At 72.2% G+C, this 49,206-nt stretch carries 46 protein-coding genes and 3 pseudogenes; 29 read left to right on the plus strand and 20 right to left on the minus strand.

Annotated features, from left to right (window positions below; all coding sequences use genetic code 11):
* Positions 1-137: 137 nt before the first annotated feature.
* Positions 138-680 (minus strand): GNAT family N-acetyltransferase, encoded by a 543-nt coding sequence (locus ACFWVE_RS01265; RefSeq protein ID WP_384007072.1) that lies wholly within the window; start codon positions 678-680, stop codon positions 138-140.
* Between the two features lie 70 nt (positions 681-750).
* On the opposite strand from ACFWVE_RS01265, the gene ACFWVE_RS01270 reads away from it, so the two are divergent.
* Entirely contained in the window at positions 751-1,152 is a 402-nt protein-coding gene (locus ACFWVE_RS01270) for a VOC family protein (protein WP_384007074.1), read from the plus strand.
* Between the two features lie 40 nt (positions 1,153-1,192).
* Here ACFWVE_RS01270 and ACFWVE_RS01275 read toward each other — a convergent pair whose 3' ends face one another.
* The gene (locus ACFWVE_RS01275) at positions 1,193-1,837 is read right to left on the minus strand and encodes a MarR family winged helix-turn-helix transcriptional regulator (protein WP_384007076.1); all 645 of its coding nucleotides are present in this window, start codon (positions 1,835-1,837) and stop codon (positions 1,193-1,195) included.
* Positions 1,834-3,621, minus strand: coding sequence for an FUSC family protein (locus ACFWVE_RS01280; RefSeq protein WP_384007078.1), 1,788 nt, complete (start codon positions 3,619-3,621; stop codon positions 1,834-1,836). Before ACFWVE_RS01280 ends, ACFWVE_RS01275 begins: the two co-directional genes overlap by 4 nt.
* 179 nt (positions 3,622-3,800) lie before the next feature.
* Between ACFWVE_RS01280 and ACFWVE_RS01285 the strand changes: the two genes are divergently transcribed.
* The 4 genes from ACFWVE_RS01285 to ACFWVE_RS01300 all read left to right on the plus strand — a co-directional run bounded on the left by ACFWVE_RS01285 (position 3,801) and on the right by ACFWVE_RS01300 (position 7,393).
* On the plus strand, positions 3,801-4,370 hold the full coding sequence (locus ACFWVE_RS01285) for a DUF5134 domain-containing protein (RefSeq protein WP_384007080.1): 570 nt from the start codon (positions 3,801-3,803) through the stop codon (positions 4,368-4,370).
* 93 nt (positions 4,371-4,463) lie between these two features.
* On the plus strand, positions 4,464-5,399 hold the full coding sequence (locus tag ACFWVE_RS01290) for a M56 family metallopeptidase (protein ID WP_384007082.1): 936 nt from the start codon (positions 4,464-4,466) through the stop codon (positions 5,397-5,399).
* 291 nt (positions 5,400-5,690) lie between these two features.
* Positions 5,691-6,377 carry a phosphatase PAP2 family protein gene (locus tag ACFWVE_RS01295; protein WP_384007084.1) on the plus strand — a complete coding sequence of 229 codons (687 nt, stop codon included), beginning with the start codon at positions 5,691-5,693 and terminating at the stop codon, positions 6,375-6,377.
* A 200-nt stretch (positions 6,378-6,577) separates the two neighbouring features.
* Positions 6,578-7,393, plus strand: coding sequence for a TetR family transcriptional regulator (locus ACFWVE_RS01300; protein ID WP_384007086.1), 816 nt, complete (start codon positions 6,578-6,580; stop codon positions 7,391-7,393).
* On the opposite strand, the gene ACFWVE_RS01305 is transcribed toward ACFWVE_RS01300, so the two are convergent.
* Positions 7,381-8,883 carry an LVIVD repeat-containing protein gene (locus ACFWVE_RS01305; protein ID WP_384007088.1) on the minus strand — a complete coding sequence of 501 codons (1,503 nt, stop codon included), beginning with the start codon at positions 8,881-8,883 and terminating at the stop codon, positions 7,381-7,383. The two genes, ACFWVE_RS01300 and ACFWVE_RS01305, sit on opposite strands and share 13 nt — an antisense overlap.
* A 189-nt stretch (positions 8,884-9,072) precedes the next feature.
* Between ACFWVE_RS01305 and ACFWVE_RS01310 the strand changes: the two genes are divergently transcribed.
* Positions 9,073-9,741, plus strand: a complete 669-nt coding sequence (locus tag ACFWVE_RS01310) for a DUF305 domain-containing protein (RefSeq protein WP_384007090.1) — start codon at positions 9,073-9,075, stop codon at positions 9,739-9,741.
* Here the strand turns inward: ACFWVE_RS01310 and ACFWVE_RS01315 are convergent.
* Positions 9,733-10,347, minus strand: coding sequence for a DUF6214 family protein (locus ACFWVE_RS01315; RefSeq protein WP_384007092.1), 615 nt, complete (start codon positions 10,345-10,347; stop codon positions 9,733-9,735). The two genes, ACFWVE_RS01310 and ACFWVE_RS01315, sit on opposite strands and share 9 nt — an antisense overlap.
* 491 nt (positions 10,348-10,838) lie before the next feature.
* Between ACFWVE_RS01315 and ACFWVE_RS01320 the strand changes: the two genes are divergently transcribed.
* Both ACFWVE_RS01320 and ACFWVE_RS01325 read left to right on the plus strand, forming a co-directional pair.
* Entirely contained in the window at positions 10,839-11,642 is an 804-nt protein-coding gene (locus ACFWVE_RS01320; protein ID WP_384007094.1) for a pectate lyase, read from the plus strand.
* A gap of 146 nt (positions 11,643-11,788) precedes the next feature.
* Positions 11,789-12,943, plus strand: a complete 1,155-nt coding sequence (locus ACFWVE_RS01325; protein ID WP_384007096.1) for a WD40/YVTN/BNR-like repeat-containing protein — start codon at positions 11,789-11,791, stop codon at positions 12,941-12,943.
* A 385-nt stretch (positions 12,944-13,328) separates the two neighbouring features.
* Here ACFWVE_RS01325 and ACFWVE_RS01330 read toward each other — a convergent pair whose 3' ends face one another.
* Positions 13,329-14,036 carry a uracil-DNA glycosylase gene (locus ACFWVE_RS01330; RefSeq protein WP_384007097.1) on the minus strand — a complete coding sequence of 236 codons (708 nt, stop codon included), beginning with the start codon at positions 14,034-14,036 and terminating at the stop codon, positions 13,329-13,331.
* A 261-nt stretch (positions 14,037-14,297) separates the two neighbouring features.
* Between ACFWVE_RS01330 and ACFWVE_RS01335 the strand changes: the two genes are divergently transcribed.
* The gene (locus tag ACFWVE_RS01335) at positions 14,298-15,305 is read left to right on the plus strand and encodes an N-acetylglucosamine kinase (protein ID WP_384007326.1); all 1,008 of its coding nucleotides are present in this window, start codon (positions 14,298-14,300) and stop codon (positions 15,303-15,305) included.
* 68 nt (positions 15,306-15,373) lie between these two features.
* The gene (locus ACFWVE_RS01340; protein ID WP_384007099.1) at positions 15,374-16,297 is read left to right on the plus strand and encodes a sirohydrochlorin chelatase; all 924 of its coding nucleotides are present in this window, start codon (positions 15,374-15,376) and stop codon (positions 16,295-16,297) included.
* Between the two features lie 135 nt (positions 16,298-16,432).
* On the opposite strand, the gene ACFWVE_RS01345 is transcribed toward ACFWVE_RS01340, so the two are convergent.
* Positions 16,433-17,545 carry a lactonase family protein gene (locus ACFWVE_RS01345; protein WP_384007328.1) on the minus strand — a complete coding sequence of 371 codons (1,113 nt, stop codon included), beginning with the start codon at positions 17,543-17,545 and terminating at the stop codon, positions 16,433-16,435.
* A 110-nt stretch (positions 17,546-17,655) separates the two neighbouring features.
* Positions 17,656-19,146 (minus strand): FUSC family protein, encoded by a 1,491-nt coding sequence (locus tag ACFWVE_RS01350; protein ID WP_384007101.1) that lies wholly within the window; start codon positions 19,144-19,146, stop codon positions 17,656-17,658.
* Between the two features lie 317 nt (positions 19,147-19,463).
* Between ACFWVE_RS01350 and ACFWVE_RS01355 the strand changes: the two genes are divergently transcribed.
* The 4 genes from ACFWVE_RS01355 to ACFWVE_RS01370 all read left to right on the plus strand — a co-directional run bounded on the left by ACFWVE_RS01355 (position 19,464) and on the right by ACFWVE_RS01370 (position 24,654).
* Positions 19,464-19,940 carry an Lrp/AsnC family transcriptional regulator gene (locus tag ACFWVE_RS01355; RefSeq protein ID WP_384007103.1) on the plus strand — a complete coding sequence of 159 codons (477 nt, stop codon included), beginning with the start codon at positions 19,464-19,466 and terminating at the stop codon, positions 19,938-19,940.
* A 51-nt stretch (positions 19,941-19,991) separates the two neighbouring features.
* Positions 19,992-20,687, plus strand: a complete 696-nt coding sequence (locus ACFWVE_RS01360; protein WP_384007105.1) for an HAD family hydrolase — start codon at positions 19,992-19,994, stop codon at positions 20,685-20,687.
* 243 nt (positions 20,688-20,930) lie between these two features.
* Positions 20,931-23,786 carry a beta-L-arabinofuranosidase domain-containing protein gene (locus ACFWVE_RS01365; RefSeq protein ID WP_384007107.1) on the plus strand — a complete coding sequence of 952 codons (2,856 nt, stop codon included), beginning with the start codon at positions 20,931-20,933 and terminating at the stop codon, positions 23,784-23,786.
* 118 nt (positions 23,787-23,904) lie between these two features.
* Positions 23,905-24,654: a DUF4142 domain-containing protein gene (locus ACFWVE_RS01370; protein ID WP_384007109.1), complete on the plus strand. Its 750-nt coding sequence runs from the start codon at positions 23,905-23,907 to the stop codon at positions 24,652-24,654.
* Between the two features lie 28 nt (positions 24,655-24,682).
* On the opposite strand, the gene ACFWVE_RS01375 is transcribed toward ACFWVE_RS01370, so the two are convergent.
* Together ACFWVE_RS01375 and ACFWVE_RS01380 are read right to left on the minus strand one after the other, a co-directional pair.
* The gene (locus tag ACFWVE_RS01375; protein ID WP_384007330.1) at positions 24,683-25,429 is read right to left on the minus strand and encodes a LysR family transcriptional regulator substrate-binding protein; all 747 of its coding nucleotides are present in this window, start codon (positions 25,427-25,429) and stop codon (positions 24,683-24,685) included.
* On the minus strand, positions 25,323-25,817 hold the full coding sequence (locus ACFWVE_RS01380) for a helix-turn-helix domain-containing protein (protein ID WP_384007111.1): 495 nt from the start codon (positions 25,815-25,817) through the stop codon (positions 25,323-25,325). Before ACFWVE_RS01380 ends, ACFWVE_RS01375 begins: the two co-directional genes overlap by 107 nt.
* An 8-nt stretch (positions 25,818-25,825) precedes the next feature.
* On the opposite strand from ACFWVE_RS01380, the gene ACFWVE_RS01385 reads away from it, so the two are divergent.
* Positions 25,826-26,038 carry a type II toxin-antitoxin system prevent-host-death family antitoxin gene (locus tag ACFWVE_RS01385; protein WP_384007112.1) on the plus strand — a complete coding sequence of 71 codons (213 nt, stop codon included), beginning with the start codon at positions 25,826-25,828 and terminating at the stop codon, positions 26,036-26,038.
* 193 nt (positions 26,039-26,231) lie between these two features.
* On the plus strand, positions 26,232-27,083 hold the full coding sequence (locus ACFWVE_RS01390; RefSeq protein WP_384007114.1) for a phosphotransferase enzyme family protein: 852 nt from the start codon (positions 26,232-26,234) through the stop codon (positions 27,081-27,083).
* 259 nt (positions 27,084-27,342) lie between these two features.
* Here the strand turns inward: ACFWVE_RS01390 and ACFWVE_RS01395 are convergent, their stop codons facing one another.
* A complete protein-coding gene (locus ACFWVE_RS01395; protein ID WP_384007116.1) occupies positions 27,343-27,891 on the minus strand; it encodes a TetR/AcrR family transcriptional regulator in 549 nt (182 codons plus the stop codon).
* Positions 27,840-29,408 carry an MFS transporter gene (locus ACFWVE_RS01400; RefSeq protein ID WP_384007117.1) on the minus strand — a complete coding sequence of 523 codons (1,569 nt, stop codon included), beginning with the start codon at positions 29,406-29,408 and terminating at the stop codon, positions 27,840-27,842. Before ACFWVE_RS01400 ends, ACFWVE_RS01395 begins: the two co-directional genes overlap by 52 nt.
* Before the next feature lie 259 nt (positions 29,409-29,667).
* On the opposite strand from ACFWVE_RS01400, the gene ACFWVE_RS01405 reads away from it, so the two are divergent.
* From ACFWVE_RS01405 to ACFWVE_RS01415, 3 genes are all read left to right on the plus strand, one after another.
* Positions 29,668-30,569, plus strand: a protein-coding gene (locus ACFWVE_RS01405) for an IS5 family transposase (RefSeq protein ID WP_384007332.1) whose coding sequence is annotated in 2 segments (ribosomal slippage) — positions 29,668-29,974 and positions 29,974-30,569 — 903 coding nt in all. Because the reading frame shifts where the segments join, the coding sequence is not laid out codon by codon here.
* Positions 30,570-30,624: 55 nt separating this feature from the next.
* On the plus strand, positions 30,625-31,017 hold the full coding sequence (locus ACFWVE_RS01410; protein WP_384007119.1) for a DUF5997 family protein: 393 nt from the start codon (positions 30,625-30,627) through the stop codon (positions 31,015-31,017).
* 269 nt (positions 31,018-31,286) lie between these two features.
* Entirely contained in the window at positions 31,287-31,775 is a 489-nt protein-coding gene (locus tag ACFWVE_RS01415) for a hypothetical protein (protein ID WP_384007121.1), read from the plus strand.
* Positions 31,776-31,858: 83 nt separating this feature from the next.
* Here the strand turns inward: ACFWVE_RS01415 and ACFWVE_RS01420 are convergent, their stop codons facing one another.
* Positions 31,859-32,380 (minus strand): ATP-binding protein, encoded by a 522-nt coding sequence (locus ACFWVE_RS01420; RefSeq protein ID WP_384007123.1) that lies wholly within the window; start codon positions 32,378-32,380, stop codon positions 31,859-31,861.
* Positions 32,381-32,401: 21 nt separating this feature from the next.
* On the opposite strand from ACFWVE_RS01420, the gene ACFWVE_RS01425 reads away from it, so the two are divergent.
* Together ACFWVE_RS01425 and ACFWVE_RS01430 are read left to right on the plus strand one after the other, a co-directional pair.
* Entirely contained in the window at positions 32,402-32,794 is a 393-nt protein-coding gene (locus tag ACFWVE_RS01425; RefSeq protein ID WP_384007125.1) for a DUF397 domain-containing protein, read from the plus strand.
* A gap of 23 nt (positions 32,795-32,817) precedes the next feature.
* Entirely contained in the window at positions 32,818-33,924 is a 1,107-nt protein-coding gene (locus ACFWVE_RS01430) for a MerR family transcriptional regulator (RefSeq protein WP_384007127.1), read from the plus strand.
* Between the two features lie 108 nt (positions 33,925-34,032).
* On the opposite strand, the gene ACFWVE_RS01435 is transcribed toward ACFWVE_RS01430, so the two are convergent.
* Positions 34,033-35,286, minus strand: coding sequence for a cation:proton antiporter (locus ACFWVE_RS01435; protein ID WP_384007129.1), 1,254 nt, complete (start codon positions 35,284-35,286; stop codon positions 34,033-34,035).
* A gap of 4 nt (positions 35,287-35,290) precedes the next feature.
* Positions 35,291-35,761, minus strand: coding sequence for a cation:proton antiporter regulatory subunit (locus tag ACFWVE_RS01440; protein ID WP_384007131.1), 471 nt, complete (start codon positions 35,759-35,761; stop codon positions 35,291-35,293).
* Positions 35,762-36,116: 355 nt separating this feature from the next.
* Here ACFWVE_RS01440 and ACFWVE_RS01445 point away from each other — a divergent pair, with 355 nt between their 5' ends.
* From ACFWVE_RS01445 to ACFWVE_RS01455, 3 genes are all read left to right on the plus strand, one after another.
* A complete protein-coding gene (locus tag ACFWVE_RS01445; protein ID WP_384007334.1) occupies positions 36,117-37,013 on the plus strand; it encodes a universal stress protein in 897 nt (298 codons plus the stop codon).
* Between the two features lie 159 nt (positions 37,014-37,172).
* On the plus strand, positions 37,173-38,009 hold the full coding sequence (locus tag ACFWVE_RS01450; protein ID WP_384007133.1) for a universal stress protein: 837 nt from the start codon (positions 37,173-37,175) through the stop codon (positions 38,007-38,009).
* A 46-nt stretch (positions 38,010-38,055) separates the two neighbouring features.
* The gene (locus ACFWVE_RS01455) at positions 38,056-38,529 is read left to right on the plus strand and encodes an SRPBCC domain-containing protein (RefSeq protein ID WP_384007135.1); all 474 of its coding nucleotides are present in this window, start codon (positions 38,056-38,058) and stop codon (positions 38,527-38,529) included.
* A 138-nt stretch (positions 38,530-38,667) separates the two neighbouring features.
* Here ACFWVE_RS01455 and ACFWVE_RS01460 read toward each other — a convergent pair.
* Positions 38,668-38,802: pseudogene (locus tag ACFWVE_RS01460) on the minus strand (aldo/keto reductase); the annotation flags it as partial.
* Between ACFWVE_RS01460 and ACFWVE_RS01465 the strand changes: the two are divergent.
* A pseudogene (locus tag ACFWVE_RS01465) lies at positions 38,788-38,940 on the plus strand (transcriptional regulator); the annotation flags it as partial. The pseudogenes ACFWVE_RS01460 and ACFWVE_RS01465 overlap by 15 nt on opposite strands.
* Before the next feature lie 111 nt (positions 38,941-39,051).
* On the opposite strand, the gene ACFWVE_RS01470 reads toward ACFWVE_RS01465, so the two are convergent.
* Positions 39,052-39,480: a secondary thiamine-phosphate synthase enzyme YjbQ gene (locus ACFWVE_RS01470; RefSeq protein WP_384007137.1), complete on the minus strand. Its 429-nt coding sequence runs from the start codon at positions 39,478-39,480 to the stop codon at positions 39,052-39,054.
* A 115-nt stretch (positions 39,481-39,595) separates the two neighbouring features.
* On the opposite strand from ACFWVE_RS01470, the gene ACFWVE_RS01475 reads away from it, so the two are divergent.
* Positions 39,596-40,708, plus strand: a complete 1,113-nt coding sequence (locus ACFWVE_RS01475; protein ID WP_384007138.1) for an NAD(P)-binding domain-containing protein — start codon at positions 39,596-39,598, stop codon at positions 40,706-40,708.
* A gap of 57 nt (positions 40,709-40,765) precedes the next feature.
* Here the strand turns inward: ACFWVE_RS01475 and mltG are convergent, their stop codons facing one another.
* Positions 40,766-41,626, minus strand: a complete 861-nt coding sequence (mltG, locus tag ACFWVE_RS01480) for an endolytic transglycosylase MltG (protein ID WP_384007140.1) — start codon at positions 41,624-41,626, stop codon at positions 40,766-40,768.
* Between the two features lie 43 nt (positions 41,627-41,669).
* Positions 41,670-43,472: an ABC transporter ATP-binding protein gene (locus ACFWVE_RS01485; protein ID WP_384007142.1), complete on the minus strand. Its 1,803-nt coding sequence runs from the start codon at positions 43,470-43,472 to the stop codon at positions 41,670-41,672.
* A gap of 145 nt (positions 43,473-43,617) precedes the next feature.
* Here ACFWVE_RS01485 and ACFWVE_RS01490 point away from each other — a divergent pair, with 145 nt between their 5' ends.
* From ACFWVE_RS01490 to ACFWVE_RS01500, 3 genes are all read left to right on the plus strand, one after another.
* The gene (locus tag ACFWVE_RS01490; protein WP_384007144.1) at positions 43,618-44,085 is read left to right on the plus strand and encodes a MarR family winged helix-turn-helix transcriptional regulator; all 468 of its coding nucleotides are present in this window, start codon (positions 43,618-43,620) and stop codon (positions 44,083-44,085) included.
* A gap of 209 nt (positions 44,086-44,294) precedes the next feature.
* Positions 44,295-46,139 carry an ABC transporter transmembrane domain-containing protein gene (locus ACFWVE_RS01495; RefSeq protein ID WP_384007146.1) on the plus strand — a complete coding sequence of 615 codons (1,845 nt, stop codon included), beginning with the start codon at positions 44,295-44,297 and terminating at the stop codon, positions 46,137-46,139.
* Positions 46,136-47,917, plus strand: coding sequence for an ABC transporter ATP-binding protein (locus ACFWVE_RS01500; RefSeq protein ID WP_384007148.1), 1,782 nt, complete (start codon positions 46,136-46,138; stop codon positions 47,915-47,917). Before ACFWVE_RS01495 ends, ACFWVE_RS01500 begins: the two co-directional genes overlap by 4 nt.
* 528 nt (positions 47,918-48,445) lie before the next feature.
* Here the strand turns inward: ACFWVE_RS01500 and ACFWVE_RS01505 are convergent.
* Positions 48,446-48,801: pseudogene (locus ACFWVE_RS01505) on the minus strand (pyridine nucleotide-disulfide oxidoreductase); the annotation flags it as partial.
* Between the last annotated feature and the right edge of the window lie 405 nt (positions 48,802-49,206).

Below are 49,206 nucleotides of genomic sequence, written 5' to 3' on the forward strand. Positions count from 1 at the left end.
ACGGGGCGGCGGGGACGGCACGGGGCGGCGGGGACGGCACGGGGCGGCGGGGACGGCACGGGGCGGCGGGGACGGCACGGGGCGGCGGGGACGGCACGGGGCGGCGGGGACGGCGGTCGGGGCGGTTCCTCCGACGGTCAGGGCAGCTCCTTGACCAGCAGCTCGAACCGCAGGTCGGCGCGGAGCGGAATACCGAACCGCTCGTCGCCGTACGGGAAGGGACTCGTCCTGCCCGTACGGCGGTAGCCGCGCCGTTCGTACCAGGCGATCAGGTCCTCGCGCGCCGTGATCACGGTCATGTGCATCTCGCGCGCACCCCAGGTGTCCCGCACCTGCCGCTCGGCGTGAGCGATGATCGTCTTGCCGAGCCCGGCGCCCTGGAGCCCGGGGCTGACCGCGAACATCCCGAAGTAGGCGTGCTCACCGCGGTGCTCGAGCTGACAGCAGGCGACGATCCGGCCCTCGTGCTCCACCGTCAGCAGCCGGCTGTCCGGCGACTTGACGACCTCCCGTACGCCCTCCGCGTCGGTCCGCTGCCCCTGGAGGATGTCGGCCTCGGTGGTCCACCCGGCCCGGCTGGAATCGCCCCGGTAGGCCGACTCGATCAGCGCGACGAGGTCGTCCACGTCGGCGTCGGTGGCGTCACGGAAGGTGAGTGCGCTCTCGGTGACGGATTCCATGGGGCGCTTCTCCGCTCGTCGCTCAGGTTTCTTCGCGGACGAGGTTATCCCGGCCGCTACGCTCGACCGCATGGTGCATGTACTGGGCAGCAGGCTCCTCCTCCGTCCCACCGACCCCGAGCGCTCCCGCGTCTTCTACGGCGAGCAGCTGGGCCTCGCGGTGTACCGCGAGTTCGCCACCGGCCCGGAGCGCGGCACGGTCTACTTCCTCGGCGGCGGCTTCCTGGAGCTGTCCGGCCGGTCCGACACCCCCACGGACACGGCGGACCCGGCGACGAGGCTGTGGCTCCAGGTCGCGGACGTGACGGCGGCCCACCAGGAACTGAGGGACAAGGGCGTCGGGATCGTCCGGCCGCCGGTGAAGGAGCCGTGGGGCCTGATCGAGATGTGGATCGCCGACCCGGACGGCACACCGATCGTCCTCGTGGAGATCCCGGCCGATCATCCGCTGCGGTACCGGCCGGGAATCTGAGACCGCCTGCGTCGCTCCCGATGCCCTGCGCCGGGGTTCGTCACGCCCGCGGGGCGCCCAGGCGTCCTTCCAGCCGGCCCAGCAGCTCGGCGAGCAGTGAGGCCAGCTCGCCGAGCGCCGGTCCGTCCAGGCCGGACAGCACGGCGCTCTCGTAGGCGAGCTGCGCGGGCACGACCCCGTCGATCGCGTCCCGCCCGGCGTCGGTCAGGCGGACTCGGGCCACTCTGCGGTCCCGGGGGTCGCCGCGGCGCTCCACCAGGCCGTGCGCACCGAGTTGCTTGAGGCGCTTGGTGACGGCGGCGCCCGAGGAGAAGGTCTCGCGCGCCAGTTCGCCCGGGGTGAGTTCGCGCCCCGTGCGGCGCAGCGCGCCGAGCAGGTCGAATTCCGGGCGGGTCAGTCCGGCCCGGCCGAGCGGGGTGTCCTCGGCCTGCTGGAGCAGGGCGGCGCAGCGGTTGATGCGCCCGATGACCTCCATGGGCCCGGTGTCGAGGCCGGGGTGCACGGCCCGCCACTGCCGGACCACCTCGGCCACGGTGTCCTGGCCGGCCGCCGGTGTGCCTTCGCCGGTGGGAACTCCCGCACCGGCCGCCGGGAGCGCCTCGTCCGCCGGAGGTCCCCCGTCGGCCCGGTGGGCCTCTTCGGCGGGGCGTCCTCCGTCGGCCGGGAGCCGTTCGGTCGCCGTCATGACCGTGCATCCTCCGTGTCGTCGCCCGGATCGTGTCCGGTGCCGGGGCCCGGCTTCGTGGCGGCACCCGGACGCCTGCCCGAACCTGCGTCCGGGCCTGGGCCCCGGTGCGTGTCCGGGCCGGAGCCGGCCGCGAGGTCCTGGCGTCGTACCGTCGCCGCGAGCGTACGGTGTCCCGCCTGTTCGGCGAGCACCACATGCTCCTGCGGCAGCGTGCGGAGCCGCCATTCGCCCGCGGCCGCGTCGGCGGTGGCCCGCAGGTCGACGAGGGCGGCGGCCAGGCCGCGTCGCGCGGTCTCCAGGGCGGCGGGTCCGGCCTGCGGGTCGGCCAGGAGCCGGGCCGCGTGTTCGCGCCTCAGGCCCACAGCGGTGAGCGCGTCCGCGACGCGGCTGCCCGCCCGCCGGTCGGTGACGGCCAGGGAGGCGCCGAAGCCGACCAGCGCGCCGACCAGGGTGTCCACCACGCGGTCGGTGACCAGGGAGCCGGTCGCCCGGTAACCGGGGAACTCGGTGACGAGCAGGGCCAGCGGGGTGACACAGACGCTGCCGAGCCAGTAGTTGCGGCCGATCAGCGCCTCGGCTCCGAAGTTGAAGACAAGACAGCACAGGACGAGGGCGAGCGGTCCGAGGCCGGCGATCGGGGCGACGGCCGCGAAGACCAGCACCCCGACGAGGTTGCCGACGACCCGCTGCACGGTCCGGCTCCAGGTGAGGGTGATGTTGGCCTGGTAGAGCGCGGCGGCGGTGGTCAGGGCCCAGTGGGGCCGTCCGGCCCCGAGGGCGAGGGAGGCGTATCCGGCGAGGCCGCAGCCGAGGGCGGTGCGTACGGCGAGGGGGGCGAGCGGCCCCAGCCGGGACCACGGGGAGCGGTGGGCAATGGCGCGCTCGGCGGCCGCACCGAGGAGTTCGCCGGCCTCCGAGCGGGGGTCGTCGGCGCCCGGGACACGGCCCGTGCCGCGCAGCGCGCGGGCCTGGGCGCGCAGCCGCGCGGGGTCGGCGTCGGCCGGCGCGGCGAGCGAGATCTCGGCGCGGACGACCAGCCGTTCGAGGGCGCGTCGGGTGGCGACCGAGCGGGGACCGGCGAGGAGCAGACACTGCCGGGCGGCCTGCACGGCGGCGTAGGCAAAGGCCCGCGCCCGCGCATGGCCCTCGCCGGTGCCGCCGGTCTCGGCGTAGGCGGCGGTGGCGTTCAGGGCGTCGGCGGTGGCGCGACGCTCGGGGCCGTGCGGCCGGACCAGTGCGGGTGCCATGCCGACCAGCCAGGCCCAGACCCCGGCCACCGAGGCCAGGGCGACATGGCCGGGGACCTGTCCGAGGGTCTGGGGGACGAACAGCGAGGCGGAGCTGACGAAGGTGAGGATCACGTTGCCGGGCGGGCCGATGCGCGTGACGTCGCACAGCACCTTCTGCACCGCGGCCAGCAGGGCACCGATGGTGACCAGGGTCACGGCGTCACCGGTCAGCGAGGCGGCGACCAGGGCCACGGCGAGGCCGCCGACCATGCCGAGCACCACTCCCGCGAGCGCCCCGGCACGGGCGGCGTACGGACGGTCGTGGGCGTAGAGGGCGCACAGGGATCCGGCCATGGTGTAGACCGCGAGGTCGAGCCGGCCGAGGGCGACGAGGATCAGGCTGGGCGGTGCGACCGCGGCCACCACGCTGAAGGCGGGTTTGAACCAGATGGTGGAGGGCCGCCCGACACGCAGCACGTCGACGAGCGGGAACCGCCGGTGCTCGGGCGTCGGCTCCGTCTCGGGGGCGGGACGGGGGGTCGTACTGCTCATGATGTACAACGCTATCAGGTCTTTTACTCGTAAAACATCCGCGTGACCTGCGGCGCTCCCCCCAATGCCCCCCGTGTACCCCTGTGCGCTCGCGTGCACGCCTTCGAGCGCGGGCATGCCTTGACCGACCGTGGAGGGGTCCTCCCATGCGGCGGGGGCGGCCCCGGGGGGAGGTTCGCGTGCACGGACCCGCGGCGTCCGGCTGGCTGCTGGTCGCGCTCTGCGCGGTGACCGGCGCCTACTGCCTGCTGCGGATGCGCAGCAGCGTCGAGGAGCAGCGCCGTACCGCGGGCGGCGAGGCGCTGATGGGCTTCGGCATGGCCGCGATGGCCGTACCGACGGCGGTCTTCACACCGCCCTCGTGGGCATGGCCCGCCTACGCGGCGGTGTTCGGCGCGGCGGGACTGCACTCCCTGTGGGCGGCGCGCGCGGGCGCCCGCCATCTGCACCATCCGCTGGGCGCCGCGGCCATGGTCTACATGGCGGTGGCGATGGCCCTCTCCCCCGGACCGGGGCAGGGGCACGCGCACGGAAGCGTGGGCCTACCCCTGCCGACCGGCCTCCTGCTGCTCTATTTCACCGGGTACGTGCTGGTCACGGGCGTACGACTGGTGCCGGTGACCTCCGTGACGGGGGGCCCGGCACCAGGCGCGGTCGGAGCCTTGGGCTGGGGTGACCGGCCGGAGCTCGCGCGGGTGTGCCGGCTGTCCATGGGCATCGCGACGGTGGCGATGCTGTTGACGATGTGAGGCGGGTGGCGGCCGACGGGCGGGACCGTTGCCTGCGTCACTTTGCCCCGGTGGGCCGCACCCGGGAGTGGGGTGCGCTCATAGGCTGAACGCATGATGCTCCCCGCGGCACTGTTGCTGCTCGGCGTCCTGATCGCCGTCGCCGGCCCCCGGTTACTGGCGCGGGCCCACTGGGCGGACCGTGAGCCGGTGGTGGCGTTGTGGGTGTGGCAGTGCGTGGTCGCGGCGGTGCTGCTGTGCTGCGCCCTGTCGATGACGTTCAGCGCGGCGGCCGCCTCGGGCGCGGTCGGCCGTCCGGTGTTCGCGACGGCACCGCGCGGGGTCGTGGAGGCCTACGCCCTCGGCACGGCCGGGCCCCTGGCGGCGACCACCGCGGTCGTGCTGGCGTGCGGCGGGCTGTGGACCGCGGCGATGCTGGTCCGCGAGGTCGTACGGGCTCGCGCGCGGCTGCGGGCCCGGCGGGCCGAGCTTCTGGTGCGGGCGCCGCTGCTGCCCGGCGAGGAGCCCGGCGCCGAGCGGCTGGTGGTCCTGGAGGGCGAACATCCCGACGCGTGGCGGCTGCCCGGCACTCCGCCCCGGCTGGTCGTCACCACGGCCGCGCTGCGCCGTCTGAAGGGCCGCCGGCTGGACGCCGTCCTCGCGCACGAGCGGGGGCACGCGCGGGCCCGGCACGACTGGCTGCTGCACTGCTCCTCCGCGCTCGCCGACGGCTTCCCGCAGGTGCCGGTGTTCGCCGCGTTCCGCGACGAGATGCACCGGCTGGTCGAACTCGCCGCCGACGACACGGCCTCCCGCCGCTTCGGCCGGCTGACGACCGCCCTGGCGCTGGTCGAGCTCAACGAGCACCGCGGGGTGTTCGGCCCCTGCCCGTCCCCGCAGGGCCAGGTCCCGGCCCGGGTGCACCGGCTGCTGACTCCCCCGAACCGGCTCCCGGCGTGGCACCGGCTGCGGCTGACGGCCGTGGCGTCGCTGGTACCGGTGATCCCGGTGCTGGTGGCGTTCGTACCGGGGCTGCGGGCGCTGGGGTAGGACCTGTCCGGCGTCGCGGTGCAGGCGGGCGACTTGCCCGGCCTGCCGTCAGGGCCTGTCCGCCGGGTCACGCCGAAGACGCGAGGGCCGGCACGCCCTTCCCCAGGCCTTTCGAGCAGGGGCGCCCCCGGCCGGACGGGCACCGCCGGTTACCGACTTGGTCGGCCGGGGCGGGGCTCCGGGAACGCGGGGCGCCGGGGTGAGGTGGTGGCGGGGGCCGACCGGGCCCGTGAGGCTGCCGGCGGGCGGGGGGACTGGCTCCGAACCCCGTGGGTCGGCGAAAATCTCTGTATGCCTTCCCCCCACATCTCTTCCGTCGGCCTCGAGTCACCGCCCCGTCCCCCGGAGCACCGCCCGTCCGCCGCTCTCCTCGGCGTTCCGGCCGTGTGCTCGGTCGTTCTGCTGATCCTGGTCGCCGTGGAGTGGCGCCCGCTGACCGGCCTGGACCGCGACATCGCCTCGGCCGTCCACCGCTGGGCGGTCGACGGACCGGGGCTGACGCAGACGGCCCGCGTCCTGACGGACTGGGTCTGGGACCCATGGACCATGCGCCTGCTGTGCGGGGCGGTCGCGCTGCTGCTGTGGTACCGGTACGCGGCCCGGTGGACCGCGGTGTGGCTGGTGGTGACGTGCGCCGTGGGGGCCATGGTGCAGCAGGTCCTGAAAGCGGTGGTGGGCCGCGCCCGCCCCGTGTGGCCGGACCCGGTGGACTCGGCCCACTACGCGGCGTTCCCTTCGGGGCACGCCATGACCGCCACCGTCACCTTCGGTCTCCTGCTGTGGCTGCTCCACCGGCACGGGGTGGGCCGGGCCCTGTGGGGCTGGGCCCTGGCCCTGGCGGCGCTCTCGGTCAGCGGCGTCGGCCTCACCCGCGTCTGGCTCGGCGTCCACTGGCCCACGGACGTGCTCGGCGGCTGGCTCCTCGGCATCGTGGTCGTGGCGGTGGGGGTACGGATCCACAGGCAGCGGCACCCGTGACCGCGAGAGGTCCCGCCCCGGCGTCCCGCCGGTCCGGCGGCCCTGTGTCCTGAACGAAAAGACCCGCGCCCCGCCGCCGCTCTCCTCGGGCGATCCCCCGCGCCGCCCGAGGAGGACGGCAGCCCGGCATGGCCCCACCAGGGGCCGGCCGGATGCGCTGAGTATAGTTGGCTGCCAGCCAGTCAACGCAGGAGTCCAGCATGTCCCCGCGCAGCGCCTCGGTCAATGAAGAGTTGCGGAGGCGTTCGAAGGAGCGGCTTCTGCAGGCCGCAGTCGAGCTGGTGAGCGAGCGCGGCTACGACGCGACGACGCTCGGCGACATCGCCGACCGCGCGGGTTCCGCGCGGGGCCTGGTGTCGTACTACTTCCCGGGGAAGCGCCAGCTGGTGCAGTCCGCCGTGCACCGCCTGATGCACCGGACACTCGAGGAGGCACTGGAGCAGGAACCGCGTACCGACGACGGGCAGGAGCGGATGGCGCGGGCCATCGACGCGGTCCTGGGCCTGGCCCGGGACCGGCCCGTACTGATGCGCCAGCACATGGCCGGGCTGCTGCAGGCCGAGGGTTTCCTGCCCTGCCCCGAGCAGCGGCGGCTGGCGGAACTGCTGAGCGACACCGTCTCCCGGTACGGCTCGACTCAGGTCGGCAGCGACTATCCGATGCTGCGCGCCCTGCTGATGGGCGCCGTGTACTCGGCGCTGGTGCCAGGTGTGCCGATGCCCGTCACGGTGCTGCGCGAGGAGTTGTTCCAGCGGTATCGGCTGGACTGGGAACTGGGTGTCCCGCCGGACACCGAGGTGCCCGGCGGGACGGGTGCGACGAGTCCCTCGGACCGGCCCGAGGACGGGAACCGGGCGGACGGACCGAACCACTCGGGTGGAACGCCCGGCCCAAAAGGAGCGGGCGGCACGGACGCGCCGAACCGGACGGATGTGTCACGGTTCTTCGCGACCGGGGCGGCGCCGGAGTCTTTGGCGCCCGCCCGTCGCCCCGAGCCGGACGGTCAGTCGAAGTAGTCCGGCTGCGTCTGCACGTTGAGCTCACGCATCTTGACCCAGCGGGCCGGATCCGTGCGCCGGTCGTCGATCTTCAGGACGTCGAAGCCCTTGGCCATGTCGTTCGAGTAGATGTAGCCGTTGTAGTAGTACGCCGACCACGAGCCGCCGGTGACGAGCTGGTCGGTGCTCAGCGGCCCCCGCTCGAAGTAGGCGATCTCCTTCGGCTTCGAGGAGTTGGTGAAGTCCCAGACGGAGACGCCGCCCTGGTACCAGGCCTGGACCATGAGGTCCTTGCCCTTGACCGGGATCAGCGAGCCGTTGTGGGCGACGCAGTTCTCGGTGTCGGCCTGGTGACGCGGGATCTTGAAGTAGCTGCGGAAGACGAGCTTGCGCTTGTCGCCCTTGCCGACGACGTCGTAGATGCCGTCCGCGCCGCGGTCCGGTCCGACCTCGGCGTTGCAGGTGGCTGCGCCGCCACCGCCCAGCTCGTCGGTGAACACGACCTTGTCGGCCCGCTGGTTGAACGTCGCCGAGTGCCAGAAGGCGAAGTTGACGTTGTCCTGCACCCGGTCGATCACCTTGGGGCGCTCGGGGTCCTTGATGGAGAGCAGGATGCCGTCACCCATGCAGGCGCCGGCCGCCAGGTCCTTGGAGGGCAGCACGGTGATGTCGTGGCAGCCCGTGGTCTTGGAGACACCCGGGTTCGTGGGCCCGCCCGGGTTGCCGCCGCCGTCGGGACCCTCACCGGGGAACAGCACCGGGAACCCGACCACGGCCGCCTTGTGCGGGGCCTTGCGCGGCACCTTGATGACGGAGATGCCGTCGTGCGGCGGCTGGCAGTCGGGGTAGGCGGCGTTCGGCGAGTACGAGGAGACGTACACGTAGACGTTCTTGCCCTCGGGCACCAGCGAGTGGGTGTGCGAGCCGCAGGCGGTCTCGACGGCGGCGACGTAGCGCGGGTTGCGCTTGTCGCTGATGTCGAAGACCTTCATGCCCTCCCACGAGGACTTCTCGGTCACCGGCTGCGTGGTGCTGTTGCAACTGTTGTCGCTGCGCGACGAGTCGGTGGAGAGGAACAGCAGATCGCCGGAGACGGAGATGTCGTTCTGGGAGCCGGGGCACAGCACCTGGGACACCGTCTTCGGCGACTTCGGGTTGCTGATGTCGTAGATGGTGAAGCCGTCGTAGTTTCCGGCGAAGGCGTACCGGCCCTGGAAGGCCAGGTCCGAATTGGTGCCGGTCAGCGCGTCCTTGGGGACGTGTGCGACATGGCGGATGTTGTCGGAGTGGACGATCTCGTCCTGGGCGGGTATCTCGCCCTCCGCGATGGCCTCGCGCGCTTCCGCCTGCGCGCTCTTCGATATCTCCTTCGAAGTGGGCGGCGCGTCCCCGGGGTCGGGGGTCGCCGCGGCCGGGGCGGCGGTCAGGAGCGCCGCCAGCAGCCCGCCGGCTGCCGCGGCAACTCCCAGCCGTCTGCGCCGGGTTCGGGGAACATTCAACAGGATCACTGTCTTCCTCCCTTGTTCCGTTCAGCTCGGAACGGGTTCCGCTCCGGCAGTATGGTCCTGAGCATGCGCATATCAACAGTGGGCAACACACTCGCAACGAAGTTTTTTGATCACTGCCGCGCGGAAGCGTGCTAGGACAGTCGTCAGCGCTCACGAGGTGTCGTGCCACCCGCCTGCCCAGGAGGTCCCGTGTTCCACCGCCGTGCGTCACGCGTGTCCGTCGTCGCGACCGGGCTGATCGCCCTGGCCGTACTCGGGATCACGGGCTGCGACTCCGATACGGACGACGCCGGGTCGGCCTCGGCGAGCGGCCCTTCGGTGATCGCGCCGGGCGGGCCCGGAGGGCAGAACCGGACCCTGTCGGCCGAGGAGGCGGCGGAGCAGCGCGTCGAGGACGACTCCCCCAACTCCGCGGACGTCTCCTACTCCCGCATGATGATCGAGCACCACTCGCAGGCCCTGGAGATGACCGAACTCGTCCCGGACCGCGCCGAGTCGACGAAGATCGTCAAACTGGCCGAGCGGATCGCCGCCTCGCAGCAGCCGGAGATCAAGGCGATGGAGGGCTGGCTGACGAGACACGGCGAGTCCAGGGAGGCCGACGGACACTCCCACGGGCACGACCACGCGACGATGCCCGGGATGGCGACCCCGGGCCAGCTCAAGAACCTCCGCGCAGCCGAGGGGAAGGCCTTCGACCAGCTCTTCCTCACGCTGATGATCACCCATCACGAAGGGGCGATCAGCATGGCCACGGAGGTGAAGTCGGAGGGCAACAACATTCAGGTCGAGGAGATGGCCGACGACGTGGTCGCCCAGCAGACGAGCGAGATCACACGGATGCGCTCCCTACTCTGACGACCTCCGGGCGTGACGCGGGGTCAGCAGGCCCGCGTCACGCGCCCGTCCGATGGCCCTGAGCGCTCCGCGCCGGCTGTACCCGGTCGCGTACATCACGGCGAGGACCGGGTCGACGCCCTCCTCCTGGGCCGCGCGGTACTCCCGTGCCACGAGGCGTCTCCCCACGGGCTCCCGCGGCCGGACCGCGCGGTCGCGCGTCTCCGGCTCCCCCGTGCCGGGCGGCCGGGCCCGGACGGCGGAGCCGCCCTCGGATCCCGCTTCGTCGTCGGCAGCCAGTGGGATGGCGGCGGCCGGTGCGATTCCGGCCACTACGACGCCGGCCGTCCCGTCGCCGGTGTCAGGTCCGTCGCCGGCCTCCCCGTTGCCGGGGCCCGGCCCGTCGTCGGCACCGCACGCCCGTGCGAGCGGCCCCTCGATCCAGTCGGCGAACAGCGCCAGGTCCTCCAGCGACAACGCGGGCCGGGCCCGTACGTCCTCGACGCAGACGCAGAGCCCGGACACCAGGGCCAGCGCTTCCACCCCGGCCCCGTCGTCGAAGGTGAGCCGCACGTGGAACCAGCGCGTCGCGTGCTCGCCCTCCCGCACCTCCCAGGCGGGCCACACGAAGACCGCCCCGTCCGCCGGAGAACGATCGGAAAGATGGAGAAAAGATTCCTCAAGCACGCGCGCTACGTAAGCACGCGATCACTTTCCCTACGGACGAACACGCACCCCGGTTGCCGGACGGCACCCTGTCAGCGCAGCGGATGCAGCCCACGCCGTGAGGAACGACTGCCCGCATGGACCGGAAAGGCCGCACGGAGGCGGTACGCGGTACCGGCCGTACCGGCGGGCGGGGCCCCGGGGAAAGGCACGTACGGCGGTACGAACCGCACAGCGGCATGCAGCGCACCATGGAAGCACTCCCACGCAATCGGCAGAATGCGCTCACTGCCCCAACAGACGGCCGAATATGGCTGTCCGAAGCGTTGACCAGAAAGCGCTTACCCCCTACGTTCCGTTCAGCGATGTGAACCAGGCCGGGACGGCACGGCGCCGTCCCGGCGTCCTCCGCATCGCCGCATCCCCCACACCACGACAGAAGGAACCGGAACATGACTTCCGTGACACGACCACGCGCCCGCGGGCGCGCACTGACCGGAGCGCTGGCCACCCTCGGGCTCTCGGTTGGCATGATCATGACCACCGGAGCGTCCTCGGCGAGCGCCGCCACCTGGCCGACCCCGAACGGCAGTGAGGGCGTCTCCTCCACCATCTCGGTGTCCGGCACCAAGGACTACGGGATGAAGCGCCTGTACGGCACCGGCGACCTGGGCTCGGGCGGTCAGGACGAGGACCAGGGCCCGATCCTGGAGCTGGCGAACGGCGCGGTCCTGAAGAACGTCGTCCTCGGCGCCCCCGCGGCCGACGGCATCCACTGCAAGGGCTCCTGCACGCTGCAGAACGTGTGGTGGGAGGACGTCGGCGAGGACGCGGCCACGTTCAAGGGCAGTTCGTCGTCCTCGGTCTACACCGTCAGCGGCGGCGGGGCCAAGGAAGCCAGCGACAAGGTGTTCCAGTTCAACGGCGCCGGCACGCTGAACGTGTCGAACTTCGCGGTCAAGAACTTCGGCACCTTCGTACGCTCCTGCGGCAACTGCTCGACGCAGTACAAGCGCACGATCAACCTCAACAGCATCGAGGTGAGCTGGAAGGGCAGCAGGATCGCCGGCATCAACACCAACTACGGCGACAGCGCGACCCTGCGCAACATCAGGATCGTCGGGGACAGCAGCAAGAAGATCGTCCCCTGCCAGAAGTACATCGGCAACGACGACGGCGACGAGCCGAGCAGCAACGGTTCCGGCGCCGACGGTACGTACTGCAAGTACGCGTCGTCCGACATCACCTACCAGTAGGCCCTCCGACAGCAGCCCCCCACGGTGAGGGCGGCGGCCGTGCACGGCGCCCGCGCGGCGCTGCGCACGGCCGTTCGCCGCATCCGCCCCACGTTCCGCCGCACCGCTTTGACCTGCGTCGGCGCCTGATCCGGAGGTGACTGTCAGTGGTCGGGTGCAGACTGGCTGATGTCCTGAACGAGGGCGTCGATGAAGACGTCGTGGAGGTGATCGGCATGTCCGAGGTACTGCTCGCCGTGGGCACCCGTAAAGGTCTGTTCATCGGGCGCCGGCGGGGTACCCGCTGGGAGTTCGACGAAAGTCCCTACTTCAACGCGCAGGCGGTGTACTCGGTCGCCGTCGACACCCGCGGCGCGGTCCCGAGGCTGCTGGCCGGCGGTGACAGCGCGCACTGGGGCCCGTCCGTGTTCCACTCCGACGACCTGGGCCGGACGTGGACCGAACCGGCACGGCCCGCCGTCAAGTTCCCCAAGGACACGGGGGCGTCGCTGGAGCGGGTCTGGCAGCTCCATCCGGCGGCCGCGGAGCCGGACGTGGTGTACGCGGGCACCGAACCGGCCGCGCTCTACCGCTCGGAGGACCGCGGGGAGACCTTCGAGCTGGTCCGGCCGCTGTGGGAGCATCCGACCCGCTCCAAGTGGGTGCCGGGCGGCGGCGGTGAGGGCCTGCACACCGTGCTGACCGACGAGCGGGATCCGCGGGCGGTGACGGTCGCCGTGTCCACGGCGGGCGTGTTCCGCACGCTGGACGGCGGTTCGAGCTGGGTCCCGTCCAACTCGGGTGTCTCCGCGGTGTTCCTGCCGGATCCGAACCCGGAGTTCGGCCAGTGCGTGCACAAGGTGGCCCGGGACGCGGTGACACCGGACCGGCTGTATCTGCAGAACCACTGGGGCGTGTACCGCAGCGACGACGCGGGCGCGCAGTGGACGGACATCGGTGCCGGGCTGCCGTCGACCTTCGGTTTCACGGTCGTGGCCCATCCGCGTCGGGGTGACACGGCGTACGTGTTCCCGATCAACGCCGACTCCGACCGCGTACCGGCCGACCGGCGCTGCCGCGTCTACCGCACGACGGACGCGGGCCGGAGCTGGGAACCGCTCGGCGCGGGCCTGCCGCAGGACGACCACTACGGCACGGTGCTGCGCGACGCGATGTGCCACGACGGCGCCGACCCGGCGGGCGTGTACTTCGGCAACCGCAACGGCGAGGTGTACGCGTCGGCGGACGACGGCGACAGCTGGCAGCAGCTCGCCGCGCACCTGCCGGACGTGCTGTGCGTCCGGGCCGCGGTGCTTCCCTGACGGAACGCGGTGGGCGCGCGGCACCGCCGGTCGCGGGCTGCCGCGAACCACGGGTGGTAGGGGCTGAGCACTGAGGCCGAGTCCGCCCGCAGATCCCTCAACTCCGGGATCGCCCACCACCTGGAGGTTGAGCACACCGCCGTCGTGGCGGACGGCGAGTCACCCTGACGGCGATTCCCCTCACCTCTGTCCTGCTCCGCAGGAGTCCGATTCCTCTCCGGCTGAAGGCCGGAGAGGAATCGGAGGTTCTCGGTGACCCTGGACCGGCCCACGTCGGCGTCCTCCGACGCGGGCCGACGCAGCTTGGCGTCTTGTCAGGACAGGCATCGGGGCGAGCGTCGGAGCATCAGGGCCCGGAGTTCCGCCGGCCCTCGTGCCGACGGCCCTAACCGGCCGGCGCGGTCGCCTCCTGGGCGGACGGCAGGCGCCAGTCCACGGGGGCGGCGCCCTGCCGGACCAGGTAGTCGTTGGCCCGGCTGAACGGGCGCGAGCCGAAGAAGCCGCGGTCCGCCGACATCGGCGAGGGATGGGCCGACTCGATCGCGGGACAGTCCCCGAGCAGCGGGCGCAGATTGCGCGCGTCCCTCCCCCACAGGATCGAGACCAGCGGGCCGCCCCGCGCGGCGAGGGCGCGGATGGCCTGCTCGGTGACTTCCTCCCAGCCCTTGCCCCGGTGCGCGGCGGGCTTGCGCGGGGCGGTGGTGAGCGCCCGGTTGAGCAGCAGGACGCCCTGCTCGGTCCATGGGGTCAGATCACCGTTGACGGGCCGGGGCAGGCCCAGGTCCGCGTTCAGCTCCCGGTAGATGTTCTCCAGGCTGCCCGGCAGCGACCGTACGTCCGGTGAGACCGCGAAGCTCAGTCCGATCGCCATTCCCGGTGTCGGATACGGGTCCTGACCGACGATCAGGACCCGTACGTCGTCGAAGGGTTGCTGGAACGCCCGCAGGACATTCGCTCCCGCCGGCAGGTAGGTGCGGCCGGCCGCGACCTCCGCGCGCAGGAAGTCCCCCATGGCCGCGACGCGTCCGGCCACCGGTTCCAGAGCCTTTGCCCAGCCGGGCTCAACAAGTTCGTGCAAGGGTCGTGCTGCCACGGTGAATCACTCTACTGGCTGCCACCGGCTTCCCTTGCCCGGCAGCCCGCTCCCGGCGCCGGAGGCGTCCTGGGCACTATTCTTCCTCCCCGTCGGGGTCGAGATCGAGGCCCGGGAAGAGAGGGGAGCCCGTTGCGTCCGTCCGACAACGGTCTGCCGACGAGCGGTCCTCCGGCGAGCGGCCTGCCGAGCAGAGGTCAGCCGGTCCGGCAGGGGGCGGCGACGGCAGGCGCGCGGGACGGCGGGGCCGGATTCGTCGCCGTGGACTCCGGGGGCTCGGGGCTGCGGGTCGTCGTCGGTGCCGCCGGACGCGGTCCGCTCGCCCGGGGCGCCTCCGGGGAGCCGGTGCGGACCGGCTCCCGGGGGATCGAACCCGGTCATTTGATGGAACAACTGGTGCCCATGGCACGGGAACTGGCCGCCGAGGCCGGCATCCGCCGGCTGGACACGGCGGTCGTCGGTGCGGCCGGGCTGGCCAGCCTCGGGGACGCGCTGCGCGCCGAACTGCCGGGGGCGCTGGCCCGGGAACTGGGAGTGCGCCGCGTCGCGCTGGCCGCGGATGCCGTCACCGCGTACGTCGGTGCCCTGGGGCCGCGGCCGGGTGCCGTGGTCGCCGCCGGTACGGGCCTGATCGCCGTCGGCACCGATCTGGCCGGCTGGCGCCGGGCGGACGGCTGGGGGCATCTGCTCGGCGACTGCGGCGGCGGCGCGTGGATCGGGCGGGCCGGCCTGGAGGCGGCGCTGCGCGCGCATGACGGACGGGACGGCGGCTCCGGCCGGCTGCTGGAGTGCGCCGAGGGGATGTTCGGCCCGGCGGCGTCCCTTCCCGGCCGGCTGTATCCCCGTACCGACCGGGCGGCCGTCCTCGCCTCCTTCGCGCCCCGGGTGGCCGAGTGCGCCGACAGCGACGCCGTCGCCGCGGGCATTCTGCGGACGGCCGCCCGGCACATGGCGGACTCGGCGGCGGCCGTCTGCCCGGCAGCAGGCCCGGGCTCGGGCGAGCCCCTGGTGGCGTTCACCGGTGGTCTGCTCCATCTGGGCGATCCCCTCCTCGTGCCCCTGGGCGAGGAGCTGGCGAAACGGTTGCCGCGGGCACGACGGCTGGCCGCGGAAGGAGACCCGTTGCACGGGGCGGTCCGTATCGCCACCGACCTCGCGACGGATTCGTTCACCCTTCCGGGTGACGAGAAGATGCTGTGCGTGACGAGCCCGGCAGGTGAGGGAACACCGATGCGCCCGATGTCCGTACATAACACATCAGACAAATAAGGACGTAGTCCGCGCAGGCGCACCCTCCCCGAACGGAGGAGCCCGGGAAACCACTAACATTCCGCTCCATGAGCACCCCCACTGGGCCTGCGTCCGGCCTGCCCGTACGAATGCCGCGCCCCCGCCAGCCCGGACGGCACCGCCGTCCCGAGCCTCTGGTGGCTCCCGAAGGCGCGCCCGCGCTCGTCCTCGCCGTGCCGGGTGCTCCCAGCAGTGCCACCCGCTCCCTCGCCGACGAGGTCATCAGCATCGCCCGTTCCGAGCTTCCGGGCCTGGACGGCCGGATCGGTTACCTCGACGGGGACGACGCGGAGTTCCCGAGACTGCAGTCGGTGCTGGCGCACGCCGCCGAGGAGCGCGCCGCCCGCTTCGAGCAGGCGCGCGCGGCGGGTATGGACGTCAAGGAGCCGGACGGCCCCGTCGCCGTCGTCGTGCCGCTGCTCGCCGGTCCGGACAGCGCGCTGCTGCGCCAGGTCCGTCAGGCCGTGATGGACAGCCGTGTGGCCGCCGAGCTGACCGACGTCCTCGGCCCGCACCCGCTGCTCGCGGAGGCGCTGCACGTACGGCTGTCCGAGGCCGGGCTGGCCCGCGCCGACCGCGCCCGCCTGTTCACCGTGGCGACCGCCGCGGACGGCATCATCCTCGCCTCCGTGGGCGGTGACGAGGCCGTGCAGGCGGCCGGGATCACCGGCATGCTGCTCGCCGCGCGCCTCGCCGTGCCGGTGATGGCGGCGGCCCTGGACGAGGAGGGCTCGATCGCGTCGGTGGCCGAGCAACTGCGCAACTCCGGCTCTCAGCAGCTGGCGCTCGCGCCGTACCTGATCGGCCCCGAGATCGACGCGAGCCTGGTCGAGGAGGCCGCGAAGGAGCTGGGCTGCTCCGCCGCCGAGGCGCTGGGCCCCTACCCGGCGATCGGAAAGCTCGCCCTGGCCAAGTACACCTCCGCGCTGGGCATCAGCCCGCAGCAGACGCAGAGCACTTCGGCGCACTGACCCCGGGCGGGCTCGTCCGCTCCACGACGCAGACGCCGAACAGGCCCGTTCCGGTCACCGGGGCGGGCCTTTCGGCGTGCGCGGCCGGGTGCGTGCGGACGGGTGCCTGTGAACCGGTGCGTGCGGCCGAAGTGCTCAGCCGACGACCACGCAGGACGCCGCCGTCACAGGGATCGAGCCGCGGCGCCGGGGCGTCCCGGTGTCCGGGTCGACCGCGAACCAGGTCACGTCCCCGGAGCGCTCGTTCGCCACGTACAGGAAGCCGTGGGACTCGACGAGCGCGCGGGGCCAGTGACCGCCGCAGGGCACGGTGGTGATCAGCCGCAGCCCGGGCGTCCCGTCCGTCCCCGCCGCCCCGTCGCCTCCGTCCGGGCGGTCGGCCACCGCGAACACCGACAGGACGTCCTCTCCACGGGTCGCGGTCCATACGAAGCGGCCGTCGGGCGAGACGGCGACGCCCGACGGGTAGGCGTCGCCGGACGGGACACCGGGCAGGACGGGGATCTCGGCGAGCGGCCGCAGCGTGCCCTCGGCGGTGTCCCAGCGGCAGACGGTCAAGGTGGGACTGAGTTCGTGGAGGAGGTACGCGCGCGTGCCGTCCGGGTGGAAGGCCAGGTGGCGCGGACCCGAGCCGGCGCGCAGCGCCGTCTCGCTGTGCGGCGCGGGAGTCCCGTCGGCCAGCGTGTACACCCGTACCGAGTCCGTGCCGAGGTCGACGGCGACCGCCCAGCGGCCGCTCGGGTCGGGCTGCACCTGGTGGGCGTGCGGCCGCCGGCGGTGCGGGTGGGCGGCCGGGCCGGTGTGCGGGAACACCCCGGACGCGGAGCGTGCCAGGCTCCCGTCGGCGCGGACGGGGACGGCGGTGACGCTGCCCGAGCCGTAGTTGGCGGTGAGGACGTGTCCGGCGAAGAGGCAGAGGTGGGTCGGCCCGTTCCCGTGGACCGGCACCGCGGGTCCGGCCTGCTCCGGCGTGTCCCCCGCGTCCCCGGCTGCCCTGTTCCCGGCCCCGGGCAGCCGGAACGCGGCCACGGACCCTTCGGCCGTCTCGCTGACCGCGTAGAGCGTCCGCCCGTCGGGCGAGAGTGCCAGGCAGGAGGGATCGGGCAGGCCGTTCACGGTGCTCAGGACGGTCAGGGCGCCGTCGGGGCCGAGATCCGCGGTGACGATGCCCGGACCGCCCGCCGTCGTGAACGATCCGATGAACGCCCGCCGACGCCGCCTGCCGTCCGTCACGCCCGTGTCCCCCATGCTCACGCCCGATCCCCTCTCGCTTCCCGCCGACCGGGGCGACGCTAGCAGCCGGCCCCTGAAGGTCTGGACCGGAAGGGGGCCTGTCCCGTCCGCTCGGGCCGTTGCCCTCAGGCCCCGACCAGCGGAGACCCGGAGGGGGCCCGCAGGGGCGCGGCGAGTTCGGCGAGGGCCCGCTCCAGGCCGTGGAGATGGGCCAGGGCCGGTTCCGTCGCCGCCGGGGGCGTCCGTACGGCGATGTCGTCCCGGCCGTCGGTGAGCGCCTCGACCGCCCTCTCCACGCGCCGGCACGCGCCGGCCAGGCGGGCGTCGTGGGAGGCCTCCGGATCGGCGGCGACGAGGACGAGGCCATGGATCTCCCGGGCGCAGTCGTCGAGCAGCGCGAGGACCGCGCGGGCGCGCCGCTTGCGGCCGAGCATGGGGTTCAGCGGGTGCACCAGGGGGGCGACCGAGAGCCGCACCCGGGCGAGCAGCTGTTCCAGTTCGGCCACCTTCGGTGCCGGGTCTGCGCCCTCGGCCCCCGCCAGCCGCGCGGCCGCCTCCGCGGTGCACGCGTGGACGCACCGCAGGGCCCGCTGGATCCAGGCGTCGGTGACGCCGTGGGTGGTCACGGGCAGGACGAGGGCCACGGCCAGCCCGGCGCCGAGCGCTCCGACTCCGGTCTCCACCACCCGCAGGGCCAGCAGCCCGGGGTCGAGCACGCCCAGGAGGCCGTAGAGCATGGCGGCGAGCAGCGTCACCCAGAGCATCATCCAGGTGTAGGACACGGCGGCCGTGTAGAAGATGCCGAAGACGGACACCGCGACGACCAGCGCCGTGGCGAGCCCGTCGCCGTGCGCGGGGACCGCGACGAGCAGGCCGAGGCCGATACCGATGACCGTGCCCAGCACCCGCCGGAAGCCCCGGACCAGGGTCTCGCCGCGCGAGGTGGTGTTGACGAAGACCCACCAGGTGGCGCCGACGGCCCAGTACCAGCGCTCACCGGACACCAGCTGGCCCACGACGAGCGCGAAGCCCGCGCCGGCCGTCGCCTGGACCGCCTGCCGCGTGGTCACACGGGCCAGCCCGGTGCCGCCGGGCGCGGCGGGCACCACCGCGGGGGGCAGGCGGCGCTCGTAGCACCACAGTCCGAAGCGCACCGCGGCGGCGGTGAGCACGGACAGCAGGACGGAGGCGTACAGCTCGGGCAGCTGGTCCGTGGTCGCGTGCAGGAACTGCGCCACGAAGTAGGTCATGAACGCGAACACGCCGAGGCTGTGTCCGCGCGGGCCCCAGCGCCGCGCGTACACGCCCAGCCCGACCACGGCGAGAAAGGTGAGGTCCCGGGCCACCGGCTGGTCGTACAGCCCGGCCGCGGCGGCGAGTACGGGCAGTCCGACGGCGGGCAGCAGGGCGGTGGTGACCGCCTGCCCGCGGACGGTGACGTCGGTGACGGTGAAGAGGGCCAGGAGGGCGGCGAGCCCGCCGGTGACGACGCCGGTGAGCGAGTGGCCGGCCAGGCCGCAGACGGCGACCGCCAGGCCGATGCCGAGCACGGCCCGCGCGGCGAAGCGCAGCCGTGTCCGGCCCGGGTCCGGGGCCGTGAACACCCTCTTCAGCACTGCCGACCGCCCCTCGAGGAATCATGGTGTGCGCGGATGCGCGGTTGCGCGCCATCACGCCGTTGCGCGCCGGCACGAGAAAGGCGCCGCGGAGTCCGCAGCGCCATCGATGCGCACATCTCAGCATCTCGGCCCCCATTGGCTCAACTCACCTTCTCACAACTGAGCCAATGGCACAGCGTGTGTCATCGAAGAGGGGCCGATGGAGTACCAACGGCCGACGATGCGCGGCTCAGCGGTCCGGACGGGCGGCCGGCCATTGGTACAGTCGGAGACGATCACCGGTGACGAGCCCGCAGGACAGGAGGCCGGGTGCCATGGCCGTGGACGAGCTGGACACCCGCATCCTGCGACTGCTGCTGGAGCAGCCGCGCACCAGCGTGCGGGAGTACGCCCGCGTCCTCGGGATCGCACGCGGCACGCTCCAGGCCCGCCTCGACCGGATGGAGCGCGAGGGTGTGATCACCGGGACGGGTCCGGCCCTCTCCCCCGCCGCGCTGGGTCATCCGGTGCTCGCGTTCGTGCACATCGAGGTCACGCAGGGGCGTCTGGACGAGGTCGGCGGCGAACTGGCCGCCGTGCCGGAGATCGTCGAGGCGTTCTCGACCACCGGTGGCGGGGATCTGCTGACCCGGGTCGTGGCGCGTGACAACGCGCATCTCGAGGACGTGGTCCAGAAGCTGATCAACCTGCCCGGCGTGGTCCGCACCCGCACCGAGGTGGCGCTGCGCGAGCGCGTCCCGCACCGGCTGCTTCCGCTGGTGGAGTCGATCGGCCGGACGGCTCGCTCCTAGAGTCCGCCCGCGGGTCCTTCCACCGTCCGGACCTTGGCATCCTTGGGCCCCATGAGCACTTTCGACACACTCGCGGTCGTCTTCGATCTCGATGGAACGCTCGTGGACAGCGAGCCGAACTACTACGAGGCGGGCCGGCTGACCCTCGCCGAGCACGGCGTGCCGGGCTTCTCCTGGGCGGAGCACGAGCACTACGTGGGGATCAGCACCCGGGAGACGATCACCGACTGGCGGGAGCGCTACGGGCTGCGCGCCTCTGTGGAGGAACTGCTGGAGGTCAAGAACGGGCACTACCTCCGGTTGGCCGGCGCCTCGACACGCGTGTACCCCGAGATGCGCCGGTTCGTCGAACTGCTGGCCGCCGACGACGTACCGATGGCCGTGGCCTCCGGCTCCTCGCCCGGGACGATCGGGGCGATCCTGGCCGGCACGGGCCTGGACGCCCACCTGCGTACGGTCGTCTCGGCGGAGGAGGTGCCGCGCGGCAAGCCCGCTCCCGACGTCTTCCTGGAGGCGGCCCGTCGGCTCGGGGCGGACCCCGCCGACTGCGTGGTACTGGAGGACGCCACCCCGGGCGCCGCCGCCGCGCACGCCGCGGGCATGCGCTGCATCGCGATTCCGTACGTCCCGGCACAGGCCGACGCCCCGGAGTTCGCCACCGCCGCGCTGCTGCTGCGCGGCGGACAACGGGAGTTCACGGCACGGGCCGCGCACGAGTGGCTGACGCGAGCCGTCCGGCCGGCCTGACGGGGTCGCGCAACACGGCGGACGCGGCCGGGCGGCGGGCCCGGGACCCGATGGGAGGGTGTCGTCGGCGAACGGCCTGATCCGGCCCCTCCCTGCATGTTGACACCCTCCCGACCCGTTGACGCCCTCCCGTCCCCTCCCTATCGTCTGGTCGATCACTCGTACGGTGTTCGCGATATCGAACATCTGGGCTCGATGCCCAGTCCCGATGCCGATACCCAGGTCCCGATCAGAGGAGCGTTCATGGCACGGCCCCTCTCCAGACGAACCCTCCTGCGGACCGCGGCCCTTGCCGCGACGGCGACCGCGGTCTCCGCCGCGGCCGCCGGACGGGCCACCGCCGCTCCGGGCTCACCGGGCACCGCGGCGGCCGCCACCGGCGCTGCCGCCCCCTTCACCACCGTCGTGCCGTCCACGTGGACGGTGCGTCCGTTCGGGCTGGAGGACGTGACACTCGGTCCGGGCGTCTTCGCCGACAAGCGGCGGCTGATGCTCGACCACGCCCGGGGCTACGACGTCCACCGGCTGCTCCAGGTCTTCCGCGCCAACGCCGGCCTGCCCACCGGCGGCGCGGTCGCCCCGGGCGGCTGGGAAGGGCTGGACGGGGAGGCCGACGGCAATCTGCGCGGCCACTACACCGGCCACTTCCTGACCATGCTGGCGCAGGCGTACCGCAGCACCGGGGAGCAGGTGTTCGCGGACCGGATCGGGACCATGGTCGAGGCTCTGGCCGAGGTGCGCGAGGCCTTGCGCCGCGCCCCGGCGGTGCTGAGCGTCGACGGCCGGTTCGGCCGGGCGGCGGAACAGGTGCGGGGCTCCTACCAGTACGTGGACCTCCCCGCCGCCGTTCTGGGCAACGCCCCGGCGCTCACGCTGTCCGCCTGGGTGCGGCCCGCCCACGACGCCGCCTGGGCCCGGATCCTCGACTTCGGCGACGACACGACCCGCTACCTGTACCTGGCGGCCCGCAACGCGAACGGCGTGCCCCGGTTCGCCGTGACCGCCTCCGGGCCGGGCGGCGAACAGGAACTCGACGGCACCGCGCCGCTGCCGCTCGACGAGTGGAGCCACCTGGCCGTCACCCTGGACGGCACCACCGGCACCCTCTACGTCGACGGCACCGCCGTGGCCCGCGACACGGCCCTGACGCTGACCCCGGCGGCCCTCGGCACCCTCGCCCACCACTGGCTGGGCCGCTCCCACTTCTCCGGCGACCCGGTGTTCGCGGGCGCGCTCGAGGGGGTCGACGTCTTCTCCCGCGCGCTGACCGGCGCCGAGATCACCGAGTTGGCCGGCCGGCGCGCCGCCGACGCGTCGACCGGCCGGGGCGACCTGGCCTCGTACACCTTCGGCGAGACGTCCGGCGGGACCTTCGCCGACTCCTCCGGCCGCGGACTCGACGCGACGCTGCGTCGCACCTGGGACGGGCCGAGCCATCCGGGGTTCCTCGCCGCGTACCCGGAGACGCAGTTCATCGAGCTCGAGTCGATGACCGGCAGCGACTACACACGGGTGTGGGCGCCTTACTACACCGCGCACAAGATTCTCCGGGGGCTGCTGGACGCGTATCTCGCCACCGGGGACGACCGCGCGCTCGATCTCGCCTCCGGCCTGTGCGACTGGATGCACGCACGGTTGTCCGTGCTGCCGGCGGCCACCCTTCAGCGGATGTGGGGGCTGTTCTCCAGCGGAGAGTTCGGCGGCGTCGTGGAGGCCGTCTGCGACCTGCACACGCTCACCGGCCGTGCCGAACACCTCGCCCTGGCCCGCCTGTTCGACCTGGACCGGCTCATCGACGCCTGCGCGGCGAACACCGACGTGCTCGACGGGCTGCACGCCAACCAGCACATCCCGGTCTTCACCGGCCTGGTACGACTGCACGACGAAACGGGCGAGGAGCGCTACCTCACGGCCGCGAAGAACTTCTGGCACATGGTCGTACCGCATCGCATGTACGGGATCGGCGGCACCAGCAGCGGCGAGTTCTGGCGGGCGCGCGATGTCATCGCGGGCACGATCGGTGCCACCACGGCCGAGACCTGCTGCGCGTACAACATGCTCAAGCTGAGCCGGACCCTGTTCTTCCACGAGCAGGACCCGGCGTACATGGACTACTACGAACGGGCCCTGCACAACCAGGTCCTCGGCTCCAAGCAGGACCGGCCGGACGCGGAGAAGCCGCTCGTCACCTACTTCGTCGGCCTGACGCCCGGTCACGTGCGCGACTACACGCCCAAGCAGGGCACGACGTGCTGCGAGGGCACCGGCCTGGAGAGCGCCACGAAGTACCAGGACTCGGTGTACTTCGCGAAGGCCGACGCGAGCGCCCTGTACGTCAACCTCTACAGCCCCTCCGAACTCACCTGGTCCGAACAGGGCGTCACGGTCACGCAGACCACCCGCTTCCCCGAGGAGCAGGGCAGCACGCTCACCATAGGAGGCGGCCCCGCCTCGTTCACCCTGCTGCTGCGCGTGCCGTCCTGGGCGACCGGCGGGTTCCGGGTGACCGTCAACGGGCGTGCGGTGCCCGGGAATCCGGTTCCGGGCGGCTACTTCGGCGTCCGACGGGCCTGGCGGGCCGGTGACACCGTGCGGGTCCTGGCGCCGTTCCGGCTGAGGGTGGAGCGCGCGCTCGACGACCCCACGCTGCAGACCCTGTTCCTGGGCCCGGTCAACCTGGTCGCCCGCGACCCGTCGACCGGGCACCTGCGGTGCGCGCTGTACGGCAACGCCGGTCTCTCCGGCGATCTGCTGCCCTCGCTCACCCCGGTCGCCGGGAAGCCGTTGCACCACACCCTGAACGGCGTCGGGTTCGCCCCCTTCGCCGAGGGGACCGAGGACCCGACGCACGCCTACTTCCGGCGCTCGGAACCCCGTGTGGTCTTCGGCACCTCTGACGCCGGCGTCGCCAACCCCGCCCGGGGCGACGGCGTCACGCTGCTGGACGAGATCTGGGCGGGAGCCCCCTTCGGCAGCAAGGGTGCGCTGGTCACGCGGGTACGGACGACGGTCGCCGACTGGGTGTCCGCCGGCCTGCTGGGCGGCACGGACGGCGACAGGGTGGTGCGTACCGCACAGAACGCCTCCTACGCGGCATGAGGCCATACGGCGAGAGATCGTGCGCGTTCCGGCAGAAGATTTCTTCCGGAACGGTGATTGTCTCGCCACTCCCATCCGTACTCCCTGGTGTTGGGCTGTTGATACACCAGGAGGAACGATGCGCATCTCGCGCAGCACGGCAGGAACCGCGTTCGTGGGCGGAGCCATGGTTCTCACCCTCTCCGCGCTCGCCTACCCCACCATGCTGGGCGTGCAGACCACATCGAGCACCCCGGACCGGGTCGTCGCCAACACGCAGTACGGCCAGCTGACCGAGGCCGACCGCGACTTCGTGGTCAAGGTGCGTGCCGCCGGGCTGTGGGAACACCCCCTGGGCCTGCTGGCGATGGAGCGGGGTACGACGCCGGAGATGAAGGAGGCGGGCGAGCACCTGGTCGTCGGGCACGGACGGCTCGACGAGAGCTGCCGCAAGATCTCCCTCGAACTGGGCATCACGCTGCCCAACCAGGCCTCGCCCCAGCAGGAACAGTTCGTGGAGAGCATCAAAACCACCACCGACAAGGAGTTCGACACCTTGGCGGTGAACATCATGCGGGTGACCCACGGCCAGATCTTCCCGGCGATCGCCAAGGTCCGGGCCAACACCAGGAACACCCTCGTGCGGCAGCTGGCCGACCAGGCCAACGACACCGTGCTCGACCACATCACGGTGCTGGAGAAGACCGGGCTGGTCAACCACGAACAGGTCAACTTCCAGCAGACGAGCCCGCCCAAGATGCCCCGGGAGCAGGTGACGCCGCCGGCCCCGCCGGCGGGCGCCCCGGTGCTGGTGCTCGAGATCCCCGAGGAGCTGAAGGACCTCAACACCGTTTCCCCGGCGCCGACGCCTGCCTCGACGGTGAAGTAGACGCCCCGCGGGACCCGGGGAACCGAGCTCAGGACCCGCGGCGGGGTTTGCCCCGGCGCGGGTTCTTCGGTGTACCGCCGGTGCCGGTGTCCTTCCGTCGCCCGCGGCCGGCCGGCCCGCCCGCCGCCTGCCGGCGCCGGGCCCCGGCTCCGCCCTTCTCGGCGGCTCGCTCGGACTTCTCCTTGGACTTCCCCTGCGCCGCGGAAGGCTGGGGCCGGGTGCGGCCCCGGGTGCTGTTGACGGTCCGGCCGCGGACGATCCCGATGAACTCCTCCACCAGGTCGGTGGTCGCGTCCTCGGGCCAGGCCAGCGCCACACTCGACTCGGGGGCGTCCTTGAGCGGCCGGTGGGTGAGGTCCTTGCGGTGGTGCAGCCGCGCCAGGGAGAGCGGTACGACGAGCACGCCGATCCCGGCCGCGACGAGCTCGACGGCGTCGGCGGTGGTGGCGGGACGTTCGAGGGCGGGCCTCCCGGGCAGGGTCTCCCAGGTGAGGACGTCGTCGAGGGGGTGCAACAGGATCTCGTCGGCCAGGTCCTCCGGGGACACCTCGTCGACCGCCGTCACGATGTGGTCCCTGGGGACCACGACGACCGTCTGCTCGGTGTAGAGGGGGATCGCGCTGAGCACCGTCCGGTCGACGGGCAGCCGGACGAGACCCGCGTCGGCGTCACCGGCCAGCAGCAGGCCGGCCGCCCGAGCGGCGGGCGCCTGGGTGAGGGCCAGCGGGACACCGGGCAGCCGCTCGTTCCAGACGCGCACCCACTTGCCGGGCATCACCCCGGGCGCGTACACGAGCCGGAACGACGGGGGCACGTCCGAGCCTTTGACGTCCTCTCCCGCTTGAAGCCGGGAGATTCCCTCCCCGGCGTCCGCTTGCACGGCCCGCCTCGAGTCGGGTTCCTGTTTCATCGGGTCCTGCCTTCCGTCGGACGGAGGGGCTTACGCTCCCTCCGCAGGCGTTTTGTCTCTCCGCCCGTCCGGCGGCGAGGACGATCCGGACCGCGTGGGCTTGCTGCCGGATACGCAACCCGTCGTTGAACACCGCCCGCGCACACCCGAACGCCCGGACCGACGCGATGCGCTGCCCCGGAGTCGGGTCCAAGCGGTGGTTGGAGCGAAGTTGCATGCACATCAATATGCATAAAGGGACATGTCGGTACATTGGCGCACATGAACGAGGAACCTGCGGAACTCTCCGTCGCCGCTGCCCGACGCCAGTTCGCCGACATCCTGAACTCCGCTTCGGCGCGAAGCCGGATCACCTACATCACCAACCGAGGACGCCGCGTGGCCGCGGTCGTGCCGCTGCACGTCGCCGAAGACGCGGAGCGCAGTCCCAGCTCCGCGCGCCTCCCCGGTGAAGAGGGGCCGGCCTCCCCCTGAAGGGCGGGGTCAGCACCCAGGAACCTTCCGGTCACCCGGCCAGGTTACCGTCCGTGGCCACGGCCCGGGAACGCCGGTCCGGTCGCGCCCTGTCCGTCGCGCCACCGCGGCCCCCATCGGCAACTTGGTATGGTGCGCAGGTTGCACCGCTTGGAGAGTTGTGGCGACGCTCAGGGGAGAGGGGCCGGCGACGATGCAGACGTCAGAGGTCCGACGTGCGGTGGCCGCGGCCATGTCGACCGCCTCATCACTTGACCTGGCAGTCGACGACGCGGTCGTTCTTCATGACTCGAACAAGCTCACTCTGCGTCTGCTGCCCTGTGACGTCCTGGCCCGGGTGGCACCTGTAGCGCATCAGGTCGCACAGTTCGAAGTCGAGCTTGCTCAGCGGCTCGCCGAATCCGGGTGCCCTGTGGCTGCTCTCGAGCCTCGAGTGGAGCCACGTGTCCATGAGCGTGACGGCTTCGTGGTCACGCTGTGGACCTACTACGAACCCGTGACACCTCGAGAGGTCTCACCGGCCGACTACGCCCATGCGCTCGAGCGGCTGCATGCCGGCATGCGCAATCTCGACGTCCCGACGCCGCAATTCACGGATCGGGTCGAGCAGGCTCAACGACTCGTGGCGAACCGCGACCGCACTCCGGCGCTCGCCGACGCGGACCGGGAGCTGCTCGGCGACACGTTACGCGGCCTGGGACGAGTGATCGGCGAGCGCGGCCGCGCCGAGCAGCTGCTGCACGGCGAGCCGCACCCGGGCAACATGCTCACCACGAAGAACGGGCTGCTGTTCATAGACCTTGAGACGTGTTGCCGTGGGCCCGTCGAATTCGACCTCGCCCATGCGCCCGAAGAAGTCGGCGAGCACTATCCGGGTGTCGATCAGGACTTGCTGCGCCAGTGCCGGATCCTCGTGCTGGCGATGATCACAACGTGGCGCTGGGATCGGGGCGACCAACTCCCGGACGGGCGCCGGCTGGGCACGGAGTGGCTCGGCCAGATCCGGGCAGCACTCGATCGCAACGGCCCGGATGACCATGGCTGATCGCGGACCTTCGTGGTCGTAGCCGGCCGGCTGTTGATGTCGGGATCCACCGTGATCCTGGCCTTGGCCGGTCGTGGGCGGGATCCAGTCGCACATGTCGACGGCTCGATCACCGATTCGGACTCCGTCGGGACAAGGCGAACGCTGCCGGTCTCGGCGCGTGCCGCTGCAGTCCGCGACGCGACTGGGCGCTGTCTGGCACATGACCACCGCAGTGATCAGAGATCCAGCGGTCGGGAGATCGCGGGGCCGTGCGGGCTCAGGTGTCGTCGCGGTTGAGGGTGCTGATGACGCGTTCGGCGAGGGCGCGGCGCAGTTGGGGGGTCAGTCGTTCGGCGGTGAGGGATTCGTACAGCCACAGGCCGTCGGCGGCGAGGCGGGCGATGAACTGGTCGAGCGCGCCCGGGTCGTCGGCGTCGATGGTGGCCGGGGGCGGGGCCCACCGTTCCATGACCGCGTCCCAGGGGGCCGCGTGCCCGGGACTTGTCGATCCTTCGAGCATGAAGAGGAGCTCGGCCCGGGTGGCGCTCTGAGTGGCGACGCGGGTGTAGGCGGTGAGCCGCTCGGTGGGGGTCGCCTCGTAGGCCGGTTTTCCCGCCGCCGCGGCGATTTCCGCCTCCCATTGGCCGGCGAGGTGCTGGTGAATGGCCTGGACGAGGTCGTCGCGCGAGGCGAAGTGGTAGAGGAGTCCCCCCTTGGTCAGGCCTGCCTCGGCGGCGACGGAGTCGAAGGTGACGCTCTTGACGCCTTCGCGCTCTACGACTCGGGTGGCCGCTTCGAGGATCTGGGTTCGCTTGCTGGTCCGCATGGATGCTCCCGGGGCGGGGTGTCAGTGGTGTGTGGGGCGGACAGGGCCGATCCGGGGCCGTGGCGGCGCAGGAGGAGGCCGGTCATGATCGCGCCGGCGGCAATGACGGCGGTGACCACGATCATGACGGTGAAGTAGGCGCCGTCGAAGGCGTTGGATGCGGCGGTGACCAACGAGGGGTCGTCCCCGGCCAGTGCGAGCGCGCTGTCGAGGCTGTCGCGTGCGGAGTCCGGGGCTCCGGAGGGCAGGGCGATGGTCGCGGTGTAGAGGGCGGTCATGAGACTGCCGAGCAGCGCGACCGCGAGGAGGCTGCCGAACTCGTAGGACACCTCCTCCACGGAGGAGGCCATGCCCGCGCGGCGGGCCGGGACGTTGCCCATGATCGCGCTGGAGGCGACGGACATGGCCGCTCCGAGACCGGCGCCCGTGATGAGCAGCCCGGTGATGAGCAGCCCCATGCTGGTGTCGAAGTTCAGCAGGATCAGCACGGAGCCGACCGCGCTGAGGGCCAGACCACCCGCGACGAGGGGCAGCAGCCCGACACGGTGCAGGCCGGCGCCGCCGGCCATGGCTGTCGGCAGCGCCCCCACGGCGACGGCGGCGACCAGGAGCCCGGCGCGCAGCGGGGTGAAGCCCTCCACGAGCTGGAACCGCTGTGTGGTGATCAGCTGGATGCCGGCGATGGCGAACATGGAGAACCCGGCGGCCAGGACTCCGGCCAGGAAGGCCCGGTTGCGGAAGATCGCGAAGTCCAGCAGGGGGTGGGGCAGGCGGCGCTGCCTCCGGGCGAACGCCCACCCGCCGACGACGGCGGCGAGGACGGCGGCAACGATGAACAGGGGCGCGGGTTCCGTCTTCGTGGTTTCCTTGATCGCGATCACGAGGCCGACCAGGGTGACCAGCGCGAGAAGCGAGGAGGGCAGGTCCCACCGCTTGGTGGGGTCCGCGTCGTTGGGCGGCGCGAGGACCAGCGTGGCGACCAGTGCCCCGATGACGACGGGGACGTTGACGAGGAAGACCGACCCCCACCAGAAGCTTTGCAGCAGGAGTCCGCTGATGATCGGGCCCAGTGCGCTGCCCACGATCGCCAGAGTGCCCCAGATGGCGATGGCCACGTTGCGCTCGCGCTCGTCCTCGAACGTGATGCGGATCAGCGCGAGCGTCGCGGGCATCATCACCGCCGCGCCGACGGCCAGGAACGCCCGTGCCGCGATCAACGTCTCCGGAGTCGGGGAGAACGCGGCAGCCAGCGAGGCGGCCCCGAAGACCACCAGGCCGATCAGGAACATCCTCCGGTGCCCCACCCGGTCCCCCAGAGTGCCACTGCCCAGCAGCAGCCCGGCCATCACCACCGGATAGGCGTTGATGACCCACAAACCCTCGGAACCGCTCGCACCGAGCTCCTCCACCAGCGTCGGCAGCGCTGCGTACAGGATCGAGTTGTCCAGTGTGATCAGCAGGAGCCCCGAACTCACCACCGCCAGCAGCAGCCAACGCCGCCGCGCACTCGGAACCATCCCCGCACACCTCTCCACCAGCACTGCCGCTACCTCATAACTGTACCTTCCGAAAGGTACAGTTATGGCAGGTGGTGCGCGACCGGACGGTGCTCGTCGCGCCGGCGACCCGCAGCACCCGCCCTGGCACGCACCCCGGCTTGCCGGCGGTCTCCGGGCGGGGTCTGCCGGGGTGATGGCAACCGGTGGCCGGGAGCGCCTGTCCGATGACTGACCCGACGGTGGGTGTGGAGAGCCGACGGATGTCGCGTGGGAGCGGATAGAGCCCTTGCTGCCGGGTGTTGACGGACGTGGTCGTCCGTGGCGGGATCACCGGCAGGTGATCAACGGCGTGCCGTGGCGTCTGCGGACGGGTGCTCCGTGGCGTGACCTGCCAGAACGGTATGGGCCGTGGCAGACGGTGTATGAGCGATTCGCCCGTCGGGAGGCTGACGGAACCTGGGCCACCCTGCCGGAGCAGGTTCAGGCGCGGGAAGACTCCGCCGGAACGGTGGAGCGGACCGTGCCGGTGGGCACTGTCGACCGTGCCCACCGGCACGCGGCCGGGGCCCGTGAGAAGGGGCGGGGCCGGAGGACGAATGGGAAGACCCGGCACGCCTGGCGGGTCGCCAGGCGCTCGGCCGGTCCCGCGGCGGGCTGACCACCAGGGCGCGTCTCACCTGTGACGGCCGGGGCCTGCCCCCAGCCATCCTCATCACGCCCGGCAACGTCAACGACCGCACCGTCTTCGACGCGCTCCTGGATGCGCAGCGGGCGCCTCGGGCCGGGGCTGGGCGACCGCGGCGCAGACCCGATGCCGTCATCGCGGACAAGGCGTGTTCCCCACGGGCGGTCCGGCAGGCCCTGCGTTGCCGGGGCATCCGGGCGGTCACCCCCGAACGGGCCGACCGGATGGCCAACCGTGTGCGCCGCGGCAAGGCCGGCGGCAGGCCGCCGAACTTCGACCGTGAGCCCTACAAGGACCGCAACGTGGTCGAACGCCGTTTCAGTCGGCTCGAGCAGTTCCGGGCCGTGGCGACACGTTTCGGCAAACTGGCCGCCCGCTACCGGGCCGGACTCCTCCCGGCGACACTCGCTCCCTGGCTCCGTGAACCCATCCGCCGCCATTCGCCGGACAGGGCCCGGCCACGGCCACCGGTCCTGGCCGACGACCACAAGTGACCGCGCCCATCGATGATGGTCGGCGCTCGCGCGTATGGTCGATACCCTGGACACCATGACGTCGCACCAAAACACCCAGACGATGAAGCCCGCGACCGCGGCGAAGAAACTGGGTGTGTACCTCGAGGCCACCCCCGCCGAGTTCCGGGAGGGTGTCGTCTCGCGCGCCGAGCTGAACGCGCTCCAGGCAGACCCGCCCCAGTGGCTGCAGGACCTGCGGCGCGACGGCCCGCACCCCCGCCCCGTGGTCGCGTCGAGGCTGGGCGTCTCCATCGCCGGTCTCGCCCGCGGCGGAATCACCGAGCCGCTCACCACGGAGCAGATCGACGCCCTCAGGGAGGAGCGCCCCGAGTGGCTGGAGCGTGAGCAGGCCACTCGGGCGGAGGTACGCAAGGAAGCGGAGCGCATCAAGCAGCGGGACGCGGAGCGCGCGAAGCAGACCGGCTGACCCCAGCGCACCCTCCGCTCCCCTCTCCTCACGTCACGCCCCTGACACCGAACACCCCCGAACGGGCTTTCCCTTCGGAAGTGTTCTCGTTCGAGTGGGACGCCGCAGGGCGCGGAACCGAGGGACGCAAGGCCGCAGTACCCCTTCCGGCGCATAGAAATATCTATCACTATGGCTGCACGCCGGGCCGGCGCGCACGCCCGTGAGGCCGTCGGCCCGGATCCAGCACGCGCCCGCAGCGGCGCGGCCGACCGTGCCCGGGGTGGGACATGCAGAGCGCCGGATGGAAACAGGCCGTCGAATGGCTGGCCGCCGCGGCCCGGGACCCCCGTGAGTGCAAGCGGCAGTGGGATCACGGCACAGGAACGGCTCTCCTGGCGGCAGGGCGCTACTGGGACGTACTCAGCGTGCCCGACCGGCTCGGACTGCTCGCCCTGGACCTCCTGTGGAACGACCCGCTGAAGGTGCCCGGCCCCACCCTGGTGGACGTCACGGCCCGCCGGGTCGGCTTCTTCCTGCCGCCCGACCCGGCCAGCGAGTGGATCGGCTTCGGCGTACGGCACGTCGGCCGGGGCTCCTGGGTCGCGGTACCCCCGCCGTACCGGCCCACCGGCCGCCTGGAATGGCTCGTCCCCCCGGACGGCACCGGCACCCTCCACTCCCCCGTCCCCCTCGAACAGGCCCTCCGCAGAGCCACCAGAACCCTCGCCGTCCTGGCCCCGGCGGGGGCGGAGCCGGGGGGACCGGACGGCTGGTGAGTGTCTCGTCGAGGCAACGATCTCGGCAGCAGATCCCCGGCTCGCCCACGGCGGACGACCGCCCCGCCCTCACGGGGAGGACATCACTCACTTCTCCCGGGAGCCCTCACCGGAGCATGCTCCGCGCGAAGAGGCACCTTTGCCCAGACGGTTTCGGTGTACGCCTCGCGGACACTGCAGCCCCAGCGGTCCGCATACGCCTCAACGAGGAGCAGGCCGCGCCCGGACTCCGCGTCGGGCCTCGTCGGGGCGGCAACGAGGTGCGGCAGAAGCTCCGGGCGGGTGTCGGTCACCTCCACGCGGACGGCGTCGTGCTCGGGCAGGAGGAGCAGCGTCAGCCGGAAGTCCCGCCCGGGGAGGCGTCCGTGTGCGACGGCGTTGGACGCCGGCTCGGCCGTGACGAGGGCGACGGCCCGGGAGGTCCCGCTGTCGTACGGAACACCCCAGCCTGCGAGCTGTTGTCCGGTGGGACGGCGTACGGGGCGGACGCCGCGTCCGGTGCTACTGAGACGAATGGTGAACTGCGGTGCTCGGGCGAGCGGTTCGACACCGCTATCGGGTGAATCGATGGAGTAACCGTCTTGTGAGGAATCCTCGCGCCTCATCAGGCACATGGCAGGGGAACCATGAGCATCGACCAGCGCGTTGAGCAGCCCGACGACCTCGCGTGGTTCAAGAGCAGTCGCAGCGGAACGATCGGCGGTGACTGCGTCGAGGTGGCCGCCGCAGCGGGCGCCGTGTACGTGCGGGACTCCAGGACCGTGGGCGATGGCGCCGTGCTGCGGATCCGCCGGGACGAGTGGGCCACGTCCGTGGCGTTCGCGGCCATGTGGCGCCACCGTATTCCTGAGCGTAACGGCGGGTTCGTCCGTGTTCTTGAAGTGACGTGGACGAGCCCGTCGCTTGCTGTGGGCCCCGCGGCGACCGAGGGGGCCGCAACCGGACACGGTGAGCGGGCGGACCGACCGTCGCCGGGCCTTTCCTGGTCCGGGTTGACCCTCGACCTTGTCGAGGCATGAGGCTCGTGGGCGTGGAGAGCGAGATGCGCAGCATTGGTGAGACGGCCCGGGACTGCGGCCTGAGCGTGAGTGCCCTGCGGTTCTACGACCGTGCGGGTGTGCTCGTACCCGCCTGGGTCGATCCGGTGAGCGGCTACCGCTGGTACGCCCCCGGGCAGCTGGGCGAGGCCCGGCTGCTGGCGCGGCTGCGGCGGGCCGGGATGCCGCTGGCCGACATCCGGCTGGTGCTGGCCGGCTGGGCCGGCACGGACACCGATCTCGTACGGCAGCTTCTTCAGGCGCACCTGCGCCGGCTGGAACAGGGGTTGTCCCATGCCCGCGGTGAGTTCTCCACGCTCCGAGCTCTACTCGACGACAGGGAGAAGCCCATGACCCCGCTCCGTACCGCCACGGCCCGACCCGCCCTTTCCTCGCCCGAGCTGGCCGCCGCGCTGGACGCGGTCCGCTTCGCGGCCGGTACCGACCCCGAGTTGCCGATGCTCGGCGGCGTCCTCTTCGACCTCGAGGGCGACGCGCTGCGTCTCGTGGCCACCGACCGGTACCGGCTGGCTGTGGCACGGGCCTCGGTCACCGGGCACGGCGGGTCCCGCGTGCAGGTCGTCGTGCCGCTGCCGCTCGTCGACGCGATGCGGGCGCTGGCCGGCGGCCACGAGCCTGTACGGCTCGCCGTCGACGGTGACCGGGTGACGCTGGAGACCGAGGGGGGCCGTCAAGTGGCCGGTCAGGTCCTCGATCACGAGTTCCCGGACTACCGCCGTCTGGTCAATCTTCCCGCCGGGCGCCGCGCCCCGGTCGAGGTGGCAGCCTTCCGGGAAGCGGTGCAGGAGGGCCCCGTCCGTACGGGCGAGGTGCGCGAGGAGGACGGGGCGGTCTTCGACGTCAGTGTGATCGAGGCCGGCGCCGACGGCACGGTACGCGTCTGCGACGAGGGGACGGATGAGGAGGGCGGGGCGGACGGAGACGGCGGCCGTCTCGCGGTCAACCGTGCGTTCCTGCTGGACGCCCTTGACGCCGGGGCCCGTGAGCGGCTGGTCCTGGAGTTCGGCGCCCCCACTGCGCCCCTCGCGATCCGCCGGCCGGACGACGAGGACACGTTCTCCCTGCTGATGCCGGTCCGGCTGGACGGCTAGGGCCCGGAGCAGCCTCACCAAAAAGGTCCCGTGCTCCACGTCCCCGGTCGGGGCGGGAGCACGGGACCCGTGCTGCGGAGGCAGAGGCAGAGGGGGCGGTCCCCGGTGCTACGGCCGTTCGGTCTCGCCGTCCTCGACCGGCTCCAGCGCCTCGACGGCGGGGGCCATGGCGGAAACGGGGGCGGCCGTGGCGTTCCCGGGGGCCTTCTTCCTGGTCAGGCGGAGGGCGATGGGCTCGGTGTAGCGGGCGGTGAGCGGGCCCAGGATGACCAGGATCAGGACGTACGAGGTGGCCAGCGGGCCGAGCTGGGGCTCGATGCCCGCGGTGACCGCGAGTCCGGCGATGACGATGGAGAACTCGCCGCGGGCGACCAGCGCGCCGCCCGCGCGCCAGCGGCCCTTCCCGGAGATCCCGGCCCGTCGGGCGGCCCACCAGCCGGTGGCTATCTTCGTCAGCGCGGTGACGACGGCGAGCACGAAGGCGGGCAGGATCACCGGCGGGATGGACTGCGGGTCGGTGTGCAGTCCGAAGAAGACGAAGAACACCGCGGCGAACAGGTCGCGCAGCGGGGCCAGCAGGTTGTGCGCGCCCTCGGCGGCCTCGCCGGACAGGGCGATGCCCACCAGGAACGCCCCCACGGCGGCCGACACCTGCAACTGCTGGGCGAGACCGGCGACGAGCAGGGTCAGACCGAGGACCACCAGCAGCAGTTTCTCCGCGTCGTCGCTGGAGACGAAGCGTGAGATGACCCGCCCGTAGCGGACGGCGACGAAGAGGACGAGTCCGGCGACACCGAGCGCGATGGCCAGCGTGACGCTTCCCGCGGCCAGGCTGACGCCGGCCAGCAGGGCGGTGATGATCGGCAGGTAGACCGCCATCGCCAGGTCTTCCAGCACGACGATGCTGAGGATGACCGGGGTCTCCCGGTTGCCGAGCCGTCCGAGGTCGTTGAGGACCTTGGCGATGACGCCGGAGGAGGAGATCCAGGTGACGCCGGCGAGGACCACGGCGGCGACCGGTCCCCAGCCGAGCAGCAGGGCGAGGATCGCACCCGGCACGGCGTTCAGCAGCATGTCGACCAGGCCGGCCGGGTACTGGGTCTTGAGGTTGGAGACCAGGTCACTGGCCGTGTACTCGAGGCCGAGCATGAGCAGCAGCAGGATCACGCCGATCTCGGCGCCGATCGCGACGAACTCCTCGCTCGCGCCGAGGGGCAGCAGCCCGCCCTCGCCGAAGGCCAGGCCGGCCAGCAGGTAGAGCGGGATCGGGGAGAACCGCAGGCGCCCGGCGAGGCGTCCCAGGAGACCGAGTCCGAGAATGATCGCGCCGAACTCGATCAGGAAGATCGCGGAAGAGTGCATGTGCTCATTCCCGCCCGAGGATCTCGGCGGCGTTCTCGATGCCCTCACGCGTGCCGATGACGATGAGCGTGTCACCGCCCGCCAGCCTGAAGTCGGGTGCGGGCGACGGGATCGCCTCGGCCCGGCGCAGCACGGCCACGATCGAGGAGCCGGTGTCGGTGCGGATCCTCGTCTCGCCCAGCACCCTGCCGTTCCAGTGCGAGGCGGCGGACAGTTCGATGCGCTCGGCGACCAGGCCCAGGTCGGTCGTGTGCAGCACGTTCGGGCTGTGGTGAGCGGGCATCAGCGCGTCGATCAGGGCGGCCGATTCGGCGACGTTCAGCCGCAGCGACTGGGCGCAGGCGTCCGGGTCGTCGGAACGGTAGACGTTGACCGTGCGGGCGCCGTCCCGGTGGGCGATCACGGACAGGTGCTGGTGCTCACGCGTGGTGAGATCATATTTCACGCCGATGCCCGGCAGTGGCGTGGTGCTCATCCGTGGAGCAGGCACAGCCCGTCCCCTTCCCGGTTTTCCTCTGATCATCCGTACATGGGTGAGGGCCCTCATCACACTGGCGGTCGGCCCCAAAGAGGCCATGGTGTCATCCCGCGATCTCGCCGGGATATCGGGTATCGCCACGGATGGACAACAGTTGTAGTCACCACCGATCATCCACCCGGGTGACCCCGGACGGTGCGTGCCGCGCCCTGCGCGGGGCCGGTACCGGGGCCTGGACCTGCGGCTCCGGAACCTTCGGGTCCGTCCGGCGGTGGGGTGCGGCCCATAGGGCCCATGGCGGGGGGACGCGCGCGTGGGACCATTTCTGTGACGTACCGATTCTGGAGGCATGATGAGCGGTCTGGTCGTTGCAGGAGTCGACGGATCGGCGTCGAGCTTGGCCGCGGTGGGGGCCGCGGCCGAGGAGGCCCGGCGGCGCGGGGCCGGGCTGCGGGTGGTGCATGCGTTCCTCTGGCCCGCCATGCATGTGCCGTTGGGTGCCTCGCCGCTGGGACCTCCCGAGGGCGGTCTGCGGACCATGGTCGAGAAACTGGTGGCCGAGGCGGTGGCGCACGCGAAGTCCGTGGCACCGGACGTGGAGATCTCGGGCGCCGTGGTGACGGGCGAACCCCTGACCGTGCTGGAGGCCCAGTCCCCCGACGCGGAACTCGTGGTCGTCGGATCGCGCGGCATGGGCGGTTTCGTCGGGCTTCTGGTGGGATCGACGGCGGTGCATCTGGCGAGTCACGGGCAGTGCCCGGTGCTGGCCGTGCGGGAGACGGGAGCCGCGGACGGGCCTGTGCTGGTCGGGGTCGACGGTTCCACGGCGGGCGCGAAGGCGATCGACTTCGCCTTCGCCGAGGCGTCGCTGCGCGGGGCCGAACTGGTCGCGCTGCACTCCTGGACCAGCTGGAACGCGCCCGCGCCCGCGCCGCAGGACGAGAAGGCTCCCTACGCGAGCCGGCCCGGCGAGCTGGGTGCGGCCGAGGAACGTCTGCTGTCCGAGGCGCTGTCCGGACAGCAGGAGCGGTACCCCGGTGTGAAGGTGCGACACAAGGTGGTGCACGGCGGCACGCGTGAAGCACTCATCGAGGCGAGTCGTACGGCTCAGCTGCTGGTGGTCGGGGCCCGGGGGCGGGGCGGGTTCTCCGGGCTGCTGCTCGGCTCGGTCAGCCAGGCGATGCTGCACCACGCCCACTGCCCGGTGGCGGTCGTCCGCGGCGACGGAGGGAAGGACGGGGACGCGTAAGCCTCGCGCGTGCCCTGCTTCTCCTTCCTGCTGCCCTCCGGGGCCCCCTTCCTGCTCGTTCACGCGCCATGTGTGCGTGGACGAGCAGGAGTTCGCATGTGGTGTTTCGTCTCCGCCTGCGGGTACTCAGGACGTACCCGGCATGGGCGGGAGTGAGCGGTGAACGACACGGTGATCGTCGGCGTGGACGGGTCGCCGTCCAGCCTCGCAGCGGTGGACGTCGCGGCCCATGAAGCGTGCCTGCGCGGCGCGGAGCTGCGGATCGTGCACGCCTTCAGCCACTCCGCCGACCTGGACCCGATGATCCACGGCGTCCTGGCTCAGGCCGAACAGCGGGCCCGTGACCGGGTGCCGGGCCTGGAGGTGGCCAGGACCGTGGCGTCCGGAGAGACCCTGACGGTGCTGCGGAGCGAGTCGCGCCACGCGGTGCTGGCGGTGGTCGGCGGGCGGGGCCACACCCGGTTCGGGGATCTGCTGCTGGGCTCGACGGTCGTACGGCTGGCCGCCCACGCGCACTGCCCGGTCATGGTGGTCCGGGGCCGGCCCGATCCACGGGGACCCGTGCTGCTCGCCGTGGACGGTTCGCCCGCCGGGGCCGCGGCAGGCGAGTTCGCCTTCGCCGAAGCGGCACTGCGAAAAGCCCCGCTGATCGCGCTGCATGTGTGGAACACCTGGAGCGAGCCGACACCGTACGAGGGCCCGGGCGACCCGCTGAACGTGGTGGTCGACCTGGACCGGCTCCGCGAGAAGCACCGGCACCGGCTGGAGGAGGTGGTGGCCCCTTGGCGGGCCGCGCGCCCGAAGGTGCCCGTGGAACTGCGGCTCGAGCGGTTCCGGGTCCGGCACGCGCTGCTCGACGCCGCCGAGGAAGCCCGGTTGGTGGTGGCCGGGGCCCGGGGGCACGGCGGATTCACCGGGATGCTGCTGGGTTCGGTGAGCCAGGCGCTGCTGCACCACGCGGACTGCCCGGTCACCGTCGTTCGCGGCGAACGGTGAGCAGTGATCCGTCGACGGCACGACAGGACGAGGGCACGATGGGACCATGTACACGACGCGGGTCTCCGGTCAGGTGAACGCTCCCCGTCCGGCCGTCTACCGGGCGCTGGTGAGCGCGGACGCGATCGCGCGGTGGCGGGTGCCGCCGGGCATGCGGGGCGAGGTGCACGAGTTCGAGGCGCGTGAGGGCGGCAGGTTCCGGATGTCGCTCACGTACGACGCACCGGACGCGGTCGGCAAGTCGGCCGCGCACACCGACACGTACCACGGCGGCTTCGCGCGGCTCGTGCCGGACGAGCTGGTGGTGGAGGTGCTCGAGTTCGAGGCCGAGAACCCGGCGCTGCGCGGCACGATGACCATGACGACCACGCTCACCGACGCCGGCGGCGGCACCGACGTCCTGGTGGTCCACGAGGGCGTCCCCGACGCCGTGCCCGCCGCGGACAACGAGGCGGGGGCCCGCTGGGCCCTGACGCAGCTGGCCCGGTTCGTGGAGTCGGGCGGCGCCGCTTCCTCCTGAAGCCGCCCGCCCCGGCCTCGCCGGGCTCTCCGGACTCCTCGGCATGTCCGGAATCCCCGGACATGCGCGCGCTCTCCGCGCCCTCCTGACCCTCCTGCGGAAACCGCTCCGGGGCGGGTCCCGCAGGAAGGGCCGCGCTCAGTTCCCCACGCCGAGGCCCGACATGAACTCGGCCGGGTAACGGTCGCCGCGTGCCGAGCCCGGGGGCACCGCCTTCTCGATCTCCGCGAGGCCGGCCGCGGTGAGGTCCAGCTCCATCGCGGGCAGCGCCTCCTGCTGGACTGCGAAACCCTGGTCACGCCCGACCAGGGTCAGCTGCTGCTGGTCCTCACCCCTGCGGACGCCGAGGCGCGCGAGCGGCTGGACCTGCTGCGGGTGCTCGGCACGGAGGAGTTCCCCACGGGCACGACGGGGGCAACGGAGGCAGGGACAGCGGAGACGGGGCCGGCGGGCACGACGGGGGCACCAGGGGCGTCGGACACACCTACGCGGTGAAGCGCCGGGGAGGAGCCCCGTTCCGGCTCACCGGCCTCCGAGGAAGCTCAGCCTGACCCGGCGGTCCGGGTTGTCGCGGTTCGTGTCGACCAGACACACGGACTGCCAGGTGCCCAGCTCCAGTTGTCCGCCCAGTACGGGCAGGGTGGCGTGCGGCGGGACGAGCGCGGGCAGGACGTGGTCGCGGCCGTGTCCGGGGCTGCCGTGACGGTGCTGCCAGCGGTCGTCGGCCGGCAGCAGGCTGTGCAGGGCGGCCAGGAGGTCGTCGTCGCTGCCCGCACCGGTCTCGATGACGGCGATGCCGGCGGTGGCGTGCGGCACGAAGACGTTGAGCAGTCCGTCACGGCCGGCCGCCACCTCGTGCAGGAAGGACTCGCAGTCACGGGTGATGTCGGCGATCCGCTCCACGGAGCCGGTGGCGACGTTCAGGACCCGGGTGTTGAAGGCATCTGACATACGTTCCATCCTGGCCCATGGGCGGGAGATCGGTGGGACCCGCAGCCCTCGGAGGGACGGCACGGCCCGCGGGAAGAGGTGCGCCCTCAACAGCGTTGGTAGAAAAGTGAACTACATGAGCGAGGTTGCGGTGCCCGAGGACCAGACCTCCGAGGTCGGGACGGCCGAGGTCCAGTCGGTCGTGGTAGGCGCCGGGCAGGCAGGGTTGTCCAGCGCCTATCACCTGCGGCGCACCGGGTTCGAGCCGGAGCGCGACTTCGTGGTGCTCGACCACAACCCGGGCCCCGGTGGGGCCTGGCGGCACCGCTGGCCCTCGCTCACGTACGACAAGGTGCACGGGATGCACGCGCTGCCCGGCATGGAACTCACGGACGCCGATCCGGCCCGGCCGTCCTCCGAGGTCGTCACCGGGTACTTCGACCGCTACGAGCAGACGTTCGGCCTGCGGGTACGGCGGCCGGTGAAGGTGCGGACGGTCCGGGAGGGCACCGGCGGGCGGCTGCTCGTGGAGACCTCGGCGGGCACCTGGTCGACGCGGACGCTGATCAACGCCACCGGCACCTGGGACCGGCCGTTCTGGCCGCACTACGAGGGCCAGGAGACGTTCCGGGGGCGGCAGTTGCACACCGCCCAGTACCCGGGCCCCCAGGCGTTCGCCGGTCAGCGGGTCGTCGTGGTGGGAGGAGGTGCCTCGGCCACCCAGCATCTGATGGAGATCGCCCCGTACGCGGCGGACACCACCTGGGTGACCCGACGGCCCCCGGTCTACCGCGAGGGCCCCTTCGACCAGGACGCGGGACGGGAGGCCGTGGCGCTGGTCGAGGAGCGGGTGCGGCAGGGGCTGCCGCCGCGCAGTGTCGTCTCGGTGACGGGGCTGCCGCTGACCGACACGATCCGCCGGAACATCGCCAACGGGGTGCTGGACCGGCAGCCGATGTTCGACCGGCTCACACCGGCGGGCGTGGAGTGGAAGGACGGGCGGCAGGTGGCGGCCGACGTCGTCCTGTGGGCCACCGGGTTCCGTCCGGCCGTCGATCACCTCGCCCCGCTGCGGTTGCGGGAACCCGGTGGCGGCATCCGGGTCGAGGGCACCCGGGCGGTCGCCGATCCGCGCGTCCACCTCGTCGGCTACGGTCCCTCTGCCAGCACCGTCGGCGCCAGCCGCGCCGGGCGTGCGGCCGTACGGGACATCAGGCGCCTGCTGGCGAAGGAGCGCGTCACGGTCTGAGGCGGACGGCCGAGGAGCACACCACGGTCCGACGCGGACGACCGGTGCCGGGTCGTCTCATTTCTCCGCCGGCTGTTCCTGCTTCCCCCTTCGCTCTTTCTGCTGCCGCGCGGTGAACTCGGCGACGTCGCTCCGGTGTTCCTTGTAGTCGGCGGTGAAGCGGGTGTCGCCCGGCTTGACCGTGACGAAGTACAGCCAGTCGCCCGGCGTCGGATTGATCGCCGCGCGCATCGCCTCCTCACCGGGGTTGTCGATCGGAGTGGGCGGCAGCCCCATGCGTGTATAGGAGTTGTAGGGACTGGCGGCCTCGATGTCCGTCTCCTTGGCGCCGGGCGTCGAACGGCCCAGGGCGTAGTCGACCGTCGAGTCCATCTGCAGCGGCATCCCGCGCTCCATGCGGTTGAAGATCACCCGGGCCACCTTGCCCATGTCGGCCTTGGTGGACGCCTCGGCCTGGACGATGCTCGCGATGGTGACGGCCTGGTAGACGTTCATCGCGTTGCGCTGCGCACCGGCGGCGACCGGGGCTCCGTTGAACTTCTTGTTGGCCGTCTCGACCATCAGCGCCAGCAACTGCTCCGGTGTCGCCTTCTCCTTCAGCGGATACGTCCCCGGGAAGAGGTACCCCTCCGGGTTCCCGTCGGCGTCGGCCGGCAACTTGAGGTCGGCCTTCGCGAGGGACTTCTTCGTGCTCCCCGCGGGCAGTCCGAGGGCCTTGTCGACGGCCGCGTACACCTGGCTCGCCCGTCGGCCCTCCGGAATCACCAGGGTCGTGGGGCGGGGGTCGCCGTCGCCGCCCAGGACGAGCAGGGGCACCGCCACGGCGGTACCGGCCACGACGGCCCCGGTCGCGACGAGGGCGAGCCGCCCCCTGCGCGTCAGTCGGATCGTGCTTCGTGACGGAGTGTTCGTCTGCATGCGGGCACGGTAACCCGCATATCGCCACAAACCTGGCATATTTTCATCTTGTCGGCTCCAATTGGGCGTCCCTGCGGACGAGGGCCGCGTACCGCCCGTCCCGCTCCAGAAGTTCCTCGTGCGTGCCGCGTTCGACCGCGCGTCCCGCATCGAGCACCACGATCTGGTCGGCGCCGCGGACGGTGGAGAGCCGGTGGGCGATGGTGAGCGTGGTCCGGTCGGCCGACAGCGCGTCGATGGCCTGCTGGACGGCGGCCTCGGTACGGGTGTCGAGCGCGCTGGTGGCCTCGTCGAGGACGAGCACGGGCGGGTCACGCAGAATGGTCCGGGCGATCGCCAGGCGCTGCTTCTCACCGCCGGAGAAGCGGTGGCCGCGCTCCCCCACGACGGTGTCGTACCCGTCGGGCAGGGCGGCGATGTGGTCGTGGATCTGCGCTGCCCGGGCCGCCCCGTGGAGTTCCTCGTCCGTGGCGTCGGGCTTCGCGAACCGCAGGTTGTCGGCCACGGAGGCATGGAAGAGGTACGTCTCCTGGGAGACGACGCCGACCGCGCGCGCCAGGGTGTCGAAGTCGAGGTCGCGCACGTCGACCCCGTCGAGCGTGACCCGGCCCCCGGTGACGTCGTACAGCCGTGGCACGAGGTGGCCCAGCGTGGACTTGCCGGCGCCGGTCGAACCGACCACCGCGAGGCTGGTGCCGGCGGGGACGGTGATGTCGATGCCGTCGAGGACGGGGCCGCCCTTGCCGTCGTAGCCGAAGGTGACGTTCTCGAACCGGACCTCGCCACCGACCCGGTCGAGGTGGACCGGGTCCGCGCGCTCGGTGATGTCCACGGGGAGGTCGAGATACTCGAAGATGCGCTGGAACAGCGCGAGCGAGGCCTGGATCTGGACCCCGGTCGACAGCAGGCTCACGGCCGGCCTGAACAGACCCTGCTGGAGCGAGACGAAGGCGACGATCGTCCCGATGGATACCCCGGGCCCGCTCGTGCTCAGGGCGATGCCCGCGGTCCAGTAGATGACGGCGGGCATGGCGGCCATGACGATCGTGATGACGGCCATGCGCCAGCGGCCGGCCATGTTCGACCGCACCTCCAGGTCCACCAGACGGTCGGACTCTTCGGCGAAGGCACTGGTCAGCGAGTCGGATCGGCCCATGGTGCGGCCCAGCAGGATGCCGCTGACCGACAGCGACTCGGTGATCGTGGCCGCCATCGAGGCCATCTGCTTCTGACGCTGGGTGGTGATCTTCTTGCGTTCGTTGCCGACACGACGGCTGATCCACACGAAGGCCGGCAACAGGAGCAGCGAGACGACGGTCAGCCGCCAGTCGAGGACGAGCATCGCGACGACGGTGGCGACGACGCTGGTGAGGTTGGAGACCAGGGAGGTCGCCGTGGAGGTCACGGTGGCCTGCATGCCGCCGATGTCGTTGGCGATGCGGGACTGGACCTCGCCGGTGCGGGTGCGGGTGAAGAAGGCGAGCGACATGCGCTGGAGCCGGTCGTAGACGGCGGTGCGCAGATCGTGCATCACGCGCTGGCCGACGGTCGTGGAGATCAGTGTCTGGAGCACTCCGAAGACACTGGTGAGGACGGCGCTGAGGATCATGCCGAGGGCCAGCAGGCTGAGCAGTCCGGTGCGGCCCTCGGGGATCGCGACGTCGAGGATCGCCTTGAGCAGGAACGGGGTGGCGACCGAGACGAGGGACGCCGCTCCGACCAGCAGACCGACGATCGCGAGGCGGCCCCGGTAGGGGCGGAACAGCCGCAGGATGCGGCGCACCTGCCGGGGCTGTTCCTCGACGCCCGCGGGTGCGCTCCAGGCGGGTTCATGGTCGGTGTGCATGGTCTCCTTCGAGGGCTCGGGGGCGGGAAGCCGGGCACGGGAGCCCGGGGCCGCCCCGGGTCGGTCAGGGGAACGCCGGGACAGCGGAGCCTAGCTCATTGTTACCTATGCTCACAATGAACGGCATGCTGATATTGTTCCGCACATGACCACCCCCGACCCCGACGGCCTGCTGGCCGAGCAGCTGCTTCGGCTGACCCTCCGGATGCACCGCATCCAGAAACGCCATCTGGTGCGGCGCGAGCTGGGCATCACCCCGGCCCAGTCCCGGCTGCTGCGCAGCCTCGCCCACTATGCCTCGCCGCCCCGCATGGCCGACCTGGCCGAACGGCTGGAGGTCGTGCCGCGCGCCGTGACCACGCTGGTCGACGGGCTGGAGGCCGGCGGCAAGGTGCGGCGGGTGCCCGATCCGGCCAATCGGCGGGTGATCCGGATCGAACTCACCGACGACGGACACGCGGCCCTGCGGGAGCTGCACGCCGCGCGCAGGGCCGCCGCGGAGGAGATCCTGGCTCCGCTGGGGGAGGAGCAGCGCGAGGTTCTCGGCGCGCTGCTGAACACGCTGGTCGACGGGACGGCCGCCACCCCGCAGCACCGCGACGCGTCCTGCTGAGCCACCGCGCGGGGACCTGTTCCGAAGCCCCGTGGCGTCGTCGGCCGGTGTGCCGCGAGGTTCCCGTCGGGCACATCGAGCCGGTTCCGTGCGACGGCGTGAAAAATCGTTTGCTTCGCGGCACACAGCAGCGTCAACCTGTCACGGTTTGCTGTCGCCGCCGTCCGAGGACGGCGCGCGGCCCCACCTCCGCGAGCCACTGGGACGTCATGCAGATCCAAGACCTTCCGTATCCCGACCCGGGCGTGCCCGACGCCCGCTCGGGCCCCCGATTCCTGCGGTGGCTCTTTTGGAATCAGCTCTCGGGCCAGCTCAAGTCCCTGGCTTGGGGACTGCTCCACTTCGCCTCCGTCGCCTCGCTCCCGTTCTGTGTGGGCATCGGCGTCCAGGCCGCCGTCGACCGTTCCGGCACCCGGCTCGCCCTGGCCGGCGGGCTCATGGCCCTGGCCTGCGCGGGCAACGCGATCGGCGACACCTTCCTGCACCGGGCCGCCGTCACCAACTGGATCACCGCGGCCGCCCGTGTCCAGCAGCTGCTGGCCCGCAGGACCGCGACCCTGGGTTCCGCACTGACCCGGCGCGTCGCGGCCGGCGAGGTCGTGGCCGTCTCCACCGGTGACGTCGAGAAGATCGGCTGGTTCGTCGAGGCCCTGTCCCGGTTCACCGCGGCCGTGGTCACCATCGTGCTGGTCTGCGTCGGCCTGCTTCTCTACCAGCCCGCGCTCGGGGTGGTCGTCGTCGTGGGCCTGCCCCTGCTGGCGCTCGCGGTCCTGCCGCTGCTGCCCCACGCCACCCGGCGGGCCGACGTCCAGCGGGAGAAGGCCGGCCGGGCCACGGAACTCGCCTCGGACACCGTCGCCGGACTGCGCGTGCTGCGCGGCATCGGCGGTGAGCAACTGTTCCTCGACCGTTACCGCCGTGCGTCCCAGGAAGTCCGCCACGCCGCCGTGCGCAGTGCCCGGATGTGGTCCCTGATCGCCGCGATCCAGGTGTTGCTGCCGGGAATCCTGCTGATCACGGTGGTCTGCTACGGCGTTCATCTGGCCCGTCAGGGGCGGATCGCCGTGGGTGAACTGGTCACCGTCTACAGCTCGGTGATGCTGCTCGCGTATCCTCTGCGCCACTTCGAGGAGATCGCGATGGCCTATTCCTTCTCCCGGCCGTCGGCCAAGCGCGCTGCGCGGGTGCTGTCGCTGGAGCGGGCCATGGACACCGCCGGTACGCGCGGCCCCGAGCGGCCTTCCGGCGACCTGTACGATCCGGCGACCGGTCTGCTCGCCCCGGCGGGCCGGCTCACCGCGGTGGTGTGCGGGGATCCGGACGCGGCGGGACACCTCGCCGAACGGCTCGGCGGACACGCGGCGCACACCACGCACGCCGCGCGGGACGGCTCGGTGCTGCTCGGCGGTGTGCCGCTCGACGAGCTGCCGCTGGACTCCGCGCGCGGCTCCGTCCTCGTCCAGGACAAGGATCCGGTGCTGCTGTCCGGCACGCTGCGCGAACTGCTCGACGTACCCGCGTCCGGGGCCGTCCAAGCGCGCGAGGCGCTGGACGCCGCGCAGTGCCGGGACGTACTGGCGGCGCTGGTGCAGGGTTCGCTCGACACCGCGGACCCGATGGACGCGCAGCTCACCGAGCGCGGACGGTCCCTCTCCGGCGGCCAGCGGCAGCGGCTGTCGCTGGCCCGGTCGCTGGTCACCGACCCGGAGGTCCTCGTCCTGGACGAACCGACCTCCGCCGTCGACTCGCACACCGAGGCCCGGATCGCCGAGGGCCTGCGGGAACTGCGGTCGGGCCGTACGACCGTGGTCTTCACCTCGTCGCCCCTGCTGCTGGACCGGGCGGACCAGGTGGTCTTCCTGCACGACGGGACGGTCGTGGCCGTCGGCGGCCACCGCGAGCTGGTGCGTACCGAGCCCCGGTACCGGGCCGTGGTGACCCGCGAGACGGAGGCCGGGACCGGCACGAGGGCCGAGACGAAGAACGGGGCACGGGTCGGGACGGACGACCTGGCCGACCTGGACCAGCTCATGGAGATCGAGGAGACAGCATGATCGGCGTGGCGCCACCGGCCTACGACCCGGCGGCCCCGACCACGGCCGGCACCCTGCCCGTGGGCGCGCCCGCCACCGTCCGTGCCTATGTGGGCGAGCTGCTCCGCAGGCATCGCAGGGCCTTCGTGCTTCTGATCGCGGTGAACACCGTCGCGGTGATCTCCTCGATGGTCGGCCCGTATCTGCTGGGCGGTCTGGTGGAGCGCGTCCCGGACCGCACACGGGAGCTCCACCTGGGGCTCACCGCCGCGCTGTTCGTGCTGGCGCTGGTCGTCCAGGCGGTGTTCGTGCGGCAGGTGCGGCTGCGCGGGGCGATGCTCGGTGAGCGGATGCTGGCCGATCTGCGTGAGGACTTCCTGGTGCGGTCGGTCGGGCTGCCGCCCGGTGTGCTGGAGCGGGCCGGGACGGGTGATCTGCTGTCCCGGATCACGACCGACATCGACCGGCTCGGCAACGCGATGCGTGAGGCCGTGCCCCAGCTGGCCATCGGTGTGGTGTGGGTGGTGCTGCTGCTGGGCGGCCTGATCGTCACGGCACCCGAACTGGCTCCGGCCGTGCTGGTCGCCGTTCCGCTGCTGGTGGCCGGCTGCCGCTGGTACTTCCGGCGGGCACCGGCCGCGTACCGCTCCGAGGCCGCCGGGTACGCCGCCGTGGCCGCGGCGCTCGCCGAGACCGTGGACGCGGGACGGACCATCGAGGCACACCGCCTCAGCGAGCGCCGGGTGGCGCTGTCGGACCAGCGGGTCGAGGAGTGGACGGCCTGGGAGCGCTACACGCTGTGGCTGCGGTCGGTGCTCTTCCCCGTCATCAACATCACCCATGTGACCGTGCTCGGCTCGGTGCTGATGATCGGCGGTGTCTTCGTCCTGCAGGGCTGGATCGGTGTCGGTCAGCTGACGACCGGAGCGCTGCTGGCGCAGATGCTCGTCGACCCGGTGGGCCTGATCCTGCGCTGGTACGACGAGTTGCAGGTGGCCCAGGTGTCGCTGGCCCGGCTGGTCGGGGTCCGGGACATCGAGCCCGCCGCCGGTGACGCCGCCCTGGTGCCCGACGGACGCCATGTGCACGCCGAGCGGGTGCACTTCGGCTACCACGAGGGCGTCGACGTGCTGCGCAAGGTGTCGCTCGAGGTCGCGCCCGGCACCAGGCTGGCTCTGGTCGGCCCCTCCGGCGCGGGCAAGTCCACCCTGGGACGACTGCTCGCCGGGATCTACGCACCCCGGGACGGCACGGTGACCCTGGGCAGCGCCGAGCTGTCCCGGATGACCGCGGAACACGTCCGTACCCATGTGGCCCTGGTCAACCAGGAGCACCACGTCTTCGTGGGTTCCCTGCGCGACAACCTGCGGCTCGCCCGGACGGGTGCCGAGGACGCCGAGTTGTGGGCGGCGCTCGGCGCGGTCGACGCGGACGGCTGGGCACGTGCGCTCGACGACGGTCTCGACAGTGAGGTCGGCTCGGGCGGGCTGGCGCTCACCCCGGCCCAGGCGCAGCAGATCGCCCTGGCCCGCCTGGTCCTGGCCGACCCGCACACGCTGGTGCTGGACGAGGCGACCTCGCTGCTCGACCCCCGCGCGGCCCGGCACCTGGAACGTTCGCTGGCCCGTGTCCTCGACGGCCGCACCGTCGTCGCCATCGCCCACCGCCTGCACACCGCCCATGACGCGGACGTCATCGCCGTCGTCGAGGACGGCCGCATCAGCGAGCTGGGCAGCCACGACGAGCTGGTCGCGGCGGACGGCGCGTACGCGGCACTGTGGCGCTCCTGGCACGGGTGAGTGCCTGGAGGATGCGCAGGTCTGGTCCCAGGCTTGCACGGAGCAGTCGGCCGGGCAACCAGAAAGTGCCTCTGACCAGCGAGAACAGGGATTGTCCAGGTCCATGTTCCCGCTGGTTCCAGAGGCACTTTGCAGGTGAAGCAGCCTGTCGGGTCCTGCCCGCATGTCCTTTCGCCTCCGCCCCGGCGGTCTCCCGGCTGATCGACAGCCTTGCCCCTTCGGGCGAGAAGGCGCCGACCGCGGTCCGCGGCACACGTTGCGAAGTCCGCCAACGGGTCTGGTCGTTCGCCGGCGGCCGGGCTCCGGATGCCGACCACATCGCCACCGCCCGCCTCTTCCCGGCCCCACTGCCGGAACAGCACCGACGGGGACGGCGGACGCTGATCCGCTGCGACTTCGGCGGTACGGTACCCATGAGTTCGCGACCTGACTCGCCCGGCGCGGACGCCGGCTGTCCTGCTCGATCGGCATGGTGATCAGCACGTCGGACCGACGTCGCGCGGATCGTCCTCCGGCGTCGGGGAACCCGGCGACCTCGTGGGCCGCGTCGTGTGCCGGCCGTCCGACGCCGATGAGCGTGGCGGAGGCCGGGCCCGTCCAGTCACCGTAGCCGAGGAGTGCAGCCGAGGCTCCTCCACGGAGCGGGTGCCCTGGGTGGCGATGCGGCCGCGCGGGCCGCGCGGGCCGCGCAGGCCCAGGGGCGACGGGTGCGGGAGGGCCGGCCGGAAGCCGGTGCACCGGATCACCACGTCGGCGGGCGTCCTCGTACCGTCGGCCCGGACGGCGCCGTCGAGGCGGAGGAACATGGGCGAGGCCTTGAGGAGCCCGGCGTCCCGGGCCTCGCGCACCGGCGGTACGGCGACGATGTCACCCAGTGAAGCGCGGTATCGCGGCTGCACCCGGCCGAGGGCCGGTGTCGCCGGGCTGGCGACCACCGGATCCAGCATGATCCTCAGGCAATGACTCACGGTCGGCTGCCGGAAGCCCAGGCAGTCGGCGAGGTCTCACACGGGCTTCGCCGTCCGGCGCACGCTCGATGACGCGGAAGATCCGCAGCCGGGCGGGGCGGCGATGGCCTTGGGGATGAGGGCCGGACACTCGGCCTCGTCCCGTTCGACGAGCAGGCGTGCGAGGCCGGGACCACAGGTCTCAGCCGTGGTCCGTCCGCTTCCCCCGCGGCGCGGGGGACGGTGTGGTGGGCCGCGCGCGGGCCCCCCGGTCCCACGGGCGGTGGGTGGTGTGGGTTATAGACAACTTCAGCAGGCGCCGAAACAATATGTGGTGATATC

This window comes from Streptomyces sp. NPDC058632 (assembly GCF_042717095.1).
Lineage (GTDB): Bacteria > Actinomycetota > Actinomycetes > Streptomycetales > Streptomycetaceae > Streptomyces.

What these genes read in the sequence shown, in the direction of transcription:
- ACFWVE_RS01355 (WP_384007103.1), top strand. Translation starts at nt 19,464, where the DNA reads ATGGCCGTGGACGAGCTGGACACCCGCATCCTGCGACTGCTGCTGGAG.
- ACFWVE_RS01370 (WP_384007109.1), top strand. Translation starts at nt 23,905, where the DNA reads ATGCGCATCTCGCGCAGCACGGCAGGAACCGCGTTCGTGGGCGGAGCC.
- ACFWVE_RS01365 (WP_384007107.1), top strand. Translation starts at nt 20,931, where the DNA reads ATGGCACGGCCCCTCTCCAGACGAACCCTCCTGCGGACCGCGGCCCTT.
- ACFWVE_RS01385 (WP_384007112.1), top strand. Translation starts at nt 25,826, where the DNA reads ATGAACGAGGAACCTGCGGAACTCTCCGTCGCCGCTGCCCGACGCCAG.
- ACFWVE_RS01430 (WP_384007127.1), top strand. Translation starts at nt 32,818, where the DNA reads ATGCGCAGCATTGGTGAGACGGCCCGGGACTGCGGCCTGAGCGTGAGT.
- ACFWVE_RS01360 (WP_384007105.1), top strand. Translation starts at nt 19,992, where the DNA reads ATGAGCACTTTCGACACACTCGCGGTCGTCTTCGATCTCGATGGAACG.
- ACFWVE_RS01300 (WP_384007086.1), top strand. Translation starts at nt 6,578, where the DNA reads ATGTCCCCGCGCAGCGCCTCGGTCAATGAAGAGTTGCGGAGGCGTTCG.
- ACFWVE_RS01395 (WP_384007116.1), bottom strand. Translation starts at nt 27,891, where the DNA reads ATGCGGACCAGCAAGCGAACCCAGATCCTCGAAGCGGCCACCCGAGTC.
- ACFWVE_RS01280 (WP_384007078.1), bottom strand. Translation starts at nt 3,621, where the DNA reads ATGAGCAGTACGACCCCCCGTCCCGCCCCCGAGACGGAGCCGACGCCC.
- ACFWVE_RS01290 (WP_384007082.1), top strand. Translation starts at nt 4,464, where the DNA reads ATGATGCTCCCCGCGGCACTGTTGCTGCTCGGCGTCCTGATCGCCGTC.
- ACFWVE_RS01380 (WP_384007111.1), bottom strand. Translation starts at nt 25,817, where the DNA reads ATGTACCGACATGTCCCTTTATGCATATTGATGTGCATGCAACTTCGC.
- ACFWVE_RS01440 (WP_384007131.1), bottom strand. Translation starts at nt 35,761, where the DNA reads ATGAGCACCACGCCACTGCCGGGCATCGGCGTGAAATATGATCTCACC.
- ACFWVE_RS01345 (WP_384007328.1), bottom strand. Translation starts at nt 17,545, where the DNA reads ATGGGGGACACGGGCGTGACGGACGGCAGGCGGCGTCGGCGGGCGTTC.
- ACFWVE_RS01375 (WP_384007330.1), bottom strand. Translation starts at nt 25,429, where the DNA reads ATGCCCGGCAAGTGGGTGCGCGTCTGGAACGAGCGGCTGCCCGGTGTC.
- ACFWVE_RS01340 (WP_384007099.1), top strand. Translation starts at nt 15,374, where the DNA reads ATGAGCACCCCCACTGGGCCTGCGTCCGGCCTGCCCGTACGAATGCCG.
- ACFWVE_RS01475 (WP_384007138.1), top strand. Translation starts at nt 39,596, where the DNA reads ATGAGCGAGGTTGCGGTGCCCGAGGACCAGACCTCCGAGGTCGGGACG.
- ACFWVE_RS01400 (WP_384007117.1), bottom strand. Translation starts at nt 29,408, where the DNA reads ATGGTTCCGAGTGCGCGGCGGCGTTGGCTGCTGCTGGCGGTGGTGAGT.
- ACFWVE_RS01275 (WP_384007076.1), bottom strand. Translation starts at nt 1,837, where the DNA reads ATGACGGCGACCGAACGGCTCCCGGCCGACGGAGGACGCCCCGCCGAA.
- ACFWVE_RS01490 (WP_384007144.1), top strand. Translation starts at nt 43,618, where the DNA reads ATGACCACCCCCGACCCCGACGGCCTGCTGGCCGAGCAGCTGCTTCGG.
- ACFWVE_RS01270 (WP_384007074.1), top strand. Translation starts at nt 751, where the DNA reads ATGGTGCATGTACTGGGCAGCAGGCTCCTCCTCCGTCCCACCGACCCC.
- ACFWVE_RS01435 (WP_384007129.1), bottom strand. Translation starts at nt 35,286, where the DNA reads ATGCACTCTTCCGCGATCTTCCTGATCGAGTTCGGCGCGATCATTCTC.
- ACFWVE_RS01495 (WP_384007146.1), top strand. Translation starts at nt 44,295, where the DNA reads ATGCAGATCCAAGACCTTCCGTATCCCGACCCGGGCGTGCCCGACGCC.
- ACFWVE_RS01410 (WP_384007119.1), top strand. Translation starts at nt 30,625, where the DNA reads ATGACGTCGCACCAAAACACCCAGACGATGAAGCCCGCGACCGCGGCG.
- ACFWVE_RS01500 (WP_384007148.1), top strand. Translation starts at nt 46,136, where the DNA reads ATGATCGGCGTGGCGCCACCGGCCTACGACCCGGCGGCCCCGACCACG.
- ACFWVE_RS01320 (WP_384007094.1), top strand. Translation starts at nt 10,839, where the DNA reads ATGACTTCCGTGACACGACCACGCGCCCGCGGGCGCGCACTGACCGGA.
- ACFWVE_RS01295 (WP_384007084.1), top strand. Translation starts at nt 5,691, where the DNA reads ATGCCTTCCCCCCACATCTCTTCCGTCGGCCTCGAGTCACCGCCCCGT.
- ACFWVE_RS01415 (WP_384007121.1), top strand. Translation starts at nt 31,287, where the DNA reads ATGCAGAGCGCCGGATGGAAACAGGCCGTCGAATGGCTGGCCGCCGCG.
- ACFWVE_RS01485 (WP_384007142.1), bottom strand. Translation starts at nt 43,472, where the DNA reads ATGCACACCGACCATGAACCCGCCTGGAGCGCACCCGCGGGCGTCGAG.
- ACFWVE_RS01265 (WP_384007072.1), bottom strand. Translation starts at nt 680, where the DNA reads ATGGAATCCGTCACCGAGAGCGCACTCACCTTCCGTGACGCCACCGAC.
- ACFWVE_RS01425 (WP_384007125.1), top strand. Translation starts at nt 32,402, where the DNA reads ATGAGCATCGACCAGCGCGTTGAGCAGCCCGACGACCTCGCGTGGTTC.
- ACFWVE_RS01445 (WP_384007334.1), top strand. Translation starts at nt 36,117, where the DNA reads ATGAGCGGTCTGGTCGTTGCAGGAGTCGACGGATCGGCGTCGAGCTTG.
- ACFWVE_RS01470 (WP_384007137.1), bottom strand. Translation starts at nt 39,480, where the DNA reads ATGTCAGATGCCTTCAACACCCGGGTCCTGAACGTCGCCACCGGCTCC.
- ACFWVE_RS01420 (WP_384007123.1), bottom strand. Translation starts at nt 32,380, where the DNA reads ATGAGGCGCGAGGATTCCTCACAAGACGGTTACTCCATCGATTCACCC.
- mltG (WP_384007140.1), bottom strand. Translation starts at nt 41,626, where the DNA reads ATGCAGACGAACACTCCGTCACGAAGCACGATCCGACTGACGCGCAGG.
- ACFWVE_RS01390 (WP_384007114.1), top strand. Translation starts at nt 26,232, where the DNA reads ATGCAGACGTCAGAGGTCCGACGTGCGGTGGCCGCGGCCATGTCGACC.
- ACFWVE_RS01455 (WP_384007135.1), top strand. Translation starts at nt 38,056, where the DNA reads ATGTACACGACGCGGGTCTCCGGTCAGGTGAACGCTCCCCGTCCGGCC.